Genomic DNA, 57,671 nt, shown 5'->3' on the forward strand with positions numbered 1-57,671 from the left:
CGCCAAGCCCATGCCTTCTTCCAGCACCGCACCGACAGCCAGAACCTGACCACCGCCGCGCCCTGGACCTCACCCTGGCTGCCGCCGGGTTACGGACAAAACTTCTGGCCAGGCGCTTAGAACTAGAGCGACTTGAGCAGGGCGAGGTCGGTGTCGAGGTCCCGGTCGATGTAACCGGCCAGGTCGGCAAGGGTGAGAGGCATCGGCGGATCTTGGCGACGCTTTTTCGGATCTGGTGCCAACTTCGCCCTGTGTCTTCCAATGTGGGCCTTCGTCACGCCATGATGATCGCGGTGACACTATGAGTGAAACTGGGCTACCGCAAAACGTGCTGACCGAGATCGGCAGTCCGATCCGGGAGTCTCGTCTGACCGGCGTCGACGAGCTCGCCCGGCTGGCCTGGGGTGCCGACCTCGCGATGGCGGCTGCCGCCCGCCACGCCCTCCAGCAGATGACGCAGGACGACAGCCGCAGCGTCTCCGCGGCCGCGGCCGCCGCCCTGGAACGCACGGCCGTGCGCCTCGACCCCGAGCGCGTCGAGTTCGGCGTGGTCGCCGCCGACACCCAGCGCCTCGTGGCCGACGTGCGCGTCGAGGGCCCGCCGCTGGGCGTCGCCGGGGCCACCGTGACCGTCTCTGGTCCGGGCCTGCGCGCCATGCTCAGCGACCGCACCCTGCGCGTGATGTGGCTGCCGCGCTCCGACTGGCTCGACGGCTCGGTCACCGTGCGCGGGCCGGCCGGCTGGGCCGAGGTGCGCGTCACCGGCCAGGTGGCCGACGCCGGGCCCGCCTTCGCCGTCGCGCCGCCGACCTCGCGCGGCGCGGAACCCGCGGGCCTGCACACGTATGACGGTGGCATGGTCGCCGACGGCTACGGCCCGTCCCGCGTCACCGTGCTGCCCGCGCCGCCCCAGGGCCGCCGCCAGATCGGCACGACCGTGCTCGTCGCCATCCTTACCACGCTGGTCGTGCTGGGCGGCGCCGGTGTCGCGATGACCCTGCTCAACGACCGCACGATCGCGCCGTTGGTCGCCGCGCCGACCCAGCCGGTCCCGCCCGATCCCACCGTCCGGGCCAGCTCGGCCGCCCCCGCTCCCGGCCCGGCCGAACCGCAGGTCACGCGGGTTCCGCTCGCGCGGCGGGTGCAGAGCGTGGCCAAGCCCGCCGTGGTCGGCACGATCCGGGTCGGCGCCGAGCCCGAGGGGGTCGCGGTCTCGCCCGACGGCCGCACGGTCTACGTGGCCAACCAGAACAGCCGCGTCCTGTCGGTCGTCGACGCTTCCACCCGCCGCGTCCGCTCGGTCGACCTGCGCAACACCCCGCGCTTCGTCACCACCTCCCGCGACGGCCGTACGGTGTTCGTCTCGATGTACGAGGACGACAAGATCACCGGCAGTGGGGTGGCGGTCGTCGACGCCCTGAGTCTCAAGGTCATTCGCAACCTGGAGACCGGCGACATGCCGTACACGCTGGCTGTGGCTCCTGACAACAAGCTCTGGGTGCCGATCCACAGCGACGGCCGGCTCGAGATCTTCAGCTCCGGCACGCTGCGGCTGGCCGAGATCAAGGTCAAGCCCAACCCGCACGCGGTCGGCTTCGCCGGCGACCAGCAGCGCGCCTTCACGGCCAACCACGAGTCGAACGCGGTGTCGGTGCTCGACATGCGCACCAACAAGGTGATGCGCACGATTCCGGTGGCCAAGGCACCGCACAGCATCGCCGTCTCGCCCGACGGCCGCATGGCGCTGGTCGCGGGCTACGAGGCCGACGCGGCCAACCTGATCGACACGGTCACCCTCGAACGCAAGGGTCCGTTCAAGGTGGGCCGCGACCCGCAGAGCGTCGCGTTCTCGGCCGACAGCCGCTACGGCTACGTGGTCAACGAGGGGGACAACTCGGTGTCGGTGCTCAACGGGAAGACGGGCGCGGTCACCGCGACCGTCAAGGTGGGCGGCAGCCCGCGCACGATCGGAGTGTCGCCCGACGGTCGTCTGGCCTACGTGTCGAACGGCAGCGACAACACGATCTCCGTGCTGCGGGTCGGCGAGTGAGCCGGCGCGACCGTGCCGCCGGTGAGGTGCTGGTGCGGCGGCTCTTCGCCGAGCACGGAGCGGCCCTGCTGGCGTACGCGACGAGGTTGAGCGACGGCAACCGCGAACAGGCCGAGGGGTTCGTGCGCGAGACCCTGCTGCGCGCCTGGTCCGAGCCCGCGGCCCTCAGTGACGACCGGGGAGCCGTACGGGCTCATCTGTTCCCGATGCTGCAAGAGGTGGCCCGCGGGCGTCGTGAGCCGATGCCGATGCTCGCCGCCGTCGGCACACTTCCCGCCGAAGAACGCGAGGTACTGAACCAGTTGTACTTCCGGGGTCGTGACGTCAAGGAGGCGGCAGCGTCGCTCGGTCTTCCGGCCGAGACCGTGAAGTCCCGCAGCTACCGTGCGTTACGGCGGCTGCGGGAGGCGCTGCCCACCGGCGAACCGATGGGAGCGGCCGGATGAGCGGCCACCAGACCGAGCAGCTCGGGGCCTATGCCCTGGGCGTTCTCGACGGCGACGAGTGGGCCGCGGTGCACGCCCACGTCGAGGACTGCCCGCAATGCCGGCGCGACGTCGGTGACCTGCGCGAACTCGAGGAACGCCTGGGTGAGATCCCGCCCGAGGCCTTCCTGGAGGGCCCGCCGCCCGACAGCGACCTGCTCCTGCAGAAGACCCTTCGAGAGGTACGGGCGGAGCGCCGCGGCGAGGACCGCAGACGCTGGTCACTGTGGACGCTGACGGCGGTCGCGGCGGCCGTGTTCGCGGTGGCCGGCGGCATGTATTTCGGCCGTTCCACCGTGCCCCAGCCGACAGCCGTGACCAACGTCGCCGCCGCCCGCTCCCTGGCGGTGACCGACACGGCGAGCGGCGCGTCGATGGCCGTCACCGTCACGCCGGCCGCCGGCTGGGTGCGGCTGCGTGCCACAGTTGCCGGCGTCCCGGCCGGATCGCAGTGCCGGCTCTTCGTGATCGCCAGCGACGGCTCCCGCGAGTTCGCCGGAAGTTGGCTGGTCAGCGAGGGTGCGGCGACCACCGTGGACGGAAGCGCGCTGGTCGCCCCGGCCGACGTGGCGGCGGTGCAGCTCGAGACGTACGCGGGGCAGGTTCTGGCCACGGCCACTATCTAGAACACGGTCAAGACGCCTATCATCAGATCGTGATGTCTCGATCCACTCAGCGTTATGGCGCCAGGGTCGCAAGATGACCAGCGTCGGCTGGGTCGCGTTGTCCATCACCGTCTTCGGTTCGCTGTGTTATGCCACGGCGTCGATCCTGCAGGCGGTCGGCGCCCGCCGCAGCGTCGGCACGGCCCGCACGATGGCCCACCCGCTCTATCTCGCCGGCATCTTCTTCGACATGCTGGCCTGGGTCGGCGCCATCATCGCGCTGCAGTCGCTCGCGGTCTACGTCGTCGAGTCGATCCTGGCCGGCTCGCTCGCCCTCACCGTCATCGGCGCCCGCATCGTCCTCGGCTCCCGGCTGCGCCGCCGCGACTCGGCCGCCATCGCCGTCACGATCATCTCGCTCACGTTCCTGGCCTTCTCGGCCGCCCCGCAACACGCGGTGCACCCGCCCAGCGAGCTGCGTTTCGTCCTCTGTGCCGCGGCGGCCGCGATGGTCCTGGTCGGCTACGGCGCGGCCAAGGTCGACGCGCCCGGCGGCGTCATCGCGGCCTGCGCCGGCCTCTCGCTCGGCGGGGCCGCCCTGGTCGGGCGTTCGCTGCCGGTCCCGGAAGACGCGACGGGCGGCCAGATCGCGCTGGCCCTGGTCACCGAGCCGCTCACGGCGGCCCTGCTGGTCTTCGCGGGCACCGGCATGACTCTTTACGCCCACGCCCTGCAGCGCGGCGACGTCGGCCCGGTGACCGCGATCCACTGGACGGCCGAGGTCATCGCCCCTTCCGCGGTGGCCGTGCTCTTCCTGGGCGACACGGTCCGCGAGGGCTGGCTGGCCCCCGCGATCATCGCGTGTTGCCTCACCGTCGGCGCGGCCGTCGTGCTGGCCACCGCCCCGGCGACGCAGGCCACCCACGTCGAAGAGCCGGTTCCGGTTGCCGCCGGGCCGTCCGCGCTGCCGCCGCAGTCGCCGCGGCACGCCCTGGCCGCTCCGCCTCTGCCCGTGCTCGCGCAGCCCACCGGCGAACGCGTCATCTGGTGGGGTCCGCCGCCGATCTGGCGTCCCCCGACACGGGGCCGCCCGGTCGAACCCACCTATCAGGCCCTGGCCCTGCCGGCCGCCGCTCCTCGCTTCGTCTGGGCCGCCCCGCCGCCACGGGGTCGCCCGCGCCCCGCTCCGGCCGCCCACCGCGCCCGGGAGCTGGGCCCGTCCCAGAACTTCTGATCACCCGCTGTGGGCCGGGTGAGCGCCGTCGGTCGCCGTGGCGAGGTCGTCGCCGCGTGCGGTGCGGTAATAGAGGACCGTCCGCCCGGTGCGGCGGCGCTGAACCAGGCCCGCGTCGAGCAGCACCCGCAGGTGGCCGCCGACCGTGCCCAGCGCGTAGCCGGTGACCGCGCACAACTGGCTCGGCGTCTTCGCCGTCGTCAGCTGCACCAGCACGAGTGCTCGCACCGGCCCGAGCAGCCGCCCCAGCGCCGCCGGGGCGACCGCCACCGCCGGGTCGGCGAGGAACCCCGCGCACGGATAGACGACGACGTAACGATGCGGGGCGTCCAGCACGATCCACCCGTCGCGGCACAGCGTCGGGATGAACGACAGGCGCGCCCCAGCCAGGTCGACGGGCGCGTGGTCGTACTCGTTGACCTGCAGTCTTCCCTCACCGGCCCAGCGCAGGTCGGGCCGCATGCCGTGCAGCGCGGCCGCCCATCCGCCGGTGGCGAGCCGGTGCGAGCGGGCCACGATGTCGGCCTCCAGCAGCCGTCGCCGCCGCGGCCAGTCACGGCGTAACGCCAGCTCCCACACCCAGGTGAGCAGCTCGGCCGTGCGGTCGATCAGGTCCGCGCCGCGCAGCGACTCCGGGACCGGAACCCCTTCCTCGACCAGCTGGGCCCGGGCTTCCGCCGGTGTCGTGGCGCGCAGCCGGGCCAGGTCGCCTTCGAAGGTGCCGTCCCCGTCGTCCGGCGGTGTGACGAGGAAATCGGCCACCCAGCGCGGCCGCAACGTGGCTTCGACCAGCGCGGCGGCGATCGGGTCGGTCAAGAGCCGTTTCCGGTACGCCGGGGCGTGCGCGTCCATCCACGCCCGCTGGGCCGGATGGGTTCCCTTGCCCGCGAACGCCTTCATCGCCGCGACGGTCTCGATCAGCGGGGAGACCGCGAACCGGCTCGACGCCAGCATGTCCGCGCCGACCAGCCAGACTCCCACCCGTACACCCCGATCTTTCGCGTGGAGGCGAAAAGCTGTGGCCGGCCCGTGGGCGCGGCCCAGACTGCCGCTCGTGCCAACCTACCGGGACTGCTTCGCCACCCCCCAGTTCACGCCGCTGTTCCTCGCCACTTCGGCCAACGTCGCGGCGGCCACCCTGCGCGGGCTCGCCCTCGCGGTGCTCGTCTACACCGCCACCGAGTCGCCGCTGCTGGCCGCGCTGAGCCTGTTCGGGTCGCACTTCGCGCAGGTCGTCGGGGCCATGACCCTGCTGTCGGTGGCCGACCGGGTGCCGCCCCGGGCCGCGCTGGTCTCGATCTATCTGTTCGGTGGGCTCACCACGGTCGTGCTGGCGGTTCCGGGGATCCCGATCGCGGTGATGTTCGCGGTGATCGCGGTGGGTGGGTTGATCGGCTCGGTGCACGGCGGTGTCCGATGGGGACTGCTCGGCGAGATCCTGCCCGAGCGTGCCTACGTGACCGGGCGCTCGGTCTTCAACATGTCGGTCGGCGCGATGCAGATCTCCGGGTTCGCGGTCGGCGGCGGCTTGATCGTGCTGCTCGGGGCGCGCCCGGCCCTGCTCGTGGCGGCCGGGCTGTCCCTGGCGGCGGCGTTGACCGCGCGATTCGGGCTGACCGCGCGACCGCCCCGGGCGAACGGGCGACCCTCGATCGGCGAGACGTGGCGCGTCAACGTGCGGCTGCTGCGGATGCCCCGGCGGCGCTACCTCTACCTCGCCGCGTGGGTGCCGAACGGCCTGGTCGTGGGGAACGAGGCGCTGTTCGTCCCCTACGACCCGACGGGTGCGAGCGTGCTGTTCATCGCCGGTGCGGCGGGCATGCTCGCCGGGGATACCGCGATGGGCCGATGGGTGCTGGAGCACTGGCGCGCGCGACTGCTCACGCCGATGCTCCTGCTACTCGGTTTTCCCTACCTGTTCTTCGCGGTCGGGCTGCCGCTGCCGGGGGCGGCGGCAGCCGTCGCGGCGGCGTCGGCGGGCTTCGCGAGCGGACTGATCCTGCAGCAGCGGATCGTCGAGATCACCCCGGACGAGCTTCGGGGTCAGGCCCTCGGCCTGGAATCGTCCGGCATGTTCACCATGCAAGCGGCCGGGGCGACGCTGGCGGGGACGATCGCCCAGCACCTGCCGGTGCACCAGGCGATCTCGGTCATGGCGGCGCTGTCCCTGGGCACCGCCGGGTGGCTGGCCCTCAGCATTGCCAGGTACGAGGGCCGGTGATGGCGTTCTTGCCGACGGTCACGGTGTGGCCGACGACCAGGCCGCTGCCCGAGACGCCCTGGGTACGGATCTCCTGGTTCGCCGGGGTCGGCAGGGCGACGTTGGCGCCGTCGCGGATGAGTTCGTTCGTGGTGAGGACCCAGCCGTCACTGTTCACCGCCAGGCCGGGGCCTTCGCCCGTCTTGAGCTGGGTGAGTTCACCGGTGCGCAGGTTCCATCGCGCCGGTGTGGCGTCGCCGTTCTTCGGCCACAGGCCCCCGGTCGCCCAGTCGCCTTCGGCGGAGTAGACGATCGACGTCGTTCCGGGCACGGATTTCAGCTCGCGGCCCCGGCCGTTCCGGTCCCAGGCGTACGCGGTCTTGTTCACGCCGTCCTTCTTGAGCGCGCCCACGATCGTGCCGTCGTCGGTGATGTCGTAGACGTACGAGTTCGCGGGCAGCGGCAGCTTGATCGGCGCCGACGTGCCGGCCTTGTAGAGAAGACCGACGGTGTTCTCGCCGCTCGACTCGCCCTCGGGCTTGGCGTTGATGACGATGTCGCCGGCCGCGTTCATGGCCGGGTACGGGTAGACCCAGCCCAGGCCGGGCGGCGTGCGGAGCCGGGTGTACCGGCCGTTCTCGTAGCGGAACGCGTATTGCAGATTCGGCCCCTCGGCGAGGCCGGCCACCACGCCGTTCACGTTGACCGAGGTGAGCTGCATCGACGGGGCCTCGAGGGGCAACTTCCCCGGCTTGCCGTCGGTCCACAGGAGAGGCTGGAAGTCCTGACCCTTGAAGTAGTGGCCGATGACGTAGCGCCCGCTCGGGTCGACGCCGTTCGCCGAGGCGCCGGTGACCCCGGCGGGCATCCTCAGGGTCGCGGCCTTGCAGGCCTTCGGCGGGGTGGGCTTGGCCGGGGTGGTCGGCGCCGCGACGACCGGTGGCGGGGGCGCGGGGTCACCGATCACCAGCGTGGGCACCGCGACCAGCAGTCCGGTCGCGAGGGCGACGCCGCCCGCGGCCTGCCACGAGCGGCGGCGGAAGGCGCGGCGACGACCCACCTCGACCAGGGCGTCCACCTCGAGCCGGGTGGGCGGCACGGAGATCTCCTCGAAGCGGTCCCGCAGATTCTGTTCGTCGTTCACGACTGCTCCCTCATCGACTCGGCCGGGGTGACGAGGACTCCGCGCAAGGCGGCCAGCCCACGGGCGCACTGACTCTTCACGTTGCCGACCGAGCAGCCCAGGGCCTCGGCCGTCTGCTCCACGGTCAGGTCGCCGAAGTAACGCAGCACCACGACCGCGCGCTGACCCTTCGGCAACGCCCGCAACGCGGTGATCAGGGCATCGCGCTCGCCGATCCCGTGGTCAGCGCCGGGTGAGGCGCTCGGCGCCGGGTGGTCGCCGAGCAGCACCCGGGACCACCCGCGCCGCCGTTCGTCGAGGTAGCGGCGCACCAGGATGCGGTGCACGTAACCGTCGAGGTTGTCGGCCGCGGAGGCCTTTCGCCAGCTCACGTAGAGCGCCGCCAGCGTCGTCTGCACGATGTCGTCGGCCCGGTGGGCGTCCGAGCAGAGCAGATACGCCGTCCGGTGCAGGCGCGGCAGCCGCCCCCGCACGAATTCGACGAACTCTCGTTCCTCGTCTGCTCGCATGTCTCTATGTCGGGGTGGGACGGCCGCGGGGTTGCACGGGATCGAAGAATTCTCGGTCAAGTGAGAACGGGCGGTTCATCGAGATCAGCTCACACTTGCCCGCCATTCGAAAGACCTCGACCACCCCGCTTACGGCGCGATGAAGCGGGCGCTCAACAGCCTGACCGACTCGGCCGCGGTCACCTGGGGCCCGGAGAGCATCCGGGTCAACGCGATCGCGCCCGGCCCGACCCGCACCGAGATGATCGACCAATACCTCACCGCGACGCCCGGCGCGCGGTGGACGGCGGCGCCGGGGCCTCAGTAGGGGAACCTGGGCGAGAAGGTCACGTCGGCCAGTTCGGCCTGGCCCTCGACGTTCGGGTGGAAGTGGTCGACCTGGTTGAGCTGGTCGAGGCTGAAGCCGGACTCGTGCACGTCGTCGTCGAAGCGGCAGCGTTTGCCATATTTGCCGCAGGCCTGCCCGAGCTGGTCGTTGTAGTCGTTGATGCGGGCGCGCACCTGACGGCGGCGCTGATCGTCGGACTCGTCGGTCGAGGTGGGGTCGGCCAGCATCGACGGGCAGGTGTCGAAGCGTGCCCAGGCCCGTACGGCCTCGGGGTCGTTGCGGCCCAGTTGCCACAGGCGGTAGAGGTCGGGAACGGCGGCCACCAGCACGCTGGTCCGGGGGAGACCCTTCTTGAGGCGGGCCAGGGCCCGGTCGACGTCGCGGCGGAAGGCGGCCACCGAGGTCATGCCGGCCGGGGTGGGGGCGCAGGCGTCATTCGCTCCGATGAGGATCGTGACGTACTGCGCCTTCATGTCGACGGCCTGAGAGGCCTGCGCGGGCAGCGAGTTCGCCGAGGCGCCGGGCCGCGCGAAGTTGCGGGCCTTGTTCCTGATCTTCGGGTTCTTGGCCAGGATGCGCAGGTAGTGACTGTCGACCGCGTCGGCCGTGCCGGTCGACCACGAGTTGCGGCCGCAGACGAGGAAGGCGCCGCAGCTGCCGAAGCCGGCGGTGATCGAGTCGCCGAGGGCGGCCATCGACGACGGATAGCCCTTCGCCGGCGGGCCGGTCGGATCGGGGTCGGAGCCGCCACCGCCGCCGGCGCCGGCCTCACACGCCAGCGCGAAGATGGCCAGGGAAGCGAGGGCAGCGACGTGCCAGCGACGGAATGCAACCACTCCGGCACGATATGTCATCGCGGCCGTCCGGAAGGTGCCACCTTTCCGGATTACGCCGTCCCGGGTGCGGCGGGCCGGACGAGGCCGGCCGCGCGGTGTGGCCGGCGAATGCGGCGGTGCCCCGGAAGGAGCGCCGCCGCATTCTCGGTGGATCAGCCTCCGTTGATGACGAACTGGGAACCGGGCTGGATGACGATGTTGCCGTCGGCCGAGTTCGTGATCGTCACGTTGGTGAGGTTGGCGTTGCCGCGGGCGCCGCTCATCGCGAGGATGCCGGCCCCGTTGTTGGATTTGTCAATCTTGACGTTGGTGATCGCGACGTTCGGCATGTTGCCGCCGCCGGTCTTGAACTGGATGCCGTCGTAGGTCGAGTCGACGATCTCGGTGTCCCGGATGGTGACGCCCGGGATGTCCTTGCCCTGCGGGAAGAGCGTGATCGCGCCGAACTCCTGGTCCTCGTTCCAGAACGCGCCGCCGGTGCGGTAGAGACCGTTGTTGGCGAGCAGCGTCGTGCCGCCGAACGGCAGCGGGTCGTGGTCGGTGGCCAGCATGATGCCGGGGTAGTTGGCGGTGTCCGAGATCAGATTGTTCTCGGCCGAGTTGTTCGAGCCGCCGTAGATCGCGATGCCGTTGGCCCGCCACGGCAGCTGCACCGTGTTGTTGACGAAGTGGTTGTTGGACGCGACGTCGACCGACGTGTCCTTGACCCGCGGGTTCGCCCACACGGCGAGTGCGTCGTCACCGGTCGTACGGAAGGTCGAGTTGTACACCCGGGAGTTGCGCGTGCCGTTGCTGAAGTTGATGCCGTCGGCGTACGTGTTCCGGATGCGCATGCCGCTGAACTCAAGCCCGTCGCCCGGGTTCCAGTAGGCCGGGGTGTCCGAGTAGTCGCGGCCGACCCAAGCGCCGACGTTGACGTGCTCGATCCACACGTTGCTGATCTTCGTGTTCTTGCCGAGCCGGCCGTTGATGCCGTGGCCACGGTTGGCCCGGTTCGTCGTCATGCCGAAGATCGCCAGGTCGGAGATCTGCGTGTTGTCGTCGATGTCGAAGCCGACGTTGCCCTCGTGCGGGTGGTTGATGTTGCCCGACACGTTCTGCGGCTCGGTGTTCGTGTAGAGCCGCGTGTGCCACATGCCGGCGCCGCGGATGACCGCGTTACGGATGCCCTTCTGGTTGTTACCGCCACCGCGGTTCGGGTCCGGCGAGAGGATCTTCTGCTCCTGACGCCACTGCCCGGCCGGGATCCAGACGCAGGGGATCACGCCGTTCTCGTCGTCGGTCACGGCCCGCTGGATCGCGGACGTGTCGTCGTTGCCGTCGTTCGGCACCGCGCCGTAGGTCGTGATCGACACGCAGCCGGAGGGCTGTCCGAGGGCGGGCGCGACCTGCTCGAGCTCGATCAGGTCGATGATGTAGAACGACGCCGAGTCGCCCGAGTCCCGCTGCAGCTTGAAGCGGGTGCCGGCCGGATACGACGTCGACAGCAGCGCGTTCGACTCGTCGAAGAGGCGCCGCGCGTCGGCCGACGGGCTGTTCGACAGCGACTCGGTGTCGTCGGTCGTGCCGTAGAGCCAGCTGTTGCGCGACGACAGGGTCAGCTTCTGCACGAACACGTCGTTCGCGTAGAGGCTGATCGTCGCGGTCGTGCCGCCACCGCCCGGAGCGTCCGGGATGGAGTTGCGCACGACAATCGAGTTGGTCTGGTTCACCGAGGTGATCTCGACGAACTGGCCGGTGCTGTTGAGCCGCACCGACTTGCGGCCCGACGACTCGGTGCCGAAGTTGGTGTGCCCGAAGGTCCGCAGCGCGTCCGCCTCGACCAGCGTGCCGTTGTGGCGTCCGGCCTCGGCCTCGTACGAGGTGTAGGGCGTGGCCGCTCCCCGCCCGACGACGATCGATTGCGTACGGGTGTTGTTGTTCTCGTTCGTCTCGGCGACGACGTTGGTGGCGTCGGCGACGGCCGTGACGGTCGCGCCGCCGCTGGTCGCCGTCCAGGTGCCGACGTTCACGGTGGCGGTCGCGCCGGCGGCGATCGCCCCGGTGGCGGCGTTCAGCGTGGTGCTGCCGGCGGTGACCCGGGTCGTGGTGGCCGCGGCCGAGCTGGTGCCGCGGTTGTTGACCTGCACCGCGAAGGTGACCGCGGAACCGGCCGACGGGTTGGCCGGGTTCGGGGTGACGCTCAGGACCTGCAGGTCGGGACCGGGGGCCTGGGCCACGACGAGCGCGGTCGGGGAGGCGTACGTGTTGTTGTCGTTGTTGGTCTCGGCGACGGTGTTGGCCGGGTCGACGACGGCGGAGACCTGGTAGCTGCCCTGCCCTCGCCGTCCGGCGTCGACGCTGACCGTCGAGGAGGCGCCTGCGGCCAGGGCGCCCACGTTCGCGCTGCCCACGGCCGTGCCGTTCAGTCGCACGTCGACCGTGGTGGCCGCCGACGCCGTGGTACCCGAGTTACGGACGGTCGCCGCAACCGAGATCGTGCTGGCCTCGTCCGGGTTGGTCGGGGTCCACGACAGGCCGGTGACGACCAGGTCGGGCGCGGGGGCCCAGGAACCGATGACCTGGATCTCGGCGACCTGACCGCCCGGCGCCCCGGTGTTGCTGAAGAACTGAAGCTGCAGGTCGGCGACCGAACCGGTGACCGGGATCGTCACCGTGTTCTGGCTGCCCGGGTTGAACGCGTAGTCGGCCCGGGCCTTGAGCGAGGTGAAGCCGCTCGCGCCCTGGGCGCGGCCGAGCACCTGCAGGTTCTGGGTGCGCGCGCCCCACGCGGAGTCGGGGTTGAGCTTGACCACGACGCCGGTCACGTTGGCGTTGGAGCCCAGCTTGGCGGTCAGCGTGCCCGGGAAGCCGTTCGACTCCCAGTAGCTGGCGAGGTTGTTGTCGTTGGCGTTGGCCGCGACGAAGTTGTGGACGTTGCCCGACGCCTCCATCGGCTTGCCCGCCGAGAGGTTGACGCCGGTCGGCGGGTCGGGATCCGGGTCGGGATCCGGGTCTTGGCCGTTGACGCCGAAGACCTCGAGCTCGGAGAGCTGACCCGCGGGCCAGCCGGTGTTGCCGGTGATGTTCACGCGGACGTAGCGGACGGTCGCGGCCGTGAAGTCGATCGTGACAGCGTTGCCGCTCGCCGGGTTGAAGACGCGGCCGGCACTGGCCGACAGCGTGCTCCAGCTCGAGTTGTTCGTGCTGCCCTGCAGGCTGAGTGTCTGGGTACGGGTGCCCCACTCGGACGGCGGCGGCAGCTTGAGCTTGACCTGGTCGATCGCGACGCTGTTGCCCAGGTCGACCTGCACCCACTGCGGGAACGCGTTGTTCGGGCTCTCCCAATAGGAGCTCGCGTTGCCGTCGGTGACGTTGCCGGCGCCGTACGGGCCGTTGACACCACTGGCCGTGGCGGCCTTGCCCTGCGCCAGGTTGGGGCCGCCGGCGGCATATGCGGGGGTTGCGGAAATCCCGGCGGTGACCAGCGCGGTCGCCAGGATGCCGGTGACGAGTCTTCGCCCTCTCATGAAGCCCTCTTGTTCTGCGCGCGTGGCCGCCGAGGTTCGGGGTCTCGGCGGCCACGGGGGATGGGGGACTTCTGCCACGAAGTTGGAACCAAATTTTCGGACTGTTGCCGAGTTTTTTCGTGGACAGGCATCCAAGGTTTCAGATGTGTCACTACTTCGTCAACGGTCGAACGCGTCTATTCGGCGGAGGAGCCCAGCGCGCGGGGGAAGGAGACCTGGACGCGCAGGCCGTCGTGGCCGGTCGAGGACGCGGTGATGATGCCGTCGTGGGCCCGGACGATCGAGCGGGCGATCGACAGGCCGAGGCCCGCACCGCCGCTGTGGTCGATGCGGGTGCCGCTACGCCGCCGGAACGGCTCGAACAGGGCCGGCACCTCGTCGGCCGGGATGTCGTCGCCGGTGTTGATGACGACCAGGGCGGGATCGTCGCCGACCCGCACGTCGACGGTGCCGCCGGGGCGGTTGTACTTCAGGGCGTTCTGCACCAGGTTGCTGACCAGGCGTTCCAGCAGCACCTGTTCGCCGAGCACGACCCGCGGGCTCAGGCTGCTGGTGATCGTCAGCCCCGCCTCGGCCGCGCGCGGACCGTACGAGCCGAGGACCGACGCGGTGATCAGGTCGAGGCGCAGGGGCGTACGCGCGACCAGGCCGCGGTCGCTCTCGCTGAGCACCAGCAGGCCCTCGATCAGGCGCTCGTTGCGTTCGTTGGTCTCGAGGAGCTGGGCCGCCAGCAGGGAGAGCTGGTCGTCGGTGAGCGTACGGGCCAGCCCGACCTCGATCAGCGTCCGCTGCACCGCGAGAGGGGTCCGCAGCTCGTGCGAGGCGTCGGCGGCGAACCGGCGCTGGGCCTCGTAGCCGACGGCGATGCGGTCCATCATGTCGTCGATCGCCCGGCCCAGCACGGCCAGTCCGTCACCGCCGTTGCCGGGGCGCAGGCGGTGGCCGAGGTTCTGCGGGCCGACGTTCGCGATCACCGGGGCCAGGTCACGCAACGGGCGCAGGCACCAGCGGACCAGCGGGTAACAGGCGGCCAGCACGGCCAGGAACACGACCGCGGTGGAGATGAGCATCGGGATGCTGGGGTGGTGGAACAGCTGGCGGCAGACGTAGGCGGAGTTCTCCGGGTCGGGCGGGAAGCACAAGGACGGCACGACCTCGCGCCACAGCGACAGCAGGATCTCGGCGACCGGCCGGAGAAGGAACGACACGCAGAGCAGGACAGCGCAGAGCGCCAGGATGCGCCTGGTCATGAGCCCAGCCGGTAACCGGCCCGGGGGACGGTGTGGATCACCGGGGGATCGCCGAGCTTGCGGCGCAGCGTCATGACGGTCATGCGTACGGTGTTGGTGAAGGGATCGGTATTCTCGTCCCAGGCCTGTTCGAGCAGGTCTTCGGCGCTGACCACCCGTCCGCCGGCGCGCAGCAGCACGTGCAGCACGGCGAACTCCTTCGGCGACAGCGACAGGATCTGGCCGTCGCGGCTGGCCGTGTGGCGGGCGACGTCGAGGACCACGCCGTCCTGCTCCAGCACGGGCGGCAGCGCGGGACCCGAGCGCCGGGAGAGCGCCTGCAGCCGCGCGACCAGCTCGGCGAAGGCGAACGGCTTGGTCAGGTAGTCGTCGGCGCCGAGCCCGAGACCCTCGACCCGGTCACGGATGCCGGCCGCCGCGGTCAGCAGCAGCACCTTGGTGCCCGAGCCCGACTCGGTGACCCAGCGGCACACCTCGTCGCCGGTGGCCCCGGGCATGTCGCGGTCGAGCACGGCGACGTCGTAGCGGTTGACGCCGAGCCGCTCGATCGCGCTCGCACCGTCGTAGACCACGTCGACCGCCATCGACAACCGCCGCAGCCCCTCGGCGACCGTGTCGGCCAGCACCCGCTCGTCCTCCGCTACCAGCACCCGCACGTTCCGGCTCCTTTCACCCGGTCAAGCTTCCACAGCGCGGATAAAGGATCGGTAAGGACGCCGCTGACGCCGCTGCGACGAGCCCTTCCGCACGATGGTCACCCTCCAGTCCTACGCATGGGGGTGCCCCTTTGTTCAGAATCCTGCGGAATTGCGTCGCCGCACTCGTGGTGGCCGGGATCACCGTCGGGTTCGGCGCCCAGCCGGCCCAGGCGATCGCGTACGGTGAGAACGCGCGCGACGGTGCGTATCCGTTCTCGGTCCTGCTGACGATGACCGGGCTGCCGACGCCCGACCACGGCACCCGGGACAGCTCGTGCTCGGGCGCGCTGATCGCCCCGCGCTGGGTCGTCACCGCCGGTCACTGCTTTCGCGACGCGTCGGGCCGCCGGGTCAGCGAGCCGGTCGCCCGGCGCACCACCGCCACGATCGGGCGGGTCAAGGTGAACGGTCGCGGCGGGCACGTGACCGACGTGGTCGGGGTCCACCAGTCCGAGACCGCCGACGTGGCACTGGCCGAGCTGGACGAGGCGGTCACCGGCGTCGCGTTCCTGCGGGTCGGCACCACGCCACCCTCGCCCGGCGAGAGCGTGCGGCTGACCGGCTTCGGGCTGACGGCCGGATCGGTCCCGGCGACCCGTTTGCAGACCGGGCGGTTCACCGTCGACCGGGTCGGCGACTCGCTGCTGGAGATCTCGGGCCGCGCGCCCAAGGACGACACCAGCCCCTGCCCGCACGACTCCGGCGGGCCCTATTTCCGCGAGGACCGGTCGGGGCCGCCGGTGCTGGTCGCGGTGGTCAGCGCCGGGCCGAGCTGCCCGCACACGGGTGCTGACCTGGGCGCGCGAACCGACAACGTCAGCGACTGGATCACCGCCACGACGACCGGATCTTCGTCTCGGGCGCCGGTGGCGTTCATCGTCGCGGGGATGGTGGCAGCGTTGCTCGCCGTCGTCGCGGTCCTGCTGTGGCGGCGTACCGCCCGGTAAGAGCAAGGGCCGGCCTCGCGGCCGGCCCTTCTGTTCTCAGCGGCCGATGCGCCGCTTCACCGCGCGGGCGAACCCCTTCGGGTCCTTGATCTTGGCGGCCTTGCGGGCGACCTCGTGCAGCTTCAGGACCGGTGAGGCCCGGAAACCGCGCACCTCCTTGCGCAGGTTGCGGATCGCCTGCTCCCGCGTCTTGAGACTCTGGTCGCGGAAACGCAGCGTCCGCTCGAGCCCGAAGATGCGGCCGGCCAGCTCCTTGGCCCGCTTCCGGTCCTCCTCGGCCTCGGCGAGTACGGAGGCCAGATCGGGCTCGTCGACGACCGGACCGGCCAGCAGGGCGGCCAGCTCACGGCCGCGCGCCAGCAGCTCGGGGTTGGCCTCCACCCCGGACATGGCGAGCCAGGTGGTCACCAGATCGTCGCTGTCGACCATCCACGGCGGCCACGGGTGGCGGCGGTGGGCAGCGACGAGGCGGTCGCGGAAGCGGAACCAGGCCGCGGCGAGCAACTCCTCGCGGCCCGCGCCGGCCGGCACCTGGGTGACGCCGGGGACGAACCCGTCGCCGGCCGGGTAGAGGTCGTCGAGAGGGAAGGCCTGGATCCGGGCCGCGTACGCCCGGAAGCCGGGCACGTCCTCGGCGGCGGCCAGCCGGAACAGCTCGGTCTCGGCCGCGACCGTGTCCGGGATGTGCCGGCCGTCGACCGTCCAGCCGTTGTCGTCACGGTCGAGTCGCTGGGCGGCCGTGTATGCCGTGTGCGTCGTTCCGGCCGGGCCGCAGATCGCGAGCCAGCCCGGGGCGACCGCGCCGAGCAGCCCGGCGCGGGCCGCGGCGTCGGCGGCCGCGGTGATCGAGGCGACCAGCGGGGTGTGGGCGGCCGAGGCGGCCAGGCCGTCGTGGGCCAGGCGAGCGCCGAGACGCCCGGGCCGGGCCTCGGCGGCGGCGGTCGTGTCGAGCAGCGTGTGGCTCGTGCCGGCCGCGTCGAACAGGGCGTACAGGCGGGTGACGGGCAGGGCCGCCCGCACCTGGTCGGGCGAGGTGGGCCGGGCCGGGTCGTCGTGCAGCGGGCGCCACTCGTCGTCACCGTGCCGGCTGTCGACCGGGCGCCGGTCGAACTGCGCGGGCAGCGCGAACTCGTTCTCGACGGCGATCAGCACCAGCGCCTCGGGGCCGGCCAGCGCCTGCAGCAGCCCGGCCCGCTGCGGCCAGTCGAGCGCCGGCGAGTCGTAGCCGAGCACCCGGTCGAGGCCGTCGGCCGCGATCACCACGTCGTACGGGCCGTCGGCCAGGCCGTCGAGGGCGCCGGCGATCACAGTGACCTCGGAGCCGGGGAACGCCGTGTTCAGGTCGCCGGCGTCGCTGACCGAGCGGATCAGCACCGTGACGTGCCGGCTGCGGGCGACCGCGAGCCGGATCACCTCGGTGCTGTGCGGGCCGGCGATCAGCGTACGTCCGGAGTTCTGCGGCAGGGCGTCGCTGAGCAGGGCCAACAGGGCTTCGCCACCGGCGGGGCGGCGGTAGCTGGAGTAGTCGGTCCAGGGCTGAATCTCGCCCCGGACAACCTCGATGTCAGACATGGGCGTTCCAATCGAACAGGCTCCGCAGCTCGGCGGGCGGCATGATCCAGGACTTGCCGAGCTCGTCGTCGGTGATGGCGCGGGCGGTGGCGAGGTCGATGTCTTTGCCCAGCATGTCGGGCCAGAGACGGCCGATGCGAGCCTGGCCGCCGAAGACCGGGTTGTCGCCCTCGAGCTCCATCGGGTCGCCGTAGACGGCGGGCTCGCAGCCGGCCGCGACGCCGTAGAAGATCGCCGTGGCGAGCCGGTTGGAGGCCACCCGCTTGTACTGGCGGAACGCCTCGAGCTGCTTGTAGAGGAACTTGCGGTCGGTGCCCTCGTAGTTCCAGCCGCGCTTGCCGAAGCAGATCACCTCGAATCCGGCCCGCTCGTAGGCCCGGCGAACCTCGGGCCGCTCGAACTCGGTGTAGTAGAGACTGATCGTGACCGGCTCGGTCTCGGTCTCCTTGATCTCGCTGATCAGGCGCGCGTGGTCGCCCTGGATCTTGGCGCCGAGGCCGCCCGGCGCGTCCCACCCGTGGAACAGGAACCAGAGCGTGCCCTTGCGGTCCGCCTCCGGCACCCGGCCCAGCTCGGGCTCCAGGTCCATCAGGTAGAGGAAGGGAGCACCGGTCACCGCGTAGTTGCGGCGCGACAGCGCGTGCCCGCGGCGGCGCGGGGCGTCGCTCCAGACGTAACGCCACGAGCCGTCGAAGAACTCGTGGACCGGGTTCCAGCCGCAGCCGACGTTCCAGCCGTGCTGCAGGTAACCGGGCAGGCGCGGCGGGAACTCGTCGTCCAGTCCGCAGTACCGGGCCAGGATGTGGGTCTGGCCGTAGTAATGGTTGTGGTGATGCAACGGATCAGTCCATTTCCAAGTGCAGGGTGCCGCTGAGGGCTCGGAGTACCTGCTTGCCGAGCCGGCGCGGAAGGCGGCTCAGCAGAAAACTGTCGGTCTGCACGGCGTAGGGCCGGCCGCCTTCCGGCGACGCGAACAGGGTCCAGTTCAGATCCTCGCCGTTCGACAGGTCCGCGATTCTCGTCGCGACCGTCCAGCGCTCGTCGTCGAGCGTGATCTCGGCCGGGGCGTCGATGCCCTCGTCGGAGTTGACGAGGAAGCGGCGCCACGCGATCTGGCGGTAGTCGACACCGGGCCAGCGCGGCCCCGAGACGGTCAGCCAGGTGGCGTCCGGGATCGCCACGACGTCGTCGGCGGTGACCCGGGCCGGACCCTCGATCAGGTTGAGGTACATGCCGGGGGAGCGGCTCACCGAGATGACGCGGCCGCCCCGCTCGGCCAGCACGCCGTGGTCGAGCCCGGTGATCAGCAGCAGCGAGTCGTCCTCGCCGTCGTAGAGCCGGGGGACCAGGACCGTACGCTCGAGGAACGGGTCGTCCGGCTCGGTCCCGCCGATCAGGTCGTCCAGCGGCACGAACGCGGTGAAGTCGTCCATCGCGGTCTGCCGGCTGCGCTGGATCGGCACCTTGATGTTGCCGAGCGCGTGGTTGAGCCGCAGCTCGGGCTCGCCCAGCGTGGACGGGAACCGGCCGGCCAGCCGCAGACCGTCGCCGTCGACGTGGGCCTGGGTGAGCTGGACCGCGTCCTTGCGGAACTCGATCGACAGGCGGCCCCGGTTCAGTGGCTGAACCCATGTGCCGTCGACCCAGGCGCCGGACGGGTACTGCACCCCGCTGGCCGCGAGCCCGCTCTTGCGGCGTACGCCTTCGTTGCGCAGCTCGACGGTCAGGTGCGCCTTCTTGGCCGACGTGAAGAGCGAGGCCAGCAGCTTGCGTGGGATGCGGGTGACGAAACCGACGGGCCGTTCCTCGCCGTGGGTGTCGGGCTCGGTGAGCCGTTCCACCGGCAGGTCGCGCGAGGTGCTGCCCGCGTGGATCGCGACCTTGATCGTCGACTTGTCGCTGGTGGGCAGGTGGGCGATCTCGGCGGTGCCGTGCACGACCAGCTCGTCGTCGGTCCACTCCACGTTCGACGCCGCGGCGCGGAGCTTGAGCTCGGCGCGAGGCATCTGGAACAGCGAGGACGACACCTTCGACCCGCTGTGCAGGCCCGGGTACTGCCCCTCGAACTTCCACGGGAGCCGGGGATGCCGCCGGGCCCGGACGCCGCCCTTGAGCCCGCCGTCGGCCCGGAAACGCGCCAGGCGCTGCAGGAGCTCGGCGTCGTCGGACTGCAGGGCCTCGTATTCGAGCCGCTGGAACGTGTTCGTCGTCCTGAGCACGGCCGGGTCGAGGCGATTGCTCAGCCTCTTGCCCAGCGCGAGCAGCGGGGTGAGCTCGTGATCGGCCGCGGTGCCGAACGCCTGCACGACGGTGACCAGGTCGATCGCGGCCAGGTGTTTGTGCACGTCGGCGCGCAGTTCGGGGGCGCGCTTCTCGATCAGGTCGAGCACCATCTCGGCCGACTTGACGCGGTCCTCGATGTTGCCGAAGTGGAACTTGAGCTGCGTGATCGACTCGCCGGACTCGCGTTCGCGCCAGTAATAGACCGGGGAGCCGATGAGGTCGACGGTCACGGCGTCGAGGTGGGCACGCAGGGTGACCGGATAATCCTCGTACCGGATCGCCGGGAACTCGTACTTGAACTGGTCCCAGAACGTGCGCCGGAAAACCTTGGCCCACACCATGCGGTCGATCGCCAGGGACGGCTGGTCGAAGATGTGCGTGGCCTTGCGGGTCTTGGCGTAGCTGATGCGGTGCACATAGGACTGCCGGATGCCCGCGGTGTTGTTGAACCGCCGCGCGTTGCCACCGGCCAGTGACGACGACGTCTCGTCGAGTGACCGCACCATCAACTCGTAAGCCGAGCGGGGGATCAGGTCGTCGCTGTCGACGAAGGAGATGTATTCGCCCTGCGCGTGCCGGACGCCGGTGTTGCGGGCCGGGCCGAGTCCCTGGTTCTCCTGGGTGACGATGCGGAACCGGGGGTCACGCTCGCAGAAGGCCTTCGCGATGTCGACGCTGCCGTCGGGCGAGCCGTCGTCGACGAGGATCACCTCGAAGTCGGTGAAGCTCTGACGGACCAGGGACTCTAGGCAGTCCTCGATGTATTGCTCGACGTTGTAGTAGGGGACGACGATGCTCAGCCGTGGGGTCACCGGGTTTTCTCGCCGAGGGGTGACGTGGACGGTGAGCGACGGAGCGGAAGCATGACACCTGTTCCTGCGAGGGGCACGGGGGACCTGGCGATTTTGCCGTACCAGGATCCACGAATCGCTACATCGAGATGAATCTTGCGTGAATTTTAGGACAACCGAGCGCTTACTTCTGTTGACTCGTCCGTGACGTCCGGTAAGTGCGAAGTGCGGCCAAGAGCTTTCCGTTGCTGTCTTCGATACTCACCGTGATCGCTTGAGGGGACTCATCCCCTAGAAAGTAGCGCCTCGCGCCCACCGGTGACGCCCGCGGGTTTTTTGTCGGACCCCTCCGATAGAACTACGCGCACCTGTTCGTGAGGAGGATCGGTTGTGACAAGCGAGAGCGTCGCCTACGAGCGGCGCAGCGCAGCCCCAGTCATCGCGCCCGTGCGGCCGCGCAAGCTGGCCAAGGTGCCGTTCGTCGAGCTCGCCGAGGGCCGGCTGCAGGGGGTGGTGTCGAGCGGGTCCGACGTCTCGCGGGTCTACGTCTCGTCGATCACCGCGGGCGAGCACGGCCTGAGCTGCAACACCAACAACAACCGCCCGTGCGGCGGGCTCGGCGGCGCCCACCCCTGCAACCACCTGCGCGCCCTGGTCGAGGCGGCCGTCGCGCAATACGGTGCCGGCCGCGTCGCCCGCTATCTCAAGGTCGAGCCGCCCGAGAGCGAGACCGGCATCTGGTCGGTGCTGCACCCGGTGGCCGCCCAGGGGCGCACGCCCGAGGTGTTCAGCAGCTTCCTGCGCCACCTGGCCTATCTCGAGGTGCCGCCGACCGCCGACCCGCTGCCCGAGCTGCAGTGGTTCCCGGCCGCCGGGGCGGTGCGCTGATGCTCGCCGACACGCTCAACGCCCGTCCGTCCGGCCTGGCCGAGGCGTTCGCCCTGGTCGACGGCCTCGACGACGCTCTCGTGCACGGCCTGGCCCGGCTCGACGACGATCGTGCCGCCGCTCTCGACGCGCTGGTCACCGCCTTCTCGGCGACCCCGCTGGCCGACCGGGTCACCGACGCGATCGGCAAGATCGTCTCCGGTACGGTCACCGACGACCACCTCGCCGTGCTGGCCGGCTGCCGGGTGGCCCTGCTCGGCGCGGCCCACGACGCCCTGCTCGGCGGCCTCGACACCGCGCTCGGCCGCAGCCGCGAGCCCTTCCCGGCCGCCGGGGCCCCGGGTGAGGCCGGTCACCTCGTCGCGGGCAGCCGGTCGTGGCTGCGCGAACTGGCGATCGCCGGCTGGCACGGCGTCGACCACGAGCTGGCCGCCGCCGGCTCCCCGGCGGTGCGGGCGCTGCTCGCCGATCCGTCCCGGCGCCGCCTCGCGGTGCTGCTCGACGGCTTCGCGGCCGAGCTGCGGGCGGCCGCCCCGGTCGCGACCCTGCCGCGCGTGCCGGTGCGCCGCTGGGCCGACCTCTGGGCCCGCGCGCTGATCCTCTCGCAGGACGACCTGCCCGCCGGCCCCGCCGCCCCGGTCGACGGCCGATTCCTGATCCTCGGCGCCGACCTGCACGAACATCCGACCGTGTTCCGCTGCCAGGTGCACGGCCTGCTCGAGACGGCCGGCCAGGTGCGGCTCGTGCGCACCAGTGTGGCCGCGGCCAAGGTCGACACGATCAGCGGCGCGTCCGCCTGGCGCATGCTCTCGGCGTTCCCGGTCCTGTTGAGCGGCCTGGCCGGCCATCGCTGCCTCGACGTGTCCGAGATGACGCTGACCGCCGGCGGCGATCTGCTCTGGGACGAGACACGCGCCTCGGCGGGCGAGCCGGCCGATCCGTTCGCGAGCGCCCGCGTGCTGCTCGGCGGTGCGGTCGCGGCCTCCACGGCCCCGCTCGACCGGCACCCGGCCGCGATCGCCGAACCGGTGCTGATCGAGGGCTACACAGCCACCACCGAGGCGCTCGACCTGGGCGGCGTCACGGTCGGCCTCGACGTCGAGCGGCTGCCCGCCGCCGGTCCCATCACCCCGGAATCGGTTGCCGCCTCGACCGCGGTCATCGGGCTGCTGCGTTTCGACGGCGATCGCTGGGTGATCCAGCCGCTCGCCGTGCAGACCACCGTCCGCAAGAAGCCGGTCGTTCTGCACACCGGCGATTGGGCGCTCGGCCCCACCGAGGCCAAGGCGGCCAAGGCCGAGGCAGCCGCCGGCACCGCCGTCGACGTGCTGCGCGAACGCGCGGGAAGGCTGCTGCGCAAATGACCACCGCGGAAAACCGGCGACAGGCCCTCTACTGGCGGCTGCTGGCCCGCCTCTTCGACCCCGACGAGCAGGCCGCGCTCGAGTCGTCGAGCGTCGCGATCGTCGACGACCTCGGGTTGCCGGCGGCGCTGCTCGACCCGACCGTCTCGATCGACAACGTGGTGCAACGGTTCCCGCAGCTGGCCGCCGAGTTCGACGGGCTGATGACCCCGGGCGACGACGATCGTGAGGGCGAGGTCCGCCGCGCCGCGCTCGCCTCGAAACTGCTGCTCAACGTCTTCGCCACCGGCTCCGGGGCGGTCAGCGCCGGCCAGCTGGCCCGATGGCAGGCCGACGCCGGCTGGTTCGAACGCGCGCTCGGCCACGAGCCGGGCCGGCTGCGCGGCCGGCCCGAGGGGCAGGTGCTGGCCGGTCTCGAGGGCGACCTGGTCAAACGCATGCACCTGCGCGAGGTGCTCGCCGACCCCCGGCTCGCCCAGCAGCTCACCCCCAGCATGTCGCTGATCGAGCAGCTGCTGCGCGACAAGAACAATCTCGACGGTGTCGCCCTCGCCAACGCCAAGCGGCTCATCCGCCGGTTCGTCGACGAGGTCGCCGAGGTGCTGCGCACCCAGGTCGCGCAGGCGAGCGCCGGCACGATCGACCGGTCGATCCCGCCGAAGCGGGTGTTCCGCAACCTCGACCTCGACCGCACGATCTGGAAGAACCTGCCCAACTGGAACCCCGACGACGAGCGCCTCTACGTCGACCGGCTCTTCTACCGGCAGACCGCGAAACGGGTCACCCCGGCCCGGCTGATCGTGGTGGTCGACCAGTCCGGTTCGATGGTCGACTCCATGGTCAATTGCACCATCCTGGCGTCGATCTTCGCCGGCCTGCCCAAGGTCGACGTCCACCTCATCGCGTACGACACCCGCGCTCTCGACCTCACGCCGTGGGTGCACGACCCGTTCGAGGTGCTGCTGCGCACCAAGCTCGGCGGCGGCAACGACGGGCCGGTCGCGATGGCCCTGGCCCGCCCCAAGATCGCCGACCCGCGGAACACCGTCATGGTGTGGATCTCCGACTTCTACGAGTTCGACCGGTCGCAGCCGCTGTTCGACGGCATCGAGGCGGTACACCGCTCCGGCGTCCGCTTCATCCCGGTCGGCTCGGTCAGCAGCTCGGGCACCCAGAGCGTCAACCCGTGGTTCCGCCAGCGCTTCAAAGACCTGGGCACCCCAGTGATCTCCGGTCAGATCCGCAAGCTCGTCGTCGAGCTCAAGAACTTCATCGCCTGAAAGGGGCCTTTTACATGAGTGACATGCTGCGCGCGCCCGCCGAGATCAAGTACGCCGACGAGCTCGACTGGCTCGAGTCGATCGACGACGGACCCAAGCCGTACTCGTGGCGTCTGAGCCCCAAGATGGTGCGCCTGTTCATCCTCGGCTCCGAACGCGCCGACGGTCTCGACCGCGACGTCGAACAGAAGTGGTACGGCGACCGCAGCTTCGTCGAGCGGTCCATCGTCACCCTCGCCTCCGACCGGGGGCTGCTGCTGATCGGCGACCCGGGCACCGGCAAGAGCTGGCTGGCCGAGCTGCTGTCCGCCGCGATCAGCCGCAATTCCACGCTCGTGGTGCAGGGCACCGCCGGCACCACTGAAGATCACATCAAGTACTCGTGGAACGTCTCGATGGTGATCGCCAAGGGCCAGTCCCGCGCCTCGATGATCCCGTCGCCGATCATGACCGCGATGGAGGGCGGCGTGATCGGCCGCTTCGAGGAGCTGACCCGCTCCACCAGCGACGTCCAGGACGCGCTGATCTCCATCCTGTCCGAGAAGTACGTCTCGATCCCCGAGCTCGACACCGACAACATCGTCTTCGCCAAACCCGGCTTCTCGATCATCGCGACCGCGAACAGCCGCGACCGCGGGGTCAACGACCTGTCCTCGGCCCTCAAGCGGCGCTTCAACTTCGTCCGCATCCCGGTCGTGACCAACAAGAAGAGCGAGGCCGAGATCGTCCGCTTCCGCACCGAGGAACTGCTGCGGCGGCACAACATCGAGCTCGAGGTGCCGCCCACGCTGCTCGACGTGCTGCTGCAGAGCTTCGCCGACCTGCGGGCCGCGGCCGGCGCGGCCGGCAGCGACGACGAGAAGCTCGAATCGGCGCTGTCCACCGCCGAGCAGATCGGTGTGCTGGAAGACGCGATCCTGCACAGCAACTTCTTCGGCGCCACCGCCCTGAACGCCGAGACGCTGGCCGGTTCACTGGTCGGCTCGCTGGCCCGGCGCAGCCCGGAAGACCTGGCCATCCTCAACAAGTACTGGCACGGCGTCGTCGAACCGCGCAGCAAGGAGAACGGCGGCGAGTGGACCGGCTTCCTCGAGGGCGGCCGCCAGGCGATCGCCACCCTGTCATGAGCAGCCCTTTCGACGCCCTGCGCGACCAGTTGCTCGGGGCCGCCGAGGCTCTCGGCGACGGCCCGGCCGCCCTGCCCGAGATCCTCGCCGGCATGGTGGACGACGTCGACCACGCGCTGCGCGAGCCGTTGGAGATCTTCCCGGTCTGCCACCACTCGCCGGCCTCGGCGCTGGCCATGGTGCGCCGGCTCCGCGAGAAACAGCCGAAGGTCATCTACCTGGAGCTGTGCGAAGACCTGACGCCGTTGCTGACCGAGCTGCGCAACTGCCGGCTGCCGGTCGCGCTGCAGGCCTTCGCGTCCGAACTCGACGGTTTCCCGGTCGAGTCAGCGCCGCTGAGCGTCATCGCCCCGATCACCGAGGGCTCCGCCGAATACCAGGCCATCGCGTACGCGCTGGAGACCCCCGGCGTCGAGCTGGTGCTGGTCGACCGGTCCACCGATCACGTCTTCCAATGGCAGCCCGGCCCGTCGGCCGAGCCCGGCACCGAAGCGCCCGAGGAAGACCTGCACGGCGACGCGGTCGGCCTCGAGATCGGCGACCTGCGGCCGCGCTTCGCCGAGCTCGAGGAACACCTGCTGCACCACGGGCGGGTGCGGCACTGGTCGGAGTGGTGGGACCAGTACGTGGAACAGCCGCTCGCGGGCGCCGACCACGACACGTACCGGCAAGTGATGGTGTTGATCGGAAGCCTGTTCCGGCGGCTGGCTCCGCACGACACCGCGCGATGGGACAGCGACGAGGACCGCGAACGGTACATGTGGACGCGCATCCGCGAGCACCTGGCCACGAGCGGCGTCGACCGGGCCGACTGCATGTATGTGTGCGGGGCGTTCCACGCGGCCAGCCGCCTCGCCGAGGTGGGGTCGGCCGACGGCACCCCCGACTTCGCGATCACCCCGCGCACCGGCACGAAATGGCTGTACGGCCTCATCCCGAGCAGTCACTCCGCGATCGAGGCGCAGTTCGGGCTCGCGCCCGGCTCCGTCTCGATCGCCGCCGCCACCTGGCAGAAATCGCTGACCAAGACCCGGCTCACGCCCTTCGAGCTCGCCGGGCAGAAAGGCAACCGCAAGAAGACCCGTAAGGCGCTGCCGCCCCCCGCTGCCGGGACGGCGCCGGCCGACCAGCTCACCGGCTACCTGTCCGGCCCGCCGGTGCTCGACGGGCTCGACGAGGAAGAGCTGCGCGGCTGGTGCGTCGACATCGTCCGGCTCGCCCGCCGCAGCGGCTACCTGGCCAGCACGGCCGACGCGATCGCGATCTTCGAGACGTCGATCCTGCTGGCCGGACTGCGCGGCCGCGCCCGGCCCACGCCGTACGACTTCTCCGACGCCGCGGTCACCTGCATCGAGAAAGACGTCGTCCCCGGCCGCCGCGACGTGCGCCGGCTCTGCGAGATCCTGCTCGGCGGCGACCGGGTCGGCCAGGTCGGCTACGACGCGCTGCCGCCACTGGCCCGCGACGTCCACGACCGGCTCGCGCCGCTCGGCCTCAACCTCGAACAGCGCACCATCCAGCGGGCCCTGCTCGACCTGGCCGCGAAACCCGAGCTGGCCCCCTGCTCCCAACTGCTGTGGATGCTGCGCTACCTGCTGCCCGACCAGGCTGTGCGCCCGGTCATCGGCTCGCGCCGGCTGGGCGAGAAACACCTGCAGGAGAGCTGGGACCTCGACCTCGGCCGCCACCAGCGCGCCGTGATCGAGCTCGGCTACGAGGGCGTCACCGTCGAACAGGTCCTCGAGCAACGCCTGCGCCGGGCGGCGTGGGACCCGAAGGCGACCGCGGCCGTGGCGCTCAAGGCGGTCGAGGACTCGCTGCTCTTCCTGGCCAGTCCCCGCCTGACCGACGAGCTGGGCAGCCGGGCGGTCGAACTGCTGTCGACCGAACGCACGGTCGACGACGCCCCGGTCGTGCTGCGCCGCATCCGACGGCTGCTGGCCCACTACCGCAGCACGGCCCCGGCCCTGCCCGGCTGGTGCGAACGGTTCGTCACCGAGGGGTACGCGCACTACTGCACCCTGTTGCCGACCGCGTTCGTCGACGACGAGGCGGGCGTACGGCAGGTCGGCGCGATGCTCGGCTTCCTGTTCAGCATGGAGAGTCTGGCGCTGTCGCTCGGTTGCGACCGCACCCAGCTCGAACTGGCCGTGATTCAGTCCCATCCGGAGTCGCCGGCCAAGGTGGCCCTGCTCTGGGCGGCCCGGCACCAGTTGGGCGCCCTGCCGATGCCCGAGCTGCGCACCCGCATCGACGAGCTGCTGGCCAACCCGCTCGTCGTCCCGGCGTTCCCGCAGTATGTGAGCGGTTTCGTGCAGGCGCTGGAGCCGGTGCCGCGCCTGGCGCCGTTCGTGGTCGAGACGTTGTCGAAAGCGTTCGCCCGCCTGCCCGACCCGGTGCTGCTGCCCTGGCTGCCCACCCTGATCACCACGCTGCGCGACCAGGCGGCCGAACTGGTCCCGGTCCTGACCCGAGAGGCGGGCCGCACGTTCCCGGGCACCCTGGCCGCCCTCGACGACTGGACCCCGCCGTGGAACGCCCGCCGCGTGATGCCCTCGGCGGCGGGCGGGGCTTTCGCCTTCCTCGCCGACCAGCCCGCAACCACCGACGCGGTCGCCGAACTGCTCGGCTGCCCCGGCGACTGGCCGCCACCCGAGCCCGCCGGCGCCGCCGCCCCCGCGACTCTGCTGACCGATTTCCCGGAAACAGCCGCCGCCGTGGAGGTGATGCTGGCCGGGGCCGGGCCGACCATTCGCAGTACCTTGCTGGGATGAGTCTTCTTGACGACGTGGGTGAACGCGACGGCTGGCGATGCTGGGTCTGCGACGAGGCGGTCGACGCCGGCATGTCGGTGAACGATCCGCGGGGCCCGAGCGTCGACAGCCGCACCGCCGACCGCAAGGCGAAGATCGCCGAGCGGCTCGCGCACCGGGCGTGCAACACGCGCAAGGGCGCGGTCAAGGTCGTCATCGCCTGGCCTGACCGGCTGCACGTCGTCGAGCCCGCGCCGCTGATCACCGTGGCCGAGCGGCTGGAACGCAAGGGCGGCCGCGAACTGGTCGCCCGCTGCCCGAGCAGGAAGGACGCCCAGGAGGCGGCTGATTGGCTGCTCGACCGGTTCTCGCGGCTCGTGCCGGGCCTGCCGGTGACCGCGACCGTCGACGCCGGCGGCGGCCAGTTCCTCGTCGCTCTGGCCGCGGGCCGCCGCTGACAGTCTTTGAGTGGCGTGGCGATGACATGCTGTGAAGTCTGTCTCCCCACGCCACCGCGAGTCTGGGACACTGCGACAGACCACAGTGGCCAGTCAGCGGACGGAGTGCCCGTGTGACCGAGTCGATCATTGCTCGCGTAGCCCGCACCACGGTCGAGCGCGCAGCCCCCGAAGAGCTGTTGTTCTTCGACGCCGCGGCGGCGGCCTATGCGAGCAGGTCCGGTCGAGCCACGCCGCGGCGGGGCCGCCGAGGCGACGAGGCACTCGGCTACGGAGTGTCCGAGGTGGTCGACCTGGTGACTCCGGTGGCGCTCACCGTGGCGGGCGCGGTCGTCGCCCATCTCGCCGATCGGGTGGGCGCCGCGGCCAGCGCGCGGACCGGCCGGCTCGTCGAACGGCTGGGCAGCCGGCTGCGGCGGCGCCCACCGGCGCCAACCCGCCTGCCTGAGCTGAGCGCGGAACAGCTCGACGTGATTCGCGCTCTGGCCGAGGAACGGGCGAGGGCGCTCGGACTGGCCGAGGACCGCATCGCGCTGTTCGTGGACGCGTTCATGGTGAGCGTGCAACGACACAGCGGTGAAGCGAGCCCCGACGAGATAGCCGAGTCGTGACCGGCAAGGATGCGAGCCCCGCGCCGCCGACCGGCATGGTGGTGCGGTTCTTGATGGTGATCGTGCTCAGCCTGGGCACGGCTGCGACCTTCTACGCGGTGATGCTGGCGGCCGGCCCGGCCGAACGCGAGCACACAGTGCAGTGCCGCAAGCAGGCCGGCATCAACACGGTGACCGGGGTGGGCAGCACCGAGGCATACCGGAACTTCAACCGCTGCGACACCGCCAACATCCGCCGTGAGTTCCGAAACCTGCTGACCGGCGCGCTGGTGGTGGCCCTCGGCGCGGCGCTGTTCTACCGGTTCCAGCCCGCCTACAAGCGCCGCCGCCAGCGACTGGTGCCGCTCACGTCGCTGGGCGAGGGCATCGCGCCCGTCCAGGAGCGCATAGACCAGCTGGTCGCCGAGGCCGGGCTCGCGTCGACGCCCGACATCGTCGTCGACCCGCTCAGCCGCGACGCCGGAGGACTTGCGTTCGGGCGGTTCCGCCGACCGGCGATCCGCCTCGACGCCGGCCTGCTGACCCGCTTCTCCTCGGACCCGGCTGCGTTCGACACCGTGGTGCGGCACGAGTTGGCGCACGTCCGCAACGGTGACATCGGCATCACCTATCTCACGATGGCGGTCTGGCGCAGCTTCGTGCTGCTGGCGCTGGTCCCCGTGCTCGTCGTCGAGTTGTACAGCATCTGGCAGGTCGCGCGGAGTACCGGCGAACCCCTGCGGGCGATCGGCGCGGGACTGACCGGAACCGGGTGGCGCATCGCCGCGCTGATCCTGGTCGTCTATCTGGCCCGCAACACCGTGTTGCAGGGCCGCGAGATCGCCGCTGACGTCCGGGCCGGGAGCGGCGACGTGCCCGAGCGCCCTGAGGCGGGCGGCGTCGCGCGGATCGTGGCCGCGATCCGTTTCCGGTTCGGTACGCACCCGTCGCCGCAGCTACGCCGCCGGGCCGCGCAGGAGCCCACCGGCGTCGTGCCGCTGACCCCGCTGGAGATGCTGCTCGCCGGCTGCACCATCACGGTGGCCTGCGACGCCGTCTACCCGATCCTGTATTTCCTGCCCACGTCGAGACTCGTTCTGGTCTACACACTGAGCGTTCTCTTCGCGACAGCGTTCGCCGGCCTGCTGGTGGTCGCCGGCTGGCGCTGGATCATCGCGGCCGACCAACGCCGGCCCACCCCGCGCCTGCTGATCGTTCCCGCCCTGGCGGCCACGGCCGGCCTGGTGCTCGGCCGCTTCGTCTCCCTGGCCTCGTACGGCCAGACCGGTTCCTTCGTGCGGTTCTTCCCGACCCGGGCGGGCCTGCTGCTCGTGGCCGAATTGCTCGCCGTGGCAGTGCTGCTCCCGCTCTGGGCGGCGTACTGCCTGAGGATCCGCCGCGCGGCCACCGGCTCCGAGCCCAGTCGCGGCCCGATCGCGCTGATCCTGCTGAGCGGGGTGCTGATCGCGTACGCGTGGATCGGCACGTGGGCGATTCCCGGCTGGGACATCACCCGGCGCGCCACCGTCGCCATCAGCGCCGCCGCCGGCACCACCGCTGCCTCGGCGCAATGGTCGCCGTTCGACCGCCCGATCGGCGTCATCGCGATGAACCCGATCCACCTCTTCGAAGGTTCGGCGGCAATCGCCCTGGTCGCCGCACTGCTGCCGTGGCTCGTTCCGGTCGCGCTGGCCGGGCCGGGGTTGATCGGCTCGCGGGCGCTGCGGGCCGGAGTGGCCGGCGGCTTGGCCGCGGTCGCGGCCGACCTCGTGCTGCGGGCCGGGCTGCGCCTGACAGTGTCGCCGGAGGTACGACAAGAGACGGCGTTCGTGTTCGTCGTCTTCTGCATCGAGGTGTGCGTGCTTCTGGTAGTTCAGGTCGTGGTCGCCGCCGTGGTGGCGTCCCGGGCCGGGCCAGGGCGGGTCGTCGGCGGGCTGTTCGCGGCGTTCGTGTCGGTGCTCGTCGGCGTCGCCGGCATGTCAGTGTGGTCGGTGCTGTCCGGCTGCGTGCCCGGCGTCGCCTTGCGCGCGGCGTCCTGCGCTCCGGGCGCGACGGTCGGATTCCTCTTCGCGACCTGGCGGGCGGCCACGGTCACCGGGCTCGTCCTCGCGCTGGCCGGCGTCGGGCTGGGCATCACAGCGGCCCGATACCGCGATCGCCGCCGGGCGACCGCCGATGTCGTGCCGGCCGCCGCGACGACCCGTAGCCACCGGAAGGTGGTCGCCGGGCTCGTCCTGCTCACCCTGCTGTGGACCGCCGGAACCGCGATCGCCCGGCCCCACACCGCACCGGAGGGCCGCGACTACACCGCCGGCTTCGCCATCCCCGCCAACGTCTCGCTCATGAACCGGGGCGGCACCACGGCGGAACAGGCCGAGGCCTGGCGCAGTGGCGGCGGTTCGCAAGCCATCGCCGATCTCGCGCGGGCGCTCAATTCGCTCTACGGCTCACTCAACGCCGACGTGACCACCTCGTTGGCGGGTGATCTGCGGATCGCCGCCGACGCCTTGGCGCTGGCCCGGACGTTCCCGCCGATCCCGGATGCCGCTGTGCAGAAGCAGTGGGCCACGGCGTTGCAACTGGCGGAGAAGGCGCTCGCCGGCACCGACGCCTACGACAGGTCACCCGGCAGCTACGACCGAATCCTGGTGATCTTTTCGTTGCTGGAGGCCATGGTCAACCTGTTCGAAACCAGCGACCAGCTCAAGGCGCTCATCGCCAAGGGCGGCTGAGGACAGAACGCCCAATCACCGGAGAACCCAAGCGCCGGATAAAGAGAAAGGCCATACAGCTCGAAGCTGTATGGCCTGGTGATGCTTGGTGCGCCGCGTAGGACTTGAACCTAAAACCCGCGGATTAAGAGGGGCGCAGGGCAGGTGAACATCGGCGCACAGGTCGAGCGTGGCGAACACCATTCGCATCGTCGTGCGCGGCGGTCCCAGGTAGAGGTCTGAGCGGAGGGGCGCTCAGCGGCTGGGCAGCCGAAATTGCAGGCCCATGCTGCGGCCGACTACCGGGTAGAAGTCGAAGCCGCCTGCCGCCAGGGGATTGGAAGGATATGGAGGCGGCACCGTGTGGGGTCGAGGGCGTATGTGTCGAAGGCGATCAGGTATTCCTCGTTGGTGGCGAGTGCTTGAGCTCGGCGGACTTCTGATTCGCCGAGGGCAATTGGGCCGTCTGCGGCCATCACGGTAGCAACGGTCTCGAGTGTGCCGGGGCCGCCGGGTGCTGCTCGTGGCGGAGCGGTGCGTCCACGCTTCCACCACGATCCAGGCGGATGCCGGCGCGCGTATGGCGGCGCGCTGGCCGGTCTCCCTGAGTTGTTGCACTGAGGGCAGGCCGCCTCCGGCGGAGCGGGCGCGGGGCGCCCGCGGCGAGGCACCGCGGTCGTGCAGTCAGTCCTGGTCCTGCACCACGTCGAAGCCAACCGCTACGCAGAATGAAAATGGTTCTGTGCTGTGAATGGCCCTTACCGGCGTGCGGGTTACACCGAGATCAAAAGGATATCAGTGATACCGTGAATACTTTCGATCTACGGCAATTTGGGTCAACAAGTCGGCCAGCACTTTGGGATAGGGGGTACCGGACCACGTTATTGGTATAGGTGTACGCGATTGTTGCGGGAGAGGCGGCAGTGTGGCGGTGCGAAACTCGGCTCTAAAGTCCGCATCCAAACTGCTGACAGTTAAGCCGTGACCCAGCCGGACGGAGCGCGCGCAACGGCTGTGTGGGCTTCACCTCGATGGTCGGCGACCGCTTGGTTGCTGGTCCTCGCTGTGGTCGCACTCGCAGTCAGCCTGCTGATCAACGGTAGATCGGTCACGACGCCGGCGGATAAGGCGCGAGTACTCGCTGCTATGCCTCTCACCGCGGCTGGCGCCGAGGCGGGATCGAATACGCCGTTGTTCACCGTCTCCGAGATGGCTCCGGGGCAGCGGTTCGAACGGTGCATCGTCATCATTGCCGACGCTGCGGGTTCGGCCGTGCGTTTATCCGTCAGCGGGGTTTCCGGCGCTCTGGCCCCTTGGCTGAAGGTAGAAGGTTCTACCGGAACGGGGGCGTCGCGAGGTTGCCGCGACTTTGTTGCGGGCGGAGCGGCGTTCTACACCGGCAACCTTGCCGCCCTCGCAAGCGAGGGAACTGAGGGCGTGGCCACCGGCTGGATTCCCGGAGGCCCCCAGCGCCGCACATTCCGCCTTGCCGTCGAGGTAGCCGATGACGCCCGCGCTGCCGGCGCACAGGCAATCGCCACGCTGGTCTGGCGACTCCAGGGGTCGTACGTGCCCTCGACCGCTCCGGTGACGACCACGCCCGTGGGTCCCGGCGACGGCCCGGGAGGTTCCGCTCCCGCCAACACACCTCGCGCCACGCCGTCGATCCTCGCCCGATCGAGTTCGGCGACTGCGCCCGCGGCAACTTCGTCAAGACGCGACACCACGTCTTCGGCGGCACTGCCCAAGGGCACTGGAGTCGGCGGGGCAGCCCGACCGGAAGCCTCGGCTCTCATCGCGCTGCCGTGCCCTCCGTCGACGGCCACTCGGATGGCCGATTTGATGTTCGGGGTAGCCCGAAATTCCGTCCTGCCGCTCCTGCTTCTGCTGCTCGTCCTGCTGTTCTTGGCACTGCAGGACCGGTTCGACCGTAAGGACCCAAAACTCGCGGAGGCTCCGCTTTACGGCGAACCCGACCAGGCCTTTCCGGAAACTGGCACGACCCCTTGGAGGACACAGTGACACGAAACGTCCATCCGTCGCGGTTCAATTTGCTTCCGCTTGCCGAACGTGTGAAGTGGTCGACCTCGCTTCGCGTGGGCCTTGCCTTGGTGTTGGCCGCGTTTTGGGTCTTGCTGCCGCAGGAGCGCCGAACAGATGGACAAGGGTTGCTAGCGGTTGCCATGGTGGTTGCCTGGGCCGCGTTGTTCGCCGCAGCGGCGCCTCGGTTCGGTCGGCGAACCGCGATCGTGGCCGCCAACATCGCCCTGCTTGTCGACGGCCTGGGCCTTGCAACGGCGCTACACGCGTACGGCGGTGTGCTGGGGCCGGTCAGCGTCCTGATGGTGCTCCACGTCTGCGGAGTCAGTCTGCTGATGTCGTTCCGCTCCGGGGGCAAGGTTGCGGTGTGGCATGCCCTGATGGTGCTGTGCGTTCTTCAGGCCGAGCAAGCCGGCCTGCTGGTCGTCACCCGGCCGGCACCGTTCCCGCTTACCGGCTACGTGATCTTCGTCGTGCTCCTTGGCTCGGCGGCGCTGGCCACGTCGCTGTACGCGGCGCTCAACGAGCGCGAGCTGCGCCGGCGCCGTTACGACGCCGAGGTGCTGCGGGGCTTGGCGGTGGAGTTGGAAACCTGCAACGACCTTAAGCAGATCTCGACGGCACTGGCACGGCTTGCGGTAGACGATCTGCTCGCGGAGCGCGCTTTGGTGATTGTCGAACCGTCGACGGACGAGGAGGGATACGGGCTGACGTTCGTGGAGGTGGGATGGCCGTCGCTGCCCGACGGTCTTGGTGCAGACCGGCCGACAGGCGCCCGCGGGTCGGTGCTCGCCGATGCCGAGGAGGTATCCGTGCTCGCTCGAGGGCTGGACCCGCGTCGGGACGCCTACCTCCTCGATCGGCTACCCGGCGCCCAGCGTCTGGTCGCCCTGCCCCTTCCGCTTGGGCCGGCGGGACGCGGACGACTGGTGCTTGACATGGGCACTCGTAGGCGGGTCGAGCACCGGATGATGTCGACCCTGCTACAGGGAATCGCGCATGTCGGTCTCGCACTCACCCGCGCCCAGTTGGTGGAGCGGCTCCGGCTGGCGGCGGAAACTGACGGCCTGACCGGGGTGGCCAATCGCAAGTCATTCGACGTGGCCCTCGCATACCACAGCGCGCGCGCTGCACGCACCGGCGAGCCGTTAGCCGTCATCCTGATCGACCTCGACTTCTTCAAAAAGGTCAACGACACCTATGGGCACCAGATCGGCGACGAGGTCTTGCGGGCGGCGGCCGCCGCCCTCAAGGGCGCGGCGCAGGACAGTGAACTCGTCGCCCGCTACGGCGGCGAAGAGTTCGTCGTCATCCTGCCCGGTGTCGACGTCGACAACGTCTGGGAGACGGGCGAACGCTTCCGCAGGTCCGTCCGGGACTGCTCAGCATCGGTTCCGGTCTCGTGCAGCATCGGCATCGCCTGCCAGCCGCCCGGCGGCGTCACGCCGGGCGACCTGCTCCACGTCGCCGACCAGGCTCTATATCTTGCGAAGGAGCGAGGCCGCGACCGTGTTGAGGTGGGCCGCTTCACGGGCGAACCGCTCCGTGCGTCGGCGGTGGCCGCGCAGTATGAGGGATCGGCACGGCAGGTCCACAGCGGCTGAGCCACGTCCGGCGCCGGGTCAGCCGGCCAGCAATCAAGCGTGATCTTGAAAGGCCCGGTATGAGGACTCCGCTCGTGCACGGACGACTTGGGCGCTCCCGCGCTGGCCATCGCGCGGACAAGACCGCGGGATTCGTTCTCGGCCAACGGTTGATCCTTCGGTCCTACGCGCTTCAGGTATTACTTTATGTTCGGCACGCGGTGATCGCGAGTGTCGCCGCGTTGCTCGTCCTGGCCGTCGCGCCCGCACTGATCGGCTGGCGAAGCACTGTCGTTGTCTCTGGTTCGATGACGCCGGCCATCCAGCCGGGTGACGTCATCGTCGCCCGGCCTGCCACATCCGACACGGCTGCGCGCACCGCGCCGGGGGCGGTGGTCCTGGTCGACAATCCGGCCGCGCCCGGAGAGCTGCTGATGCACAGACTGGTCGACTACGACTCCAAGGGCCAGATGATTTTGAAAGGCGATGCCAATCCCGAGCAGGACAGCACGCCCGTTCCGATGCGAAACCTCAAGGGTGTGGCGAGCCTTCGCATCCCGTTCATCGGATTGCCGTTCCTCTGGTTCCAAGAAGGCCGCCACCTTCTCGCCCTCGGCACTGTAGCGCTCCTCCTCGCCCTGATCATCTGGCCCACCGCCGGTTACGACGAATCCCGCCCCAGCGCCCCGGCCGGTCGCCACCGCGCACGAAGGGCGCGCCGCGCAGGTCTCAGCCATGACTGAATTGCCGAGGGTGCCGTCCTAAGCGGCATCGTCACTCAGCCGAAACAAGATGTGGGGCCACCTTCGCCGATCGCGTGTGGTAAGTGAGCCTGTTGCGCTTGGCCGACCGCGAAAAAGAGAAGAAGGGATCGCCATGAACCCGATCGAGCAAGTGGCACCGGACCGGGTGGGAAGACGCCGCCAGCGTAACCGTGGTGTAGTCGTCATGGTGGCTCTACTCGGTTGTTTCGCCATGGTGTGGCAGGCGTCGCACGCCGCATTCTCGGACACGACCACCAACACTGGCAACACCTTGGGCGCTGGCACAGTCGTGATCAGTGACAATGCTGCGGGCGCGATGTTCACCGCGCCCGCGCTCGCGCCCGGAGCCACCGGCACCGCGTGTATCGGTGTGGAGTATCTGGGCTCCTTGACGAACCCCGCGGTCAAGCTGTACTTCACCGGGGCGCAGGAGTCGAACAGCGGCGGCGCCTACGGAGCCTGGGCCAACGACGCCACGTCGGAAGCCGACGACAACCTGAGCATGCAAATTGAAGTCTGGAACACCGACCTCGGCAGCAACCCGGGCTACAACAATTGCACCCCGGGTGGCGCCGGTTCCTTCGTCGACCTCGCCGGCGTGGCCCCCGGAACCAATCTGAAAAGCCTGATCAATGCAAATACCGACTACGCTACCGGCTTGCTCTCTCAGTGGGGCACTGTTACCGCAAACATGTGGCGGGTCTTCCGGTTCACCTACACGTTTTCGGCTTCGGCGTTGGACTCGGCGCAGGGCGACGGCGTCAAATTCAACATCGTCTGGGAAGCGCAGCGATAGCGAGAACTGGAAAGACAACGGCGGATCTCGACATGGACGAGAAGCCGGTCGCCTGTTGCCGAGCGGTCGCTGAAGCCGGTCGGCCGTGACAAGCACGATCCGGTCGGTGCAGGCAGCGGGAAGGCGCGTCGCGCACGGTGGCAAGTCGGTGGTCACTGAGGTCGGGTCGGTCGAGGTACGGGTGTCGCCGGGAGTTGGAGCTCGTCCGAGCCGCAGATCTTCCGCAGGCGTCATCGCCGCTTGTTCGGGGATGTCAAGAAGCGAGTCAAGCAAAGAGTTTCCCACGCTTTTCGCGTGTGCGAAAATGGCCTAATTCAGACGTGCACAAGTACGTACGCGGCCCATGATCAGAAGGGCGCGGCATGACCGTAAACGCGAGCGGGCGACGGCGGAACGCCCGTCAGCCGCGCCGCGGGCTGGTGATCGTCGTAGCGGTGATCACGTTTGGCGGCGTCACTCTCGTGTGGCAGGCGAGCCACGCGATATTCGTCGGCGCTACTTCCACGGGCGTGAACACGATCGCTGCGGCCACGGTCCCGAATGCCACCGGACTGACGAGCTCGCGGCCGTGCACCGCCATCGCGCCTACAGCACGGGCCGTGTCCTCCACGGCGGGTCCGACGTCTTACGTCGATGTTCCCACCCCCGCGACCCAGGCCGGCGACCTCCTGCTCGCGGTGGTGGTCGCTACCGACAGGTCGGACCCCATCACCGCGATGGACAGCGGCTGGACCGCCGTCGGCGGCCAGGTGACCAGTGCCCCCGACAACCTCGCCGCTGTGTTCTGGCGCATCGCGACCGCCAGCCCGCCGGCCAACTATGGGTTCAGCTGGAACGACGTCTCCGACCGGGGCGCGGCAGTGCTCGCTTCCTACTCCGGGGTGGACACCATCGCGCCGATTGCCGCGATTTCTAACGCCAAGGGCACCAGCAGCACCAGCGTAGCGGCGCCGGCCCAGAATCCGGCCCGCAGCCCCACCCGGCTCGTCGTGGCCACGACGGTCAACTCGACCGCGGTCCTGACCGGTCCCGCCGGCATGACCGCCCACGGGGACATCGTCGCGACCAACTCCGAGGCCCGGTTGTCGACCTGGGACGAGCTGCGCGCCAGCCCAGGATCCACCGGCACCCGCACCACCACCTGGATCGGCAACAACGACTACATCACCTTTTCCATCATCATCCAGGGGCCGGCGAGCGGAACAAGCGATCCGACCGTGACGCTGAACTGGACTCCGCCGACGAACACCTGGGTCACCGACTACGACGTACTTCGCGGCGCTCCCACCATCCGCGTCGCCGGGCGTGTCACCTCCACCTGGACCGACACTGGCACCACCGCCAGCTCCGGGTATACGTACACGCTGAAATCGATCGCGGGGTCCTGGGCGTCCTCCGGAATCAGCGTCAACGTCGCAGCCTGCCCCTAGAAGTGCTGCCGCGCCTGTGGCGTGCCCACCAGCGGAGCCTCACCGAGACCGGCCGCAACCGCGACGGATACGTTTTCGTCGACGCCAAAGGCCAGCGGCTACGTCCGGGCTATCTGACCCGCCGCCTCGCCGCGCTTGTCGCAGCATGCGAGCTGCCACCGGTCCGGCACGCACGACCTGCGGTACGGTGCCGCGTCGCTCGCGCTGGCAGCCGGCACTGACTAAAGGTCGTCCAACCGCCTCGGACTCGGCGCGGCCTCCCAACCTTGACCAGATATCGGCGTACGGGCTCCAGCGGCAGAGCTGCGGTGGCTGGCCGTGCCCGACGACGCCGAACTTGCACATCTGCTTCACCCACCACGTGGATTACCTGCTCACGTGGCTCGACGACTACCCGCCGACCAGGTAGACCCGACTGCGCTGGCCTCCATCCGGCGAAGCCTCGGCTGGATGATCGGGCAGGCTGCTGTCGAGCAAGGCGATCGGCCCGCCTCGACGGAAACAGCCGCAGGTCTGTTGGTCGACTTCATGTGGTGGCTGGACACCTGCGAGGACGTACAGGTCGACTCCTTCGTCGCGGTGAAGCTTCAGGAGGGCACGGGCGCATGGCTGGACGACCGCGCTCGCCGCCCGAGCCAAAGGCACAACGATCTACCTCGCTGACGGAGCGTCGTCGGCGCTCTCCTGACGACCCCAGCCCCTCCGAGCCGTCAGCAGCTTTGGTCCTCGACGCCTCGTCGGAGGAAGTCTGCGACTACACGGAGGCGATTCGAGTACGACGCACTCCCCGACCAGCCTGGGCGGCCCTAGGAGATCGGGCAACAACATCAATAGTCCAGGCGCGTACGGCGGCACCGCCGATACCCCAGCGCCGGGATTAGATGACAGTGGACGACCGTCGTGTAGCCGCGCAGCGTCGACGGTCGCACATCCACGGACGACCGTCGTGTAGCCGCGCAGCGTCGACGGTCGCACATCCACCTGGTCCAACCAGTCGAGCGGCCACCTCCGCACTGTCCATGTCTGTGCGAGAACCCGCAGGCGCAGTTCGGCGACGGCCGCGTCCCGCGCTGCGATCGCGGCCTGCTCGGGTGCGAAGCGCCCGCGGCGGAGCCTTGTCGGGAGCCCTCAGCATCGGTCACCTTGATCCAGTAGTGCCAGCGCCCGTGGGAGAGGTCCTTCAGGACGGAACACCGCGCACCCCACTGCCGACCCGTCAGCGGATTCCGGCAGTCGCACCGTCGGTAGGGCATTCCGGCGATCGATGGGGCTCCAGGATCCGACCAGGATCGCGCGCGCCAGGACGACGCCTGCTGAGCAGGCCACCACGATGTTCGGAGGCGGGGCGGCTACCGCTGCCGCTTCGGCGGATCTTCAAGCGAGCCACGGTGGAACGGTAGGCGGTGGCTCAACGATGATCAAAACCGATGGCTGTGAGTCAGAGGTTCAATTCACAGCTGACTCACGTCACAGGGAAGCTGATCAACCGATCAGCATCTTCCCTGGTCGTACATGGTGCGCCGCGTAGGACTTGAACCTACAACCCGCGGATTAAGAGTCCGCTGCTCTGCCAGTTGAGCTAGCGGCGCTCGTTGGCAACGGAGAAACACTAACACGGCCCTTGGTGATCTTTAAAATCGGCCCGGAGGTGGTCCGCCACCCGTCCGGAGGACTCGATCTCTTGCATCCATGAGGCAGGATGTCCCCGAACTTCAGAGGGGACGGGGCAGCATGCGGCGCACGCTTGTGGCAGTCATGGCGATGGCGGTGATCACGCCGGTCACGCTGGCGGCGTGCGGTGGGGGCAAGAAGGAGGACAAGGTCGCCGGCGCGCCCTCGACAAGCGCGGGTGCGAGTGCGAGTGCGGGCGCCCCGCGGGAGGAGTCGGCTTCCGTGCCGGTCAGCCTCGCGGTCACCCCGGCTTCCGGAAAAACTGGTGTGCCGGTCAGTGCCGAGATCGGCCTCAAGGTCGCCGGGGCCAAGGTGACCACCGTCACTCTCAAAGACTCGGCCGGTGCCACGGTCGCGGGGACGTTGCGTGAGGACGGTTCGGCCTGGGTGCCGAGCAAGCCGCTCAAGACGAAGCAGAAGTACGTGGCCAGTGTCGTCGCCACCGGCGAGAACGGCGAGACGAAGACCGCCGCGACCACGTTCACCACGATGGGGGCGCCGGGTAGGAAGACCGGCACCGGCCTCTACCTCTTCGATGACCGCACGTACGGCGTGGCCATGCCCGTCGTCGTGGAGTTCAGCCCGGGTATCAAGAAGGCCGACCGCGCCGCCGTTCAGCGCCGCCTCTTCGTCACCACCACGCCGGCCCAGCCGGGTGTCTGGTCGTGGACCGACAACGGCACCCAGGCGTTCTACCGCGGTCCGGAGTTCTGGCAGCCGGGCACCACGCTCAAGGTCCGTGTCGCGGTCGGGGGGCTGCCTACCGGCGGCGGGCGTTACGGCGACCGGGATCGTTCGGCCACGTCGAAGATCGGCCGCAAGTTCGAGATGAAGGTCGACAACGCCACGAAGAAGATGACCGTGGTGCAGGACGGAAAGACGATCAAGACGATGCCGGTGAGCCTCGGTAAGAAGAGCACGCCGTCGTCGAGCGGGGTCATGGTCGTGATGGAGAAGATGGCCGACACGGTGTTCGACACCAGGGCCGAGCTCGGCCCGGTCAACGGCTACCGCACCGAGATCCAGTTCGCGCAGCGCCTCACCTGGTCGGGTCAGTACATTCACTCGGCTCCGTGGTCGGTCGGCTCGCAGGGGCGCCGCAACGTGTCGCACGGCTGTGTGAATGTGGCGCCCGGCAACGCGCGCTGGCTGTTCGACAAGACCCTGATCGGTGATCCGGTCACGGTGAAGGGCACCGAGGACAAGCTGGCCTACGGGAACGGCTGGACACCCTGGGACAAGACCTGGGCCGAGTACATCAAGGGCAGCGCTCTGCCGGTTCCGGACTCGCTGAAGTGACCAATGTGTCTAATGCTGCCAAATCGGTCCAAATGTAAGAACGAGTAATCGTCGCGGCACGATTCCGGGATTGGTCACCGGGAAAGATAAGTGCAGTATTGGGCGCGCCGGGACGATCGACGCCGTGAGGGGACCATGAAGACCTGGGGAGCAAAGGGAAGGTGGCGGCTCGCCGCGATCACGGTGATCGCGGGCAGCGTGCTGCTGAGCTCGGGCTGTGGTGACGGTGACAAGAAGTCGTCCTCGTGGCAGGGCGGGGCGCAGCCGGGCAGCAGCGCCGGCGCCCCCGGCGGCGAGGGCGATCAGCCGTCGCCCCAGCCCACGCTGAGCACCGTCGCGGTGACGTCGCCGGCCGCCGAGGCGAAAGGCGTCGGCGCGATCGAGCCGATCAAATACTCGAGCGAAGATCCCGAGAACACCACCGTCAAGGTGACCGACGCCAAGGGTGAAGAGGTCGAGGGCACCCTCGACAAGGACGCCAAGACCTGGACCCCGGCCAAGGCCCTGCCGTGGGGCACGAAGTTCACCGTGACGGTCACCGGCGCCGAGGCCGAGGGCAAGGGCAACACCGCCACCAGCTCGTTCACCACGATGGCCAAGCCGGCGAAGCTGGTGCGCGTCTCGAGCTTCCTGGGCGACGGCCAGACGGTCGGCGTGGGCATGCCGCTGATCATCAAGTTCGGCCGGGCCATCCCCGAGAGCTACCGCGACGACGTCGAGCGCCGCATGAAGGTGACCTCCACCCCGGCGCAGGAGGGCATCTGGCACTGGACGAGCCCGACCGAGGTGCACTACCGCCCCAAGGTCTTCTGGCAGGCCAACTCGAAGGTCTTCTACAAGGTCGCGCTGACCGGCGTCCCGCTGGGTAACGGCTACTACGGCCGTTCCGACCTGACCGTCGACCTCAAGGTCGGCCGCTCGTTCGTCATGACGGTGTCGAACAAGACCAAGCGGATGACGGTCAAGCAGGACGGCAAGGTCATCAAGACGATTCCGGTCAGCCTCGGCAAGCCGAGCACGCCGTCGTCGAGCGGCACGATGGTCGTCATCGAGAAGAAGAAGCACACGATCTTCGACACGACCGACGAGTTGCCGGCCGGTCAGGGCTACAAGACCCCGATCGACTTCGCCCAGCGCATCACGTGGAGTGGCCAGTTCATCCACGCGGCGCCGTGGTCGGAGGGCAAGCAGGGCCGTACGAACGTCTCGCACGGCTGTGTGAACGTCTCCGAGGCGATGGGTGCCTGGCTCTTCAGCCGCACGATGATGGGCGACCCGATCACGGTGTCGGGCACCGAGGAGAAACTGAAGAACGGCAACGGCTGGACCGACTGGAACATGAGCTGGGAGCAGTACAAGAAGGGCTCCTACCTCAAGTAGAACCCCACCGAAGTGAAAGGCCCGGTCGGCGACGACCGGGCCTTTTTCCGTTGTACGCCGGGAGATCGGCTTAGCCTGGCGAAATGTCCCGAATTTGGATCGTGATCGCCGTGATCGCGCTGAGCGGCTGCGACGGTGCCGCGCCCCAGGAGGCCGCGCCTGCCCCCGCGAGCAGCCCGGCCGCCCCCAGCGCCGCCGTCGACGACCCTCCCGGCGCCCTGACCTGCGCGGCTCTGGCCACGGCGATCGCCCAGTCTTCCCTGATGGTCGCCGGCGTCGTCGACGACGTGGTCCGGAGCAGCGCCACCGCCGACGCGCCGGTCGCCGACGCCGCCGAGCGCCTTGGGGTGGCGTACGCGAAAGCGGTCTCGGCGGCCGGAACGGAGCAGGAGCCGGATGCCGTTGCGGCGGTGGGAGCTGCCGCCTCGGACATGTCCAGTGTCTGTTCGGACAGTGGGCTGAAGACCGTCGGATGATCACGAACGCGGCCGGGTGGGATCTAATCGTGCGGCAAACCGCGTTCTGTCTGACCTGCACGTTCTTGAGGTGTTTGGCCGACCGTAACCGGTTCGTGACGCGAGTGGGTCACATTCCCTCTCACGCTCACATCCGAAAGTGCAGGATGCACTCTCGGAGCGGGTACAAGGAGGAGACCGCGATGGCCACGATCCATCACTTCGACCACGGGTGGATCACCCCCACCATCAGCTACGTCCTGTCTGTTCTCGGTTCGATGCTCGGCCTCACCTGTGCCGTGCGGTTCCGGTCGGCCTCGGTGCGCAGTGAGCGCATCTGGTGGCTCGTGCTCGCCTCGCTCTCGATCGGCGGCACCGCGATCTGGAGCATGCACTTCGTCGCGATGATGGGCTTCAACGTCGACGGCACGCCGATCCGCTACGACGTCGGCCTGACCGCGGCCAGCGCGATCCTGGCCGTGGTCGCGGTCGGTGTCGGCCTGGCGATCGCGCTGCTCGGCAAGGGCGCGCGCAACCTGCGCATCATCCTCGGTGGCATCGTCGCCGGTCTGGGCGTCGCCGCGATGCACTACACGGGCATGGCCGCCATGAAGCTCAACGGCGACGTCTCGTACGGAATGACCCTGGTCGGTGCCTCGATCGGCATCGCCGTCGTCGCCGCGGCCGTCGCGCTCTGGCTCGCCGTCACGGTGCGCAGTCCGCTGGTCATCTTCGTCGCCGCCCTCGTCATGGGCGTCGCGGTCAACGGCATGCACTTCACCGGCATGTTCGCGATGTCGGTGAGCTCGCTCCCGTCGGCCGGTGACCTGCCGGGTGCGACCGCGAGCGGCATGCTGGTCCCGATCGGCGTCGCCGTGGTCTTCGGGATCATCGCCCTCGCGTACGTCCTGATGTCCGCCCCGACCGAGGAGGACCGCGCCGCCTCGGCCTACCTGGCCCAGCGCCGCGAGGAGGCGGCCGCCCGCGCCCCGCAGCCGACGGCCCCGCGCGACCCCAGCAGCCTGGCCTCGGCCAACTGGACCTACCGGGACCGCTCCTCTCGCTGAGACTTGCGCCACACAAAGGGCCGGCCGAAAGGCCGGCCCTTTGTCATATGACGCTCCGAGGCCGAAATCGCCGAGACGACGCGTCAACTTCACATTCGAGGCGCGACAGTCACGTTGAGTAATCATCTGATCAGCGGAGCGAACTCCCTGTCGTCACTTGTCTCCCTCTCGTTTCTGGCGCCGGACGCGGTGGCCGATCGGGTGATCGCCGAGGTCCGCACGGTCGCGCGATCGTGCCTGCCTGTCACAACCAAACGCGGATAGCCTCTTTCGCAGGCAGCGGAGTGTGGCGATCGAGGCGAGGACGATATGGGCATTGGCATCCTGGGTACGGGCTCTTACCTGCCTGCTGAGGTGGTCACTAATGACGATCTGGTGCGCCTCGTGCCGGACGCTGATCCGGAGTGGGTCGCCCGCAAGACGATGATTCGGGCTCGCCGTTTCGCCGCTCCCGACGAGGCCGCGTCCGACCTCGCGGCCGAGGCCGCGCGGGCCGCGCTGGAGAGCTCGGGGCTCGAGGCGGTCGACATCGACTACCTGATCGTCTCTACGTCAACCGGTGACTCTCCGCAACCCCCGACCTCGTCGTTGGTTCAGGCGAAGATCGGCGCGAACCGGGCCGCCTGCTTCGACATCAACGTGGTCTGCGCGGGCTTCGTCTTCGGGGTCGCCTTGGCCAACAGCCTCGTCGCGATGAACCCGACCGCGAAGGTCCTGGTGGTCGCGTCGGACGTCTACTCCCGCATCCTCGACTTCGGCGATCGCCGTACGGCCGTGCTCTTCGGCGACGGGGCCGGCGCGGCGGTCGTGGGCCGGGTGGCCGAGGGCTACGGCTTCCTCGACCTCGAACTGGTCTCACGGGGCGAGGCGAGCGAACTGATCCACGTGCCCGCCGGCGGCAGCCGACTGCCTGCCTCGGCCGACACGATCGCGAACGGCGACCACTACTTCAAGATGAACGGCCGCGGCGTCCGCGAGTTCGTCAACAGCGGCGTACCCCCGGCTTTCGAGAGCCTGCTCAAGCGGGCCGGCGTGGCCGTCGAGGACGTCGACCACTTCGTGCCGCACCAGGCCAACGGTGTCATGCTGGCCGAGCTCGTCGAGGCGGCCGGACTGGGTGCGGCCGCGACCCACCTGACCCTCGACCGCTACGGCAACGTCGGCAGCGCCTCGGTGCCCGTCACGCTCGACGACGCCGTACGCAAAGGCTCGATGAACGAGGGCGACATCGTGCTGATGGCCGGTTTCGGCGGCGGCATGTCGGTCGGCGCCGCGCTGATGCGCTGGGGCGGCGTCCGCTAGGGGCGCGGTTGGACGAGCCAGTTCCAGGCGCGCTTGAGCGTGTCCTGGAGCCCCTCGTCGGCCACGCGCGCCGACGGGTCCTCGCTCGGCTCGGGCAGCTCGGCGCCCGGCACGCTGAGGATCACGCCGTGCTCGAAGAGGCCGCTCACCTTGGCCGCCGGCGCGAACCGGTGCCCGTGCGGCGTCTTGACGATCAGCCCGTGAAAGACGTCCTGCTGCTCGTCGTCCAGCACGTGCTCGACCTCGCCGACGCGCGCACCCGACTGGTCGTAGACGGGCGTGCCGTCCTTGAGCACGAGGTAGGCGACGGGCGCGCCGAGATCCTCGGGAGCTTCGTTCTGAGTCATGGCCGCGGGGTACCCCCGGGCGGCGCCGACTATGCCTGCGCCGCCGGCGGGAGACTGGCGACCTCGCGGTAGAACCGGTTGATCTGCCGCACCGTCGACTCGAACTCGTCGAGGCCGAACGGCTTGGTGACATAGGCGTTGGCGCGGTGCTGATAGCTGGCGACAATGTCGGGCTCGGCGCCCGATGTCGTCAGAATCACCACCGGGATGGCCTTGAGCCGCTCGTCGGTCTTGATCGCCTCGAGCGTCTCGCGCCCGTCCATGCGCGGCATGTTCAGATCGAGCAGGATCAGGTCGGGCCGGCTCGCCTGCGCATAACTACCCTCACGTCGCAGGTAGTCGAGCGCTTCACGGCCGTCGGCCACCCGGTCGACGCTAGCGCGCGTCTCCGCCGCCTCGAGCGCCTCAGAGATCATGAGGGCGTCGGCGTCGTCGTCATCGACGACGAGAATCTGCAGGCTGCGCACAGGCCTCCCTTGTTTGCTGTGCCGCAAGCATAGGGGCACATCCCGCGTTCAACTACTTCCGGGCGTGCCTTCCTCAGCCGGCATGTCAGCCGCCGGTTCATCGGCGAACCACTGCCTCACCTGCGCCGCCGGCAGGTCGAATCCGGTCGCCCGGATCCCCGACCAATTCACCCCCACCAACATGCGGTCAGCCTCGAGTCGCCCGAGCCACGTCCCCAGCCACTCATCGACGTCGACACTGACCACCTCGAACCCCCGATAGGCCGCCACCTGATCGACCACACGCCCCGCCCGCGTCGGCTTCGACCAGAACGGCACAGTCCGCCGCCCGTCCTCCCCGACCGGCGCCGGCAACCCCGCCCCGTCCCGAATCGAGAAGACCCGCCCCTCCTGGCCGGCCTCCCGCCGAAACGCCGCCCGATGAGCCCCACTCAATGACATACCCCTATTCTGTCCTAAAAATCGCATTTGGTACGCCACGTGGCCGTTGACAACCGCAAGGAGGGTCGCCCTCGCTGCTCCTCGCGAGCTCCCTGCCACTCCAGGCCGCAGCGCGCCTTTCGCGCCACTGCCTGGCTCAGGCCCCGGCCGTGGCTCGCAGCTCGCTCGCGCGGGCCGGGTTGCGCCGGGACAGTCGTCGCGCCGCCGGGCTACAGCCCTCGTCGCCGTCGAGGACGCTCTCCGCCTCGGGTCCAAGGATCGGGCGTCGGTGGTCGATGAACATCAGGCTCGGATGACTCGGTCGCGGGTCATCCGGGTTGCTCCGCTATCGGATTGCTCTATCCGTGTGTCCCCGGGTGCTCGTGTCGCGTCGTCCTGGATCGCGTCGTCCCGGGGTGCTCGTGTCGCGTCGTTCCGGATCGTGTCGTCCCGGGCTGCTCGTTCGCGTCGTGTCGGGGCTTCCAGGGTCGCGTTGCTGCTCGGGTCGCGTCGTTTCGGGTTGGACGGGTGGCAGCGGGCGGGTGGCGCTCGCCGGCGTGGTGCGCGCTGCGGCCCGTACAGGTGTTGCGGTGCTTCTGCGGCGGCATTCTTTCGTATTCTTGAAATTGTCTATACGTGCAGGTGAAGTGCTATTCAACGGGGTTCTGAGTTTGATTCTGGGAGCTTCTGGCGGTGTCTTCCGGTCACTTCTGGCGGCGCTCGGAGACACGAGCCGAACGCCTGATCAACATCATCTTTTCGGCCTACGAGAGATAAACATTTAGTACAAGAAAGTGGAATTCGTCCCGAAACGCGGCGTAAAGACGACGCGAAATCGGGCGGTGGCCATAGTGTCCGTTTTGTCGGTTTGATGCACAGCCGGACACTCATCAGTCACTGGAGGAAACACATGAACAACAGTCGACGCATCGGGGCGCTGGTAGCCACGGCTACGGCGGCGGTCGGCATGGCTACGGTGACCGTTACGGCGCCCGCCGCGGCCGTCGTCGCAAAGGGGCCGCAGCCGGTTTCCGGTTGGCTCGGCGCGGTGAAGGCCAACTCCGACAGCTGGGTGAAGATCTTCTGGCGCACGGACAAGCGGGTCTGCGACGTGCAGGTTCGGGTCAGCGGCCGCGATGTCGATGTCTCCTACCCGGGTAGGCGCAAGTTCGCGTCGTTCACCCGGGGCGACTCGCTGCGTCCAGGCCGCGGCGACTTCACCGCCGTCGAGGTCAACCCCGACTTCGACCGCGCCGGTGTGGCCCGCCTCCGCGCCACGATGTCCTACGACGGATGTGGCCGCCGCGATCGCACCGAGTTCAAGTCGTTCACGCTGTCGCTCCCGGTCCTCCGCAACACGGGTCGCCCGGGCAACGACCGTCCGGGCAGCAACGACCGTCCGGGCAGCAACGACCGGCCGGGCAGCAACGACCGTCCGGGCAGCAACGACCGTCCGGGCAGCAACGACCGGCCGGGCAACAACGACCGGCCCGGTAGCAGCGACCGGCCCGGTAACAACGACCGGCCCGGTAGCAGCGACCGGCCCGGTAACAACGACCGGCCCGGTAACAACGACCGGCCCGGTAACAATGACCGGCCGAGCAACAGCGACCGGCCGAGCAACCCGGTGAGCCCGGTTACGTCGCCTGCGGCCAGCCCGACGGTTTCGCCTGCGGCCAGCCCGACGGCTGCCGCCTAGCGGTTCGCCGGCGTGCGGCGACGTGAGCGGCGGCGCGCGTGGACGGCTTCCAGCCCCGCGCGGGGCGAGGGCGTCGGCATCAACCTCGCGCGACGTCGTCTGACTCGCGGATTCGAAGTTGGCCTTCAGGGTCCTCGATCATCCGAGAACGGTCGGTTCGAGCCGGCCGCGGTTGTGCCGAGGATCAGGCCAAGGCGGGCCGGCTGACGTAACCGCGGCGGGTCCCGGGGCCACTGATTGAGTCAGTGAGCCGGGGCCTGCCTCCGGTTTCGCGTCCCGAGGACCGGGCGGATGCGAGGACCGGGCGGATGCGAGGACCGGGCGGACGCGACGACCGGACGGCGCATGGAACGGGCGGACGCGACGATTGGACGGCGCATGGCACGGGCAGCGCGTCAATCGGGCAGCGCGTCAATTGGGCGGCGCGAGGGGGCAAGTGGCGCTGGGGCAACTCGTGCGCGGGGTCGAGGTCGGGGAGTGGGGACGCACTTCGCGATCGGATCGTCGGCCGTGTTCGCGTGCGGCGTCAGGGAACGCCGGGCCGCAGCGGGCCTATGGCCGTGAGGGGCGACGGCGCGGGACTGCTGGCCCCGAACTTGCCACGACTCGTACTAAATGGGGTAAAGCTCTCTAACCCGAAATCAGCGTTATAGCATGATCCCGGCGTGGGTCGCCCGGGGGAGCGGCCGGCAGGGAGGAACCGAGATGAGAACGGGTCATCGGATCGGGATCGTCGTTACTGCGGTCGTCGGCATCGTGGCGGTGGTGGGTGTGAGCCCGGCCGCGGCTTCCGGGACGCGCACGGCGGCCGAGCCAAACACGCAGCACGCACAAAATACGGCCCACGCACAGAACAAAAAGGCGAAGGCAGCGCCGAAGAAGGGCCCGCGCCCGGTCAGTCAGGTGCTGTCGGCGGTCGACGCGGGCGAGTCGGCCTGGGTGCGGGTGCGGTGGAAGACCGATCGGCGCGTCTGTGACGTGCAGGTCGTCGTCTGGGGGGACGACGACGTCGTGATCGATTACCCGGGGGAGCGGGAGTTCACGTCCTTCTCGCGCGGCGATTCGCTCGGGCTGGGCCGCGCCGATTACACCTCGTTCCGGGTCGAGGCCAACCCCGACGGCAACGACTTCTCGCTTCTCGCGGCCACCATCAGCTACACCGACTGCAAACGCGGATCGCCGCTTCTCACCCATACCTCCGGCCTGATGCTCCCGGCGCGGAGCTGACTGAAGGCCGACTACATAGCAGGCGCCGGGCCCGGCGCCGGATAAACCAGGGCGGCTTCGATCCGCCGATCAGGAACGGCGACGAGCGTCGCCGGACATAGCGAACGGTGCCCGGCTCCCACAAGGGGCCGGGCACCGTTTCATACCCGGGCGTTCATGATCAGCGAGGCGGGGTCGCGCAGGACCATCTCCATCGCCGTCGTGATCAGTTCGGGGTCGAAGGTCGAGGCGTGGAATGTCGCCTCCAGGTGGAGCACGCCGTTCATCTCGCTGGTTGTCAGCGTGACGCCTTCGGGGCTGTTCAGCGTGGGCACGCTCAGGTTGACCCGCCATTCGGGGCCGACCGACCATGGCAGGTCGCCCAGCAGGTCGTGCCGTCCCTGGTTGCTGAAGGTCAGCCGGGGGCGTGGCGGAACGGCGAGCTCGGCCGGGTACGGGTCGGGCATGCCGGGCGCCCCGTCCAGGGCGATCTTGCCTTCGCGCAGCATCATCATCGTGAGGATGCGGCCGGTGGCCAGCTCGTTCTTGATCGTGGTGTTGATCGACGCGGGGTCCATCATGTTCGGCGGGGACAGGTAGGGGCCCATGCAGAAGTTGCTGTCGATGCGCGTGTTCTTGTCGAGGAAGCGCCGGCCGTCGGCCAGGAACGTCGCGCCGCCCGTGTCGGGCTTGAGGCCCAGGTGGTCAAGCGCGGTGGTGAAGGCCGCGAACGTGATCGCCGAGGTGGTGACGCCGGGCGAGTGTTCGTCGCGCCACTCGCGCATCAGCTTCAGCGTGGCGGCCGAGCGCGCGGTGCGTACCGTCAGGTCGGGTTGCCATTTGCGCATGCGGGTCTCTTCGGGGGCCGGCGGGCGGGCGAAGCTGATGCCCTCCTTCCAGCGGGCCGGCTTGGTGCCGAACTGCTTCCACCACGCCTTGGGCAGCGCCAGGCGGTTGCGTTCGAGCGGCGGGATCACCGCGGCCCGGTCCTCGCTGGCGGCGGTCACGATCTCGTGCAGCAGCGCGTTCACCGGGCCGGCGTCGCCGTAGGCGTGCGACACCTTCATCGCCACGTAGCCGGCGCCGACGAGGATGCGGATCGGGTGCACCCCGCGCGGCTCGGACTGCAGCTTGCGGGTCATGCCGTCCATGTCGAGCGACCAGTCGCCGGAGTCCTGCACGGCCCGCTCGACGAACAGCGAGAACTCGGCCGGGCTGAGGTGCTGCCAGCGGGCCCCGAGGCGGTCGAGCTTCGATACGGCCCGGTGCTTCGGGTCGGCCGCGTGCAAACCGATCAGAGCCCGGCGTACGCCGTCCACGCTGACGCCGTGCAGGGGCCCGACGGTGCGGATGTATTCGAGCGGCAGCCACGCCCGCTCGTGCAGGGTCATGGAGGTGGTGTTCACGCCGTCCCCCCGACGGTCGTTGCCCGCGAAGACCACGCGCAGCACGGTCGGCGCGACCAGCACGGTCTCGATGGCCATCACGATCGCGACCCACATGACCAGGTCGGTGAGGCCGCCGGTGCTGCCGCCGTACCAGGCCGCGCCCAGTTCGGCGGCGCCGGCGAACAGCGAGAAGATGCCCGCGCCGCGCACCCGGCCCTGCACCCGCGAGATCGCCATGAAGAAGTGCAGGAAGACGAACGGCACGTACGTCAGGGCGAGGATGCGCAGTGCGTCGCCCGCAGTCTGCGCGTACTGCGCGCCGAACAGCGACATGATCGGGTTGGCCAGGAACGAGATCGCCAGCGAGAGCGGCAGGCCGGCGAGGCAGATCAGCAGGCCGACCCGCACCTTGGAGCGCAGGGCACGCTGGTCGCCGCTGGCCACCGCGAAGAGGGTGAGCGCCACGTTGCCGGGCACCATCGCGAGGAACGACAGCACCATGAAGGCGGTGTAGAACGACGCGTTGGCCTCGGCCGACAGCACCGCGGTGACGACCAGCGGCAGCGCGGCGCGCGGCAGGTAGGTCGCCATGTTCAGCAGGTTGTGGTCGAAGGTCGCCTTGCCGCGGCCGCGCAGCAGGCCGAGCCGGGGACGCACCGAGTCGATGATGCGGCGCTTGCGCAGCGCCAGGGCGAGGATCGCGGTCGACGTGACGATGCCGGCGACCCAGGTGAGCAGCAGGTCGTTGCCGGTCAGGGTGAGCGGTGTGAGGGCGAGGCCGCCCAGCAGCGCCAGCTTGATCACCGAGAACCAGGCGTTGCGCATGAGTTGCAGCGGGCCCTTGAGCAGACCGACCAGGGCTTCGTCGAGCACCAGCACGATCGCGTTGAGCGCGATGCCGACGACGAGCAGCACTGTGCCGAACGAGCCGCCGAGCGCTTCCCGCAGGCCGGGAATCCACGTGCTGGCCACTACGACGTAGCCGATGCCGCCGACCGTGGCGGCGCTGCCTGACACGAGCAGGCACGTCGTGATCAGTTCCCATTTCGGGCCGCGCAGCCGGGACAGGTCGGAGATCAGCATGGTGCCCATGCCGAACATGCCGATGGTGCCGATCAGCGTCATCGCGGACACGGCGGCGGATGCCTGGCCGACCGCCTCGGGCGACGCCGAGCGGGCGGCCACCCACCAGTAGGCGAAGCCGAACAGCGACGTGATCGCGGTGGTGGCGATCAGGGAGCCGGCGTTCAGGAAGAGATCGACGTGTTCCTTCAGCGCGGTCAGCAGGCCGCTACGGCGTTTGGCCGGCCGTACCGGCGGCGTCTCTTTCGGCGCAACGACCTCGGTCGTGGTCACACAGCCTCCCCAGGGAACACCCGAAACGGTATTTACTCCCCGGTTTCGGCGGCTACGGGAGAGCGGCCTGACCTGCGCATACTGTCCGGAAAGGAGTGGTCACCGTTCGGTGGATCTTTGGGACGCGTGAGGTCACATCAGAGCCATCCGGCCCGTTTGAAACGCCAGTAAAGGCCGGCGCAGACGAGAACGACGACCGCGATCGTCGCCGAGAATCCGTAGCGCGAGTCGATTCCGGGCATGTTCGCGAAGTTCATCCCGTAGATTCCGGCTCCGACCGTCGGGACGGCGGCGATGGCGGCCCACGAGGCGATCATGCGCATGTCGTTGTTCTGTTCGAGCGTCACCTGGGTGAGCCGGGCCTGCAGGATCGAGTTGAGCAGGTCGTCGAAGCCGGCCACGCGGTCGACCGCGCGGGCCAGTGTCCCGCGTACGTCGACCAGGTAGGGCCGCAGCGCGGGCGGAACCACCGGCAGGTCGAGCAGCCGGGCCAGCGGCTCCTGCAGCGGCAGCACGGCCCGCTTCAACTCGACCAGTTCGAGCTTCAGCTGATAGAAGTGCGCGACCTCGGCCGAGCGGCGGCCGGTCGCGAAGGTCTCCTCCTCGAGCCGCTCCAGGTCACGCTCGACGCTCGCCGAGACGCCCAGGTAGTCGTCGACCATCCGGTTGGCCACCGCGTACGCCACCGCCCACGGACCCGCCCGCAGCAGGTCGGGCCGCTTCTCGACCTCCTGCCGTACCGGCCACAGCGCCCCCGCCGCCCCGTGCCGCACGGAGATGACGAACCACGACCCGATTAGCAGCGTGACGTCGCCGGTGTCGACGACCTCGCTGGTCGCGGTCAGCTCGTCGTGCTCGACGTAGCGGGCGGTGCGCAGCACGACCCGGGTCACGTCGCCGATCGTCTCGACCACCGGCCGGTGGCCGCCCTCGACCGTCTGCTCGACGACCAGCTCGTGCAGCCCGAACGTCTCGGCCACGGCCCGCATGGTCGCGAGGTCGGGCTCGTGCAGCCCGAGCCACAGAAACTCGCCCCGGCGCTGGCGGGCCGAGGCGTAGTGGAGGGAACCGGGCCGGCGCCGTCCGGCGTGATAGACGGCGCAGTCGACGACGGCATCGGGATTGCGGCGAGGCTGCCGGTCGTCGCCGGCCGAGGGACGCGGAGCGAGGCCCTCGACCAGCCGACCCAGAATTCTGAGCATTCGCTGAAGGTACTCAGTCCGATCGACGCATGGCGCGCACGCCGACCCCCAGCCCGAGCGCGGCGACGACCGCCGCGGCGAGCAGCCCGCCCAATGTGGCCGACGACCAGATGTCGCCGTTGAAGAGCGCCCGCTCGGCATCGACCACATAGCTGAGCGGGTTGGCCTTCGCCAGCGCCCGCAACCAGCCCGGCCCGTTGTCGATCGGCAGCAGCACGCCGGCCAGCAGCAGCAGCGGGAAGATCAGCGTCTGCTGCACGGTCCAGAACAGCCACTCCTGATTCTTCGAGGCCAGAGCCAGCGTGTACGACAGAGCGCCGAGCCCGATGCAGAAGGCGGCCAGGATGATCAGCCCCAGCAGCGCGCCCATCAGGTTGAACCGGAACCCGAACGGCAGGCAGACGGTCACGATCAGGGCGGCCTGGGCGAACATCGGGACGATCTCCTTGAGCGCCCGCCCGATCAGCAGGGCCGGCCGGCGCAGCGGGGTGACCAGCATGCGTTCGTGCGAGCCGGTCTGGATCTCGAAGAGCAGGTTCGACCCGGTCATCGACGACGCGAACAGGCAGGACATGACGATGATGCCGGGCACGAACCACTGCAGCGCGGTGCCGTCGTCGTCGGGCAGCAGGGGAGTGAACAGCGCCAGGAAGACCAGCGGCTGCACCATCGAGAAGATGATCGTGAACGGGTCGCGCAGGGTCGGCCGCAGCTCGCGGCTGAAGACCGTGCGGGTGTCGGTGATCAGCGTGGTCATGGCTCAGACCTCCACGAGCTCGGGGGTGCGGGTGGCCTCGGCGCCGCCCTCGCGCAGGCTGCGGCCGGTCAGTTTCAGGAAGACGTCGTCGAGGGTCGGGCGCCGCACCTCGACCTCGGCGGCGGGGTGGCCGGCCGCTTTCAGGTCATCGAGAATTCCCGGTACGCGCCGGGGCGCGCCGTCGGTGGTGATGTGGAGCTGACGTCCCTGCCGGGGCGCGTCGAGCGTCGCGGCGGCGCCGGCCGCGTCCGACTCGGTGTCGAAACCGAGGATGATGCGGTCGCCGACGTGCTCGGCCTTGAGCCGCGCCGGGCTGTCGTCGGCGATGATCCGGCCGTGGTCGATCACGATCACCCGCTCGGCCATCGAGTCGGCCTCGTCCAGGTAGTGCGTGGTCAGCACGATCGTCGTCTCGTGCCGGGCCCGCAGCGCGAGGATGTGCTCCTGAAGATTCGCCCGGTTCTGCGGGTCGAGCCCGGTCGACGGCTCGTCGAGGAAGAGCAGCGACGGCGCGTGGATGAGCCCCATCGCGATGTCGAGCCGGCGGCGCTGCCCACCGGAGAGGCTGGAGACGCGGCGGTCGGCCACCTCGGCCAGCCCGAGCGAGTCGATCAGCTCGGCCGCCCGGGTACGGGAGTCGCGCACGCTCATTCCGTACGCCCGTCCCTGGCTGATCAGTTCGTCGCGGCCCCGCTGACTGTGCCCGGCGCCGTTGCCCTGACCGATGTAGCCGATGCGCAGGCGCACGTCCCGCTGGCGGCGCACCACGTCGAAGCCGGCCACCGTCGCCTGACCGCTGGTGGGCGGGATCAGCGTGGTGAGCATGCGCAGCGTGGTCGACTTGCCAGCGCCGTTCGGGCCGAGCAGCGCGACCAGTTCGCCGGGCGCGACGGTGAGATCGATGCCGTCGACGGCACGGACGTCCTTGAAGTGCTTGGCCAACCCTCGTGTCTCAATCATGAGTACGACGTTAGGCTGCCTTGCGGACACTTTCTGACCTCAATGCGGCGGAGTCTGGGTTCATGGCGAATACGAGTGCACGCATGCTGCGACTCCTGTCGTTGCTGCAGACCCACCGCTACTGGCCCGGCGGCGAGCTGGCCGGCCGCCTCGAGGTCAGCCCCCGCACGCTGCGGCGCGACGTCGACCGGCTGCGCGATCTGGGCTACCCGGTCGACGCCAGCCGGGGCGTGGCCGGGGGCTATCAACTGCAGGCGGGGGCGGCGGTGCCACCGCTGCTGCTCGACGACGACGAGGCCGTGGCGATCGCGGTCGGGCTACGAACGTCGGTGGCGGCCGGTTTCGAAGAGACTTCCGTACGGGCATTGGCGAAGGTCATCCAGCTGCTGCCGCCCCGGTTGCGGCGCCGCATAGACGCCTTGCGCGAGGTCACGGCGCCGGGCGTGCTGGGTGGAGGGCCCACGCTCGACCCGACGGTGCTGACCACGCTGGCGATGGCGTGCCGGGGCGAGGAAAGGCTGCGGTTCTCCTATACGCCGCGCGAAGGGGACGCTTCCGAACGGCACGTGGAGCCTCATCGGCTGGTGCCCCTCGGGCGACGCTGGTACCTGGTGGCCTGGGACCTCGAACGGGGCGACTGGCGCAGTTTCCGGGTCGACCGGCTGAACGCCCCGGTGCTGACCGGCGCCCGCTTCCGGCCGCGCGAGATTCCCGGCGGCGACGCGGCGGCCTGGCTGCGCTCGCGGATGTCCCAGATTCCGGCCCGGTACGACGTGAACGTGCGGCTGGAGACACGGGCCGAACGGGTGCGGGCGTTGATCGGCCACTATGGAACCGTGGACGAGCTGGGCAAGGGCTCGTGCCGCCTGCGGATGAACACCGACGACCTGACCTGGCCGGTGATGGTGCTCGGCGTGCTGGCCGTGCCGTTCACCATCGAGTCACCGGCCGAACTGCGTGACCGCGTGCGCGACACGGCCGAGGCCTTGCTGCGGGGCGCGGCCATTGTGGACGGATCGACGCCCCCGTGGCGCCGATCCGCGTGAATGAAGCTATCGGGGGCCTGTGACAATTTCCGGGCTTACCTAAGCTTCAGCTTATATAAGAATCGTCGTATGTCCGAGCGTGCTGAAGTTCACGCCGCGAACGGTGGCGGCGGGGCGAAAGTGTCGGTGGGTCCGGGCAGAATCAGGCCATGACGACGATCGGCGCGATCTTCCTGCCACAGAACCCGCCCGAGTCTCTGCGCGCGGTGGCCCGGGCCGCCGACCAGGCCGGGGTCGAAGAGCTCTGGCTGTGGGAAGACTGCTTCCTCAACGGCGGCCTCACCGCGGCCACCGCCGCCCTCGCGTGGACCGAGAATCTGCGCGTCGGCATCGGCATCATGCCCGTCCCGTTCCGCAACGTCGCCTCCCTGGCGATGGAGATCGCCACGCTCGGCCGCATGTTCGGCGAGCGCGCGCTCCCCGGCATCGGCCACGGCGTGCAGGACTGGATGGGTCAGGTCGGCGGCCGGGTCGCGTCCCCGCTGACGCTCCTGCGCGAATACGGCACCGCCCTGCGCGACCTGCTCCGCGGCGAAGAGGTCACGGTCGACGGGCGCTACGTCAAGCTCGACCACGTACGCCTCGACTGGCCGCCCGCGGTTCCGCCGGTGCTCTCGGTCGCGGCCGGCGGCCCCAAGACGATCGCCCTGGCCAACGAGGTGGGCGACGCCGTCGTCCTTTCCGGCGGCACGTCGCCCGACATGGTCGCCGAGGCAGCCAAGGTCATCACCGACGCCGAAATCGTCGTCTTCGTGCCCGCGCTGACCGGGCCCGACGCCGAGGCCCGGCTCGTCGCCGACGCCGAGAAGTTCAAGGTCGACTATCCGGGCCTGTTCGGCCGCCCCGACGACATCGCCATCGGGGTGGCCGAGTTCGTGGCCGCCGGCGCGAGCAAGGTCATCCTTCAGCCCGTTCCGGGCGAGGACGCCGAGGCCTACGTTCGTTGGGTCGGCGAAGAGGTGCGACCGCTGATCAGGTGAAGGCCAGGGGCCGAGAGGTATGACCCAGGTCGCGAAGCCCGTTGCTCGCGCAACCGGTCCGCTAGCCTCGCGGATGCCTCGAAATGATCAAGGTACGGAGGGGTTCGGCGTGATGCGGTACGTGGCAATCGGGGACAGTTTCACCGAGGGGGTCGGCGACGATCAGCCCGACGGTTCCGTGCGGGGCTGGACCGATCTGCTGGCCGCCGGTCTGGCGGCCGGCGAGGGCACGACGGTGCAATACGCCAACCTCGCCATCCGCGGGCGGCTGCTCGAGCCGATCGTCACCGAGCAGCTCGACGCGGCGCTGGCTCTCTCGCCGCGGCCCACGCTGCTGACGCTCAACGGCGGCGGCAACGACATGATGCGCCCCGGCGGCGACATGCTGCGGCTGGCCGAGCTGACCGAGAAGGCGATCCAGCGCTGCATCGAGGCCGGCGTCCG

General features: G+C 69.7%; 50 protein-coding genes, 1 tRNA gene and 2 pseudogenes (1 of these 53 running past the window's edge). 32 read left to right on the plus strand and 21 right to left on the minus strand.

Annotation, left to right across the window (positions count from 1 at the left end):
• A pseudogene (locus EER30_RS49775) lies at positions 1-120 on the plus strand (IS630 family transposase); the annotation flags it as partial.
• A gap of 2 nt (positions 121-122) precedes the next feature.
• On the opposite strand, the gene EER30_RS47420 reads toward EER30_RS49775, so the two are convergent.
• The gene (locus EER30_RS47420; RefSeq protein ID WP_164842547.1) at positions 123-278 is read right to left on the minus strand and encodes a hypothetical protein; all 156 of its coding nucleotides are present in this window, start codon (positions 276-278) and stop codon (positions 123-125) included.
• Positions 279-301: 23 nt separating this feature from the next.
• Here EER30_RS47420 and EER30_RS32165 point away from each other — a divergent pair, with 23 nt between their 5' ends.
• The 4 genes from EER30_RS32165 (at position 302) to EER30_RS32180 (ending at position 4,374) form a co-directional block, all read left to right on the plus strand.
• The gene (locus EER30_RS32165) at positions 302-2,050 is read left to right on the plus strand and encodes a beta-propeller fold lactonase family protein (RefSeq protein WP_127504427.1); all 1,749 of its coding nucleotides are present in this window, start codon (positions 302-304) and stop codon (positions 2,048-2,050) included.
• Complete coding sequence (locus EER30_RS32170) at positions 2,047-2,496, plus strand: sigma factor-like helix-turn-helix DNA-binding protein (RefSeq protein ID WP_127504428.1); 450 nt, start codon at positions 2,047-2,049, stop codon at positions 2,494-2,496. Before EER30_RS32165 ends, EER30_RS32170 begins: the two co-directional genes overlap by 4 nt.
• A complete protein-coding gene (locus tag EER30_RS32175; protein WP_127504429.1) occupies positions 2,493-3,161 on the plus strand; it encodes a zf-HC2 domain-containing protein in 669 nt (222 codons plus the stop codon). The genes EER30_RS32170 and EER30_RS32175 overlap by 4 nt, the downstream gene beginning before the upstream one ends.
• Positions 3,162-3,234: 73 nt before the next feature.
• On the plus strand, positions 3,235-4,374 hold the full coding sequence (locus EER30_RS32180; RefSeq protein WP_127504430.1) for a hypothetical protein: 1,140 nt from the start codon (positions 3,235-3,237) through the stop codon (positions 4,372-4,374).
• Here the strand turns inward: EER30_RS32180 and EER30_RS32185 are convergent, their stop codons facing one another.
• On the minus strand, positions 4,375-5,355 hold the full coding sequence (locus EER30_RS32185; RefSeq protein WP_127504431.1) for an ArsR/SmtB family transcription factor: 981 nt from the start codon (positions 5,353-5,355) through the stop codon (positions 4,375-4,377).
• Positions 5,356-5,428: 73 nt separating this feature from the next.
• Between EER30_RS32185 and EER30_RS32190 the strand changes: the two genes are divergently transcribed.
• Positions 5,429-6,595, plus strand: a complete 1,167-nt coding sequence (locus EER30_RS32190) for an MFS transporter (RefSeq protein ID WP_127504432.1) — start codon at positions 5,429-5,431, stop codon at positions 6,593-6,595.
• On the opposite strand, the gene EER30_RS32195 is transcribed toward EER30_RS32190, so the two are convergent.
• Both EER30_RS32195 and EER30_RS32200 read right to left on the minus strand, forming a co-directional pair.
• Positions 6,567-7,718, minus strand: coding sequence for a hypothetical protein (locus EER30_RS32195; RefSeq protein ID WP_127504433.1), 1,152 nt, complete (start codon positions 7,716-7,718; stop codon positions 6,567-6,569). The two genes, EER30_RS32190 and EER30_RS32195, sit on opposite strands and share 29 nt — an antisense overlap.
• Positions 7,715-8,227 (minus strand): SigE family RNA polymerase sigma factor, encoded by a 513-nt coding sequence (locus EER30_RS32200; RefSeq protein WP_127504434.1) that lies wholly within the window; start codon positions 8,225-8,227, stop codon positions 7,715-7,717. The genes EER30_RS32195 and EER30_RS32200 overlap by 4 nt, the downstream gene beginning before the upstream one ends.
• 133 nt (positions 8,228-8,360) lie before the next feature.
• Here EER30_RS32200 and EER30_RS32205 point away from each other — a divergent pair.
• Positions 8,361-8,534, plus strand: a pseudogene (locus tag EER30_RS32205) (SDR family oxidoreductase); the annotation flags it as partial.
• Here the strand turns inward: EER30_RS32205 and EER30_RS32210 are convergent.
• From EER30_RS32210 to EER30_RS32225, 4 genes are all read right to left on the minus strand, one after another.
• Positions 8,528-9,391, minus strand: a complete 864-nt coding sequence (locus EER30_RS32210) for an SGNH/GDSL hydrolase family protein (protein ID WP_240670436.1) — start codon at positions 9,389-9,391, stop codon at positions 8,528-8,530. The pseudogene EER30_RS32205 and the gene EER30_RS32210 sit on opposite strands and share 7 nt — an antisense overlap.
• A gap of 152 nt (positions 9,392-9,543) precedes the next feature.
• Positions 9,544-12,900, minus strand: a complete 3,357-nt coding sequence (locus tag EER30_RS32215) for a CARDB domain-containing protein (protein ID WP_127504436.1) — start codon at positions 12,898-12,900, stop codon at positions 9,544-9,546.
• A 176-nt stretch (positions 12,901-13,076) separates the two neighbouring features.
• Positions 13,077-14,150, minus strand: coding sequence for a sensor histidine kinase (locus EER30_RS32220; protein WP_127504437.1), 1,074 nt, complete (start codon positions 14,148-14,150; stop codon positions 13,077-13,079).
• A complete protein-coding gene (locus tag EER30_RS32225; protein WP_127504438.1) occupies positions 14,147-14,806 on the minus strand; it encodes a response regulator transcription factor in 660 nt (219 codons plus the stop codon). Before EER30_RS32225 ends, EER30_RS32220 begins: the two co-directional genes overlap by 4 nt.
• Before the next feature lie 131 nt (positions 14,807-14,937).
• On the opposite strand from EER30_RS32225, the gene EER30_RS32230 reads away from it, so the two are divergent.
• A complete protein-coding gene (locus EER30_RS32230; protein WP_240670437.1) occupies positions 14,938-15,795 on the plus strand; it encodes a S1 family peptidase in 858 nt (285 codons plus the stop codon).
• 36 nt (positions 15,796-15,831) lie between these two features.
• Here the strand turns inward: EER30_RS32230 and EER30_RS32235 are convergent, their stop codons facing one another.
• From EER30_RS32235 to EER30_RS32245, 3 genes are read right to left on the minus strand one after another with little or no spacing between them, the layout of a single operon-like run.
• Positions 15,832-17,367 (minus strand): hypothetical protein, encoded by a 1,536-nt coding sequence (locus EER30_RS32235; RefSeq protein ID WP_127504439.1) that lies wholly within the window; start codon positions 17,365-17,367, stop codon positions 15,832-15,834.
• Positions 17,360-18,205 carry a hypothetical protein gene (locus EER30_RS32240; RefSeq protein ID WP_127504440.1) on the minus strand — a complete coding sequence of 282 codons (846 nt, stop codon included), beginning with the start codon at positions 18,203-18,205 and terminating at the stop codon, positions 17,360-17,362. The genes EER30_RS32235 and EER30_RS32240 overlap by 8 nt, the downstream gene beginning before the upstream one ends.
• A gap of 4 nt (positions 18,206-18,209) precedes the next feature.
• Positions 18,210-20,462 carry a glycosyltransferase family 2 protein gene (locus tag EER30_RS32245; RefSeq protein WP_127504441.1) on the minus strand — a complete coding sequence of 751 codons (2,253 nt, stop codon included), beginning with the start codon at positions 20,460-20,462 and terminating at the stop codon, positions 18,210-18,212.
• A 369-nt stretch (positions 20,463-20,831) separates the two neighbouring features.
• Between EER30_RS32245 and EER30_RS32250 the strand changes: the two genes are divergently transcribed.
• The 12 genes from EER30_RS32250 to EER30_RS32305 all read left to right on the plus strand — a co-directional run bounded on the left by EER30_RS32250 (position 20,832) and on the right by EER30_RS32305 (position 36,795).
• Positions 20,832-21,329 (plus strand): hypothetical protein, encoded by a 498-nt coding sequence (locus tag EER30_RS32250; RefSeq protein ID WP_127504442.1) that lies wholly within the window; start codon positions 20,832-20,834, stop codon positions 21,327-21,329.
• Positions 21,329-22,693 carry a hypothetical protein gene (locus EER30_RS32255; RefSeq protein ID WP_127504443.1) on the plus strand — a complete coding sequence of 455 codons (1,365 nt, stop codon included), beginning with the start codon at positions 21,329-21,331 and terminating at the stop codon, positions 22,691-22,693. Before EER30_RS32250 ends, EER30_RS32255 begins: the two co-directional genes overlap by 1 nt.
• The gene (locus EER30_RS32260; RefSeq protein WP_127504444.1) at positions 22,690-23,973 is read left to right on the plus strand and encodes a vWA domain-containing protein; all 1,284 of its coding nucleotides are present in this window, start codon (positions 22,690-22,692) and stop codon (positions 23,971-23,973) included. The genes EER30_RS32255 and EER30_RS32260 overlap by 4 nt, the downstream gene beginning before the upstream one ends.
• A 14-nt stretch (positions 23,974-23,987) precedes the next feature.
• On the plus strand, positions 23,988-25,100 hold the full coding sequence (locus EER30_RS32265; protein WP_127504445.1) for an ATP-binding protein: 1,113 nt from the start codon (positions 23,988-23,990) through the stop codon (positions 25,098-25,100).
• Positions 25,097-27,874 (plus strand): DUF5682 family protein, encoded by a 2,778-nt coding sequence (locus tag EER30_RS32270; protein ID WP_127504446.1) that lies wholly within the window; start codon positions 25,097-25,099, stop codon positions 27,872-27,874. Before EER30_RS32265 ends, EER30_RS32270 begins: the two co-directional genes overlap by 4 nt.
• The gene (locus EER30_RS32275) at positions 27,871-28,311 is read left to right on the plus strand and encodes a hypothetical protein (protein ID WP_127504447.1); all 441 of its coding nucleotides are present in this window, start codon (positions 27,871-27,873) and stop codon (positions 28,309-28,311) included. Before EER30_RS32270 ends, EER30_RS32275 begins: the two co-directional genes overlap by 4 nt.
• Positions 28,312-28,424: 113 nt before the next feature.
• A complete protein-coding gene (locus tag EER30_RS32280; protein ID WP_127504448.1) occupies positions 28,425-28,922 on the plus strand; it encodes a hypothetical protein in 498 nt (165 codons plus the stop codon).
• On the plus strand, positions 28,919-31,633 hold the full coding sequence (locus EER30_RS32285) for a M48 family metalloprotease (RefSeq protein ID WP_127504449.1): 2,715 nt from the start codon (positions 28,919-28,921) through the stop codon (positions 31,631-31,633). Before EER30_RS32280 ends, EER30_RS32285 begins: the two co-directional genes overlap by 4 nt.
• 960 nt (positions 31,634-32,593) lie before the next feature.
• Positions 32,594-33,634 (plus strand): hypothetical protein, encoded by a 1,041-nt coding sequence (locus EER30_RS32290; protein WP_127504450.1) that lies wholly within the window; start codon positions 32,594-32,596, stop codon positions 33,632-33,634.
• Entirely contained in the window at positions 33,631-35,256 is a 1,626-nt protein-coding gene (locus EER30_RS32295; RefSeq protein WP_127504451.1) for a GGDEF domain-containing protein, read from the plus strand. Before EER30_RS32290 ends, EER30_RS32295 begins: the two co-directional genes overlap by 4 nt.
• Before the next feature lie 200 nt (positions 35,257-35,456).
• Positions 35,457-35,978 carry a S26 family signal peptidase gene (locus EER30_RS32300; RefSeq protein ID WP_164842548.1) on the plus strand — a complete coding sequence of 174 codons (522 nt, stop codon included), beginning with the start codon at positions 35,457-35,459 and terminating at the stop codon, positions 35,976-35,978.
• 133 nt (positions 35,979-36,111) lie between these two features.
• Entirely contained in the window at positions 36,112-36,795 is a 684-nt protein-coding gene (locus tag EER30_RS32305; RefSeq protein WP_127504453.1) for a hypothetical protein, read from the plus strand.
• A gap of 400 nt (positions 36,796-37,195) precedes the next feature.
• Here the strand turns inward: EER30_RS32305 and EER30_RS32310 are convergent, their stop codons facing one another.
• A complete protein-coding gene (locus EER30_RS32310) occupies positions 37,196-37,375 on the minus strand; it encodes a hypothetical protein (protein WP_127504454.1) in 180 nt (59 codons plus the stop codon).
• A 19-nt stretch (positions 37,376-37,394) separates the two neighbouring features.
• On the opposite strand from EER30_RS32310, the gene EER30_RS32315 reads away from it, so the two are divergent.
• Positions 37,395-38,225 carry a hypothetical protein gene (locus tag EER30_RS32315; protein WP_127504455.1) on the plus strand — a complete coding sequence of 277 codons (831 nt, stop codon included), beginning with the start codon at positions 37,395-37,397 and terminating at the stop codon, positions 38,223-38,225.
• A 318-nt stretch (positions 38,226-38,543) separates the two neighbouring features.
• The gene (locus EER30_RS32320) at positions 38,544-38,888 is read left to right on the plus strand and encodes a hypothetical protein (RefSeq protein ID WP_127504456.1); all 345 of its coding nucleotides are present in this window, start codon (positions 38,544-38,546) and stop codon (positions 38,886-38,888) included.
• 850 nt (positions 38,889-39,738) lie between these two features.
• On the opposite strand, the gene EER30_RS32325 is transcribed toward EER30_RS32320, so the two are convergent.
• Positions 39,739-39,814, minus strand: a tRNA-Lys gene (locus EER30_RS32325).
• Between the two features lie 142 nt (positions 39,815-39,956).
• Here EER30_RS32325 and EER30_RS32330 point away from each other — a divergent pair.
• The 5 genes from EER30_RS32330 to EER30_RS32350 all read left to right on the plus strand — a co-directional run bounded on the left by EER30_RS32330 (position 39,957) and on the right by EER30_RS32350 (position 45,399).
• Positions 39,957-41,195 carry a L,D-transpeptidase gene (locus EER30_RS32330; protein WP_240670438.1) on the plus strand — a complete coding sequence of 413 codons (1,239 nt, stop codon included), beginning with the start codon at positions 39,957-39,959 and terminating at the stop codon, positions 41,193-41,195.
• A gap of 135 nt (positions 41,196-41,330) precedes the next feature.
• Positions 41,331-42,575 carry a L,D-transpeptidase gene (locus EER30_RS32335; protein WP_127504457.1) on the plus strand — a complete coding sequence of 415 codons (1,245 nt, stop codon included), beginning with the start codon at positions 41,331-41,333 and terminating at the stop codon, positions 42,573-42,575.
• Positions 42,576-42,658: 83 nt separating this feature from the next.
• Positions 42,659-43,051, plus strand: coding sequence for a hypothetical protein (locus EER30_RS32340; RefSeq protein ID WP_127504458.1), 393 nt, complete (start codon positions 42,659-42,661; stop codon positions 43,049-43,051).
• 182 nt (positions 43,052-43,233) lie between these two features.
• The gene (locus EER30_RS32345; RefSeq protein ID WP_127504459.1) at positions 43,234-44,097 is read left to right on the plus strand and encodes an MHYT domain-containing protein; all 864 of its coding nucleotides are present in this window, start codon (positions 43,234-43,236) and stop codon (positions 44,095-44,097) included.
• Positions 44,098-44,406: 309 nt separating this feature from the next.
• Positions 44,407-45,399: a 3-oxoacyl-ACP synthase III family protein gene (locus EER30_RS32350; protein ID WP_127504460.1), complete on the plus strand. Its 993-nt coding sequence runs from the start codon at positions 44,407-44,409 to the stop codon at positions 45,397-45,399.
• On the opposite strand, the gene EER30_RS32355 is transcribed toward EER30_RS32350, so the two are convergent.
• The 4 genes from EER30_RS32355 to EER30_RS47425 form a co-directional block, all read right to left on the minus strand.
• On the minus strand, positions 45,396-45,746 hold the full coding sequence (locus tag EER30_RS32355) for a PRC-barrel domain-containing protein (RefSeq protein ID WP_127504461.1): 351 nt from the start codon (positions 45,744-45,746) through the stop codon (positions 45,396-45,398). The genes EER30_RS32350 and EER30_RS32355 overlap by 4 nt on opposite strands.
• Positions 45,747-45,775: 29 nt before the next feature.
• Positions 45,776-46,213 carry a response regulator gene (locus EER30_RS32360; protein ID WP_127504462.1) on the minus strand — a complete coding sequence of 146 codons (438 nt, stop codon included), beginning with the start codon at positions 46,211-46,213 and terminating at the stop codon, positions 45,776-45,778.
• Between the two features lie 48 nt (positions 46,214-46,261).
• A complete protein-coding gene (locus EER30_RS32365; protein ID WP_349290898.1) occupies positions 46,262-46,681 on the minus strand; it encodes a DUF2750 domain-containing protein in 420 nt (139 codons plus the stop codon).
• Positions 46,682-46,790: 109 nt separating this feature from the next.
• Positions 46,791-46,937 (minus strand): hypothetical protein, encoded by a 147-nt coding sequence (locus tag EER30_RS47425; RefSeq protein WP_164842549.1) that lies wholly within the window; start codon positions 46,935-46,937, stop codon positions 46,791-46,793.
• A 606-nt stretch (positions 46,938-47,543) separates the two neighbouring features.
• Here EER30_RS47425 and EER30_RS32370 point away from each other — a divergent pair.
• Positions 47,544-48,332 (plus strand): hypothetical protein, encoded by a 789-nt coding sequence (locus EER30_RS32370; RefSeq protein ID WP_127504464.1) that lies wholly within the window; start codon positions 47,544-47,546, stop codon positions 48,330-48,332.
• A 705-nt stretch (positions 48,333-49,037) separates the two neighbouring features.
• Positions 49,038-49,559 carry a hypothetical protein gene (locus EER30_RS32375; protein WP_127504465.1) on the plus strand — a complete coding sequence of 174 codons (522 nt, stop codon included), beginning with the start codon at positions 49,038-49,040 and terminating at the stop codon, positions 49,557-49,559.
• Between the two features lie 140 nt (positions 49,560-49,699).
• Here EER30_RS32375 and EER30_RS32380 read toward each other — a convergent pair whose 3' ends face one another.
• From EER30_RS32380 to EER30_RS32395, 4 genes are all read right to left on the minus strand, one after another.
• The gene (locus tag EER30_RS32380; protein ID WP_127504466.1) at positions 49,700-52,282 is read right to left on the minus strand and encodes a lipopolysaccharide biosynthesis protein; all 2,583 of its coding nucleotides are present in this window, start codon (positions 52,280-52,282) and stop codon (positions 49,700-49,702) included.
• 137 nt (positions 52,283-52,419) lie between these two features.
• Positions 52,420-53,484 (minus strand): magnesium and cobalt transport protein CorA, encoded by a 1,065-nt coding sequence (locus EER30_RS32385; protein ID WP_127504467.1) that lies wholly within the window; start codon positions 53,482-53,484, stop codon positions 52,420-52,422.
• A 13-nt stretch (positions 53,485-53,497) separates the two neighbouring features.
• Positions 53,498-54,241, minus strand: coding sequence for an ABC transporter permease (locus EER30_RS32390; RefSeq protein WP_127504468.1), 744 nt, complete (start codon positions 54,239-54,241; stop codon positions 53,498-53,500).
• Positions 54,242-54,244: 3 nt separating this feature from the next.
• Positions 54,245-55,201 (minus strand): ABC transporter ATP-binding protein, encoded by a 957-nt coding sequence (locus EER30_RS32395; protein ID WP_127504469.1) that lies wholly within the window; start codon positions 55,199-55,201, stop codon positions 54,245-54,247.
• Positions 55,202-55,263: 62 nt separating this feature from the next.
• On the opposite strand from EER30_RS32395, the gene EER30_RS32400 reads away from it, so the two are divergent.
• From EER30_RS32400 to EER30_RS32410, 3 genes are all read left to right on the plus strand, one after another.
• A complete protein-coding gene (locus EER30_RS32400; RefSeq protein WP_349290896.1) occupies positions 55,264-56,247 on the plus strand; it encodes a helix-turn-helix transcriptional regulator in 984 nt (327 codons plus the stop codon).
• A gap of 149 nt (positions 56,248-56,396) precedes the next feature.
• Positions 56,397-57,227 carry an LLM class flavin-dependent oxidoreductase gene (locus EER30_RS32405; RefSeq protein WP_127504471.1) on the plus strand — a complete coding sequence of 277 codons (831 nt, stop codon included), beginning with the start codon at positions 56,397-56,399 and terminating at the stop codon, positions 57,225-57,227.
• Positions 57,228-57,339: 112 nt separating this feature from the next.
• Positions 57,340-57,671, plus strand: partial view of an SGNH/GDSL hydrolase family protein gene (locus EER30_RS32410; protein ID WP_127504472.1) — the start only. It continues 421 nt past the right edge of the window; 332 of the gene's 753 nt are visible here — the first part of the coding sequence; its start codon is at positions 57,340-57,342; the stop codon falls past the right edge of the window.

The organism is Actinoplanes solisilvae (assembly GCF_003999975.1).
GTDB classification, from domain to species: domain Bacteria; phylum Actinomycetota; class Actinomycetes; order Mycobacteriales; family Micromonosporaceae; genus Actinoplanes; species Actinoplanes solisilvae.

Bases quoted from the DNA above. Each gene is read 5' to 3' on its own strand.
- EER30_RS32305 (WP_127504453.1), top strand. From the start codon at position 36,112: ATGAACCCGATCGAGCAAGTGGCACCGGACCGGGTGGGAAGACGCCGC.
- EER30_RS32270 (WP_127504446.1), top strand. From the start codon at position 25,097: ATGAGCAGCCCTTTCGACGCCCTGCGCGACCAGTTGCTCGGGGCCGCC.
- EER30_RS32265 (WP_127504445.1), top strand. From the start codon at position 23,988: ATGAGTGACATGCTGCGCGCGCCCGCCGAGATCAAGTACGCCGACGAG.
- EER30_RS47425 (WP_164842549.1), bottom strand. From the start codon at position 46,937: ATGTTCATCGACCACCGACGCCCGATCCTTGGACCCGAGGCGGAGAGC.
- EER30_RS32175 (WP_127504429.1), top strand. From the start codon at position 2,493: ATGAGCGGCCACCAGACCGAGCAGCTCGGGGCCTATGCCCTGGGCGTT.
- EER30_RS32165 (WP_127504427.1), top strand. From the start codon at position 302: ATGAGTGAAACTGGGCTACCGCAAAACGTGCTGACCGAGATCGGCAGT.
- EER30_RS32405 (WP_127504471.1), top strand. From the start codon at position 56,397: ATGACGACGATCGGCGCGATCTTCCTGCCACAGAACCCGCCCGAGTCT.
- EER30_RS32400 (WP_349290896.1), top strand. From the start codon at position 55,264: ATGGCGAATACGAGTGCACGCATGCTGCGACTCCTGTCGTTGCTGCAG.
- EER30_RS32330 (WP_240670438.1), top strand. From the start codon at position 39,957: ATGCGGCGCACGCTTGTGGCAGTCATGGCGATGGCGGTGATCACGCCG.
- EER30_RS32345 (WP_127504459.1), top strand. From the start codon at position 43,234: ATGGCCACGATCCATCACTTCGACCACGGGTGGATCACCCCCACCATC.
- EER30_RS32375 (WP_127504465.1), top strand. From the start codon at position 49,038: ATGAGAACGGGTCATCGGATCGGGATCGTCGTTACTGCGGTCGTCGGC.
- EER30_RS32390 (WP_127504468.1), bottom strand. From the start codon at position 54,241: ATGACCACGCTGATCACCGACACCCGCACGGTCTTCAGCCGCGAGCTG.
- EER30_RS32235 (WP_127504439.1), bottom strand. From the start codon at position 17,367: ATGTCTGACATCGAGGTTGTCCGGGGCGAGATTCAGCCCTGGACCGAC.
- EER30_RS32215 (WP_127504436.1), bottom strand. From the start codon at position 12,900: ATGAGAGGGCGAAGACTCGTCACCGGCATCCTGGCGACCGCGCTGGTC.
- EER30_RS32255 (WP_127504443.1), top strand. From the start codon at position 21,329: ATGCTCGCCGACACGCTCAACGCCCGTCCGTCCGGCCTGGCCGAGGCG.
- EER30_RS32200 (WP_127504434.1), bottom strand. From the start codon at position 8,227: ATGCGAGCAGACGAGGAACGAGAGTTCGTCGAATTCGTGCGGGGGCGG.
- EER30_RS32340 (WP_127504458.1), top strand. From the start codon at position 42,659: ATGTCCCGAATTTGGATCGTGATCGCCGTGATCGCGCTGAGCGGCTGC.
- EER30_RS32355 (WP_127504461.1), bottom strand. From the start codon at position 45,746: ATGACTCAGAACGAAGCTCCCGAGGATCTCGGCGCGCCCGTCGCCTAC.
- EER30_RS32350 (WP_127504460.1), top strand. From the start codon at position 44,407: ATGGGCATTGGCATCCTGGGTACGGGCTCTTACCTGCCTGCTGAGGTG.
- EER30_RS32275 (WP_127504447.1), top strand. From the start codon at position 27,871: ATGAGTCTTCTTGACGACGTGGGTGAACGCGACGGCTGGCGATGCTGG.
- EER30_RS32395 (WP_127504469.1), bottom strand. From the start codon at position 55,201: ATGATTGAGACACGAGGGTTGGCCAAGCACTTCAAGGACGTCCGTGCC.
- EER30_RS32335 (WP_127504457.1), top strand. From the start codon at position 41,331: ATGAAGACCTGGGGAGCAAAGGGAAGGTGGCGGCTCGCCGCGATCACG.
- EER30_RS32370 (WP_127504464.1), top strand. From the start codon at position 47,544: ATGAACAACAGTCGACGCATCGGGGCGCTGGTAGCCACGGCTACGGCG.
- EER30_RS32180 (WP_127504430.1), top strand. From the start codon at position 3,235: ATGACCAGCGTCGGCTGGGTCGCGTTGTCCATCACCGTCTTCGGTTCG.
- EER30_RS32260 (WP_127504444.1), top strand. From the start codon at position 22,690: ATGACCACCGCGGAAAACCGGCGACAGGCCCTCTACTGGCGGCTGCTG.
- EER30_RS32220 (WP_127504437.1), bottom strand. From the start codon at position 14,150: ATGACCAGGCGCATCCTGGCGCTCTGCGCTGTCCTGCTCTGCGTGTCG.
- EER30_RS32365 (WP_349290898.1), bottom strand. From the start codon at position 46,681: ATGCGATTTTTAGGACAGAATAGGGGTATGTCATTGAGTGGGGCTCAT.
- EER30_RS32385 (WP_127504467.1), bottom strand. From the start codon at position 53,484: ATGCTCAGAATTCTGGGTCGGCTGGTCGAGGGCCTCGCTCCGCGTCCC.
- EER30_RS32310 (WP_127504454.1), bottom strand. From the start codon at position 37,375: ATGGCGGTGCACGGCCGCGAGCTCGTCAGTCCGGTGGCATTCGGGACC.